The sequence below is a fragment of the Scytonema sp. UIC 10036 genome, assembly GCF_009725235.1.
The window spans coordinates 57672-115342 of sequence record NZ_WJFC01000012.1 but is presented as its reverse complement, the minus strand read 5'-3'; the positions used below and the strand labels follow the sequence as shown (position 1 = coordinate 115342).

Sequence of the window (57671 nt, the reverse complement as noted above, 5' to 3'; positions counted from 1 at the left end):
TTATCGGAGACACACTAAATGATGATATTCAACGAACCATTCCACTAGCTGAAATTATTTTTAAAAAAACTAACGGGAATCCTTTTTTTATTACCCAATTGCTCAAAGTCATGTATCAAGAATTACTCCTTGTATTTGATTTTAACAAACAACAGTGGCAGTGGGATATTGAAAAAATTATAATGACTGGTATACTTGATAAAAGTGTAGTTGACTTAGTAGCCAATCGTCTTAATATTCTACCAGGAATTACACAAAAATTATTACAATTAGCTGCATGTATTGGAGATAAATTTACTCTCAATTTACTATCAGCTTTGAATAAAAAGTCAGTCTATGATACAGCGGTTGAAATTGATGCAGCACTCGAAGCTGGGCTGATATTACCAATGAATGAAGCGTATCGTATACCGCTATTATTCCAAGCAGAAGAAAACATTTCATTTGATAGCAAGGATATTAGTTATAAATTTCTGCATGATAGAGTGCAGCAAGCAGCATATTCATTGATTCCAGATAACCAAAAGAAAGAAAATCATATCATAATAGGTAGATTACTGCTTGAAAATACACTAAATGAAGAAAGAAATGTAAATATTTTTGACATTGTTAATCATTTTAATAAAAGCATCGAACTTTTACAAGAAATTGAAAAAGATAAACTCATAGAATTAAATTTAATTGCTGGTCGTAAAGCAAAAAAAGCAACGGCTTACGAACCTGCTCTCAATTATCTTATGGTAGGAATTAAACTTTTAAGAACGACATCATGGTTAACTCACTATGAAACAACTTTAGATTTATATGAAGAAGCAGCAGAAGCTGCGTATCTATGCGGTGATTTTGAACAGATGCATCACTTAGCAAATATTGTTATTCAAAAAGCAAATTGTTTACTAGATACAATTAAAGTTTATAATTTAAGAATTCTTACAGCTATAGCTCAAAAAAAACTACAAGAATCGTTAGAAATTGGATTGCAAACTCTCAAGAAACTAGAGATAGATTTTCCTGAAGAGCTAACTGATGAGTTCGTGAATCAGGTACTGACAGAAACAGAATCCTTGATTCCCAGATATAATCTTCAAAGTTTACTGAATTTACCTACAATGACCGATCTAAATTCCATAGCAGCTATGGAAATTTTAGATACAATCTCCACTGCAGCTTATTCAGTCTCTCCCAAACTGATGCTGTTAATCAACTTGTTGCGAATAAAATTATCTTTACTTCACGGAAACTGTTCTTCATCTGCTATTGCTTATGCAGCTTATGGGCTTATTCAATGCGGTTTGCTTAATAATTATGAATTAGGCTATGAATTTGGAACAATAGCACTTAATTTAGCATCAAATATCAATCAAGGTATCCATGGTAAAGTCTTATTTTATGCTAGCAATTTTCTTTTTCATTGGAAAACTCATTTAAGAGAGATGCTTCATTTTTCTAGATTAGGAGCTAAGTATAGCCTGGAAAGTGGAGATTTAGAATATACAGCATGGTCTTATCAGTTTGAATGCCGCGCTTTATACTGGCAAGGAGAGGAATTAAATAGTTTAAAGCATAAAATAGAAAATGATATTTATGCTATTCGCTTAACCAAACAAGAACAACCGTTAAGTCATCAATATATGCTCTATCAAGTTATTTTAAACTTAATGGATCGTTCTCAAGATGCTTGTCATTTAGTTGGTGAGGTTTACAATGAAGAGCAATCTCTTGCACAGTATCAAGCTATAAACGATGTATTAGGGATTTACTTTTTTCATTTATATAAACTTATTCTTTGCTATCTCTTCGGTCAGTACGATCGCGCCAGTACTCATGCGAATATAGCAGCTACTTATTTAAGTAGTGCGATGGCACAAGTTGTTGTTCCTATCTTTTATTTTTATGATTCTCTCATACAACTCGTTATCTATAATTCTCAACTAGAATCAGAACAAAAGCATATACTTAGTCAAGTACAAGCCAATCAAGAAAAAATGCAAAAATGGGCAGAACTAGCACCTATGAATTATTTACATAAATTTTATTTGGTAGAAGCAGAAATATATCGATGTAGGGGGGAAAACTACCAAGCAATGGATTATTATGACCGTGCTATTACTCTTGCTCAATCTCAAGGATACATTCAAGAAGTTGCTATTGCTAACGAACTAGCTTCTTTATTTTATTTAGAGTTAGGCAAAGAAAAAATAGCTAAAGCATATATACATGAAGCTCACTACAGCTACATTCGTTGGGGAGCAATAGCGAAAGCTACAAACTTAGAGGAGCGGTATCCTGACATATTAACTCCCATATCACAACGAGTATTATCTCATACCAGTCTTTCTAATAAATTATCTACTTCTACAAAAAGTTTATCTCTTGATATTTTAACAGTAGTTAAAGCGTCTCAAGCACTCAGTAGCGAAATTGTTTTGGACAGCTTGCTAGAAAAGCTTATGTGTTTAGTTAAAGAAAATGCTGGCGCACAGAAAGTATTTTTCATTGCCAAAGATAACGATCGATTAGTTATTGAAGCTTCACTCATAGAGGAAGGAAATATTACAACATTACAATCTCTTCTGATTGCAGAACATCAAGTACTACCTGTATCTGTAATTCATTATGTAGAGAGAACTCAAAAACCTCTAGTCTTAGATGATGCCACTCTTGACGACAATTTCAATCACGATCCTTATATTGTCACTTATCGACCAAAATCGATTCTTGTATCACCAATTATTTATCAAGGAAGACTTACAGGAATTTTATACTTAGAAAATAATCTCACCACTCACGCTTTTACTAAAGATAGGTTAGAAGTTTTGCATATTTTATCAGCACAAGCTGCTATTTCTATAGAAAATAGTTGTTTCTATGCAACACTAGAAACACGCGTTAAAGAAAGAACACAACAATTAGAGGATAAGAACCAACAGTTACAAACTATTTTAGGAGAATTACAACGCACGCAAGCTCAACTCATACACCATGAAAAAATGTCTTCATTAGGACAGTTAGTGGCAGGTATAGCCCATGAAATTAATAATCCTATCAACTTTATTTATGTCAATTTAACTTATTTATCTGAATATACTGATTCCTTACTAGACTTACTTAGTTCTTACCAAAAAGACTATCCGAATCCCAGTAGAGAAATTTTGGAAAAAATTGATGACTGTGATATGGATTTTATTAAAGATGATATGCCAAAATTGCTTTCTTCTATGAAGATAGGAGCAGAACGTATTCGAGATATCGTTAAATCTTTGCGTAATTTTTCACGACTAGATGAATCAGCCGTTAAAGAGGTCGATCTTCATGAGGGCATAAAAAATACCCTAATGATTTTACAGCAAAAACTACAAGGTATTGAGGTTATTAAAGATTACGAAATTTTACCTAAAATTAGCTGTGATGCCAGTCAAATAAATCAAGTTTTTCTGCATTTGCTGACTAACGCCATTGATGCTTTATCAGAAAAAAGTATCAGTTTGCAAATGACAAACAATCACAATCTAAAGTATAAACCAACAATTTGGATTGGTACGGAGGTAGATCGTAGCAAACAAGCCGTTATTCGCATTACTGATAACGGAATTGGGATAAATAATGATGTCAAAAGCAAAATTTTCAATCCGTTTTTTACGACTAAACAAGTTGGAAAAGGTACCGGATTGGGTTTATCAATAAGTTACCAGATAGTAACAGAAAAGCATGGTGGCAGTTTGGAGTGTATATCATCGCCGGGAGAAGGGACAACTTTTATAATTAAAATTCCCTACCTATAGTGCAAGTTTTCCGTTCAAATACTCGAAGATGTTATACGATTCACGATCGCTGCAACTGCAATCATTGGTAATCCTCCCAACAAACAAAGCAACCATTGATTTAAGTTTAATGGTGCAGTGGAAAATAAATTGTTCATCAAACTCCACTGGCTAAAAATAATTTGCAAAACTATGGTACAAACGATTCCTGTAACAATTGCTCGTGTATCTCCTATCTTTTGTCTGATACCACGAAGATTATTGAGAATGCCAATTCCTAATTGACTAATGCTTAAAAGATAAAATATTCTGCCCGCAACTAAAGCTTGAATTGCCATGGTACGAGCTAAAGCAAGATTTCCTGTGGTTTGTTCTATCCATTCAAACATACCAAAAATTAAAATCCAATTAAAGACAGAAATTATCAGGATACGTCGTACTAAGCTTTTAGAGAGCAACGATTGATTGGGGTTGCGTGGTGGTTGTTTCATAACCCCCTCGGATTTTGGTTCAAAAGCTAATGGTACAGTCATGGCTATAGAATTCACCATGTTTAACCACAGAACTTGTAAAGACAAAATGGGTAACTCTCTGGCTAGCAGTACGCTAATTAAAATCGTCATCGATTCGCCACCGTTCACTGGTAGGATGAATGCGATCGCTTTGAGTAAATTTTGGTAAACTGTTCGCCCTTCCTCAACAGCTGCTTCTATCGACGCAAAGTTATCATCTGTTAAAATCATGTCTGAGGCTTCTTTAGCAACTTCAGTACCAGCACCCCCCATTGCAATCCCAATATCTGCTTGTCTGAGGGCTGGTGCATCATTGACACCATCTCCCGTCATGGCGACGATTTCACCTTTAGACTGCAGTGCTTCCACAATACGGAGTTTTTGTTCTGGTGCAACACGAGCAAACACCACCCCATCTTCCACTGCTGTAGCAAGTTCGTGTGTGTCCATTTGGGCAAGTTGACTTCCTGTAAAGGCAAGAACTTTACCATTGTTGTTAAACCTCATGCGAGAGGCAATTGCGGCTGCAGTCACAGCATGATCTCCGGTAATCATTTTGACTTTAATGCCAGCTTCTTGACAAGCTTGCACTGCCCTTACTGCTTCTGTTCTGGGTGGATCGATCATTCCTTGCAAACCCAGAAAAATCAAATCCTGTTTGATGTCGGTATGCTCTACTCTCTCATGAGACGCTGACACGTATTTCTTTGCAAAAGCCAGCACTCGTAAACCTTGATGTGCCATGGCATCAACTTCTTGATGCACCATTTCTGCCTGCAAGGAGGTTAAATTTCCTTGTGAGTCCAACATTTGCGGGCAGCGATTGAGAATAGCTTCTACCGAACCTTTAATATAAATAGTTCTTTGTGTGGGGTTTTCTTCAGTCCCTCTCTCGTGTAAAGTTACCATGTACTGAAATTCAGACTCAAATGGAATCACATCAAGCCTGGGCATTTTCTGTTCGATGTCGGTGCGAGTGAGCCCAACTTTACTCGCAACAGCAACTAATGCTCCTTCTGTCGGATCGCCAAAAACCTGCCATTGGTCATCTTTTTTTTCTAAGTGAGAATTATTACACAACAGCCCAGCTATTAGGCATTCTTTAAGAGCGGGGGAATTTTTCCAATTGATTGGATTTTCATCCAGTAAAATTTGTCCTATGGGAGAATAACCTGTACCAGTCACTATATAGTTTTTGCCTCCCGCATAGATAGCTTGTACTGTCATTTGGTTTTCTGTTAAAGTCCCGGTTTTATCCGAACAAATAACAGTAGCACCACCCAGGGTTTCTACTGCTGGTAACTTGCGAACAATAGCATGACGCCGTGCCATGCGGGAAACACCTATGGCTAGGGTAACTGTCACCACAGCTGGCAATCCTTCTGGAATAGCACTCACTGCAAAAGCAACAGCCGCTTCAAACATCTCTACCCAAGAGTAGCCGTATCCCAATCCAACTGCAAATACGAGTGCTGCTATTCCTAAAATGACGTACAGCAAGGTTTTACTAAATTTATCAAATTTGCGAGTTAATGGAGTTTTCAAGCTGGTTCCTTGTTCCATTAACTGAGAGATGCGCCCGGTTTCCGTTGCTTCTCCAGTAGCAACAACAATACCTCTACCAATACCAAACGTGACAAAGCTACCAGCATAAGCCATGTTTGTACGTTCTGCTAGGGGTGTGTCGGGGCGGAGAGTTTCCGTATCTTTTTCAACGGCAATGGACTCGCCGGTGAGGGCAGATTCGTTGAGTTGTAAATTTCGTGCTTGTATGAGACGTACATCGGCAGGAACTTTATCTCCAGACGCAAGAAGTACGATATCCCCTGGGACGAGTTCGGTGGAGGGAACTTGTACCTTTTCACCATTGCGGAGGATGGTTGCGTTTGTTTGTACAGAGGAGGCTAAAGCTGCGATCGCACTTTCTGCTTTAGATTCTTGCACATAACCAATAATGGCATTAATCAGCGTCACACCCCAAATCACTCCAGCATTCACCCACTGCCCCAGTAACGCCTTAATTGCACCTGCAACCAGCAAAATATATAACAGCGGTTGATGAAATTGCAAGAGAAATCTGACGAAAGGGCTTTTTCCTGGTTTGCCCTTGAGTTCGTTAGCACCAAAATGCTCCTGGCGTTTTGTCACCTCAACAGAAGTTAAACCTGTTTCTAGATTTGTGTCTAAATGTCGAGCGACTTCCCGCTCAAGTAGATTGTGCCATTGTTGTTCTTGTACTTGACGTGTGACTAATGCTGTCATATTGTTTGCTTCCATACAATTACCGGGTAGAACAAATTAACAACTGGAGAACCAATATAAATTAGCTAAATAGAATTTAAGAGATAAATGTGATTAGAAAGTGACGCAAGATAAACAATGAGGTTAGAACCAATTTATTTTTATGCCCAGAAAAAATTTTATCTGGTTATAAACTAGTACAGGTAACCAGCACCTTTAGCCCCGAGCGAACAAAAATCGTATGGCATATTTTGGAATGCATCTGGAAAACTGGTATCAAGTACTCAGGGAACCTTTGACTTTTTCGGTGTTTTTTAAGGCTCCGATAACTGCTCCAGTTCCTGTTTTCCTCATAATTATGGCAATTATGTTGATTGCCCCACTCTTATTTGAGCGGTTTAAACTTCCTGGAGTTGTTGGGTTAATTTTAGCAGGAATGGCTGTCGGTCCCTATGGATTGCACCTTTTAGAAAGGGATAAAACAATTATTTTGCTGGGAACAGTCGGATTGCTCTTTTTGATGTTTATGGCAGGGCTGGAAACCAGCCTTGATGACCTCAAGTACAATGCTGATAAAGCAGTTGTCTTTGGACTGGCTACTTTTATCCTTCCCATGATTTTCGGTACAGTAGCAATGCTGCTTTTAGGCTATTCATTTCTAGCCTCTATCTTGGTTGCATCTTGTTTTGCTTCGCATACACTTTTGGCATTACCAGTTGTGAGTAAACTGGGAATTATGCGAAGTCAGGCGATAACTGCGACTTTGGGAGGAACTTTAATTACAAACGTATTGGCGCTTTTAGTTCTGGCAATTGTTGTTAAAGCAAATCAAGGCAGCCTAACTCTCAGTTTTTGGTTATTTCTGATTCCATCTTTAAGCATCTACACTTTTGCTACTCTCTGGGGAGTTCCTAGAATAGGACGATGGTTTTTTCGCTGTTTCGGTCATGATGAAGGAGCCGAATTTACATTTGTTTTGGCGACTTTATTTGTCGTTTCCTACGCAGCAGAATTGATTGAAATTGAGCCAATTATTGGAGCTTTTTTAGCTGGAATAGCTATTACTCAACTCATTCCGCAATTAAGTCCATTAATGAATCGCATCCAGTTTATTGGCAACACCTTATTCGTCCCATTTTTTCTCATTTCAGTAGGAATGCTTATCAATCCTACTATTCTGGTGAGCGAACCTCGCTCTTTGCTAGTTGCAGGGGTGATGATAGTTACGGAAGTTATTAGTAAATTTTTGGCTGCATGGGCACCGGGTAAGTTTTTCGGTTTCAAATTTCCCAGCATCATGGTTATGTTTGGTCTTTCAGTGGCTCAAGCTGCATCAACATTGGCAGCTATTACTGTAGCTTTCCAGATTAAACTGGTAGATCAAATGACTGTTAATGGCATTATTGCCATGATTTTAGTCACCTGTATTGCTTCGCCTTCCATAACAGCACGTTGGGGTCAAGGTGTCAAGTTAGATGACACAACCTCAACTTCTCGTGGAAAACAGCGATCGCACAATCCCTTTGCTTCAAATCAAAGTTTACGCATTTTAGTACCTGTTGCCAATCCTGATACTGAAAATAATTTACTTCAATTGGCTCTTATTCTGGTTAAAAAAACTGGAGGAACTTTACTACCTTTGCATATTATTCTTGACAATCAAGAGCCAAGGTTAGCAGGTACCAAGGCGCAACAAAACCAATTACTAGCTGTAGCTGAAACTGCTGCTCATGCTGCTGTGACAGCAGTTGAACCAATTGGTAGAGTTGATGACTCAGTTGATAAGGGAATTTTACGGACTGCTCGCGAACGCAATGCTGATGTTATTGTTTGTGGCTGGAAAGGCTTTTCTACATATAGAGAAAACTTTTTTGGCAGCGTAATTGATAATGTTGTTAATCATACAGTTATGCCAGTCATTATCGCTCGGTTTTCTCATCCTATTAAAAGTACAAAACGAGTCTTTTTAGCTTTTAGTGAAATTGAAATATCATCTCCTGTCTTTCAACATTCAGTATCACTTGCACAAACTTTGGCAGTAGAACTGAAAGCATCGCTACAACTTGTACATATTTTGCCTCGGACTCGGCATATATCTCTTAATTTGGAAGACATGGGTTTGAATTCAGAAGTCTCAATTCAGCGAGTGCGAGGAAACTTTGTTCATAAAATTTCCAGGGTTGTAGAAAAAGACGATCTGCTGGTATTAACTGCTGGCACTCATTCTGATACACTGGGGTTGCCAAGTGTGGGAATTAAACCAGAAGCGATCGCCCGCAGTCATAGAGATATTTCTCTGATTGTTGTTCATTTTCCCCGGTAAAGAGTTAACGAGAAGAAGCATTATTCCATTTATCTAAAACATCTTGAAATAAGACTTCTTCTATCCAAGTTTTAGCAACGACAGCTAAGGGTATTGCCATTAACAACCCCAATGCCCCAAAAAAAGTGGTAAATAGGATTTGAGATGTTAGAGTAACAGCAGGTAGCAATGCTACCTGTTTTGCCATTATGGTAGGAGTTAGCCAATAACTTTCGATGTTCTGAATAATAATATATAAAATCAAAACAGCAACTGCTTTCCAGGGTTCATCAAGCAGCGCAATAACCATTGGAAAAACGACACTTAAAGTTGGGCCAATATTCGGAATAAAGTTAAGTAAACCTGCCAAGACAGCATGCGCTAAAGCAAGAGGTACTTGCAAAATCCACAAACCTATTCCACTTAAACCAGCAATAAAAACCATTTCTATTAAAGCACCACCCGTCCAACTTGCCAAACCACTAGCACACCTTGTCAGAATTTCATCAACTCTATGACGGTAAAACGAGGGAAACAGACGTATAAACGAATTACGATAAGGCAAAGGATTAACTAACAGCATAAGTGTTAAAACGAGAACTAATAAAAACTCTAAAATAGCATTAATAGAAAGAGTGAAGAGAGCAATAGAACTGCCTAGAGCTTGAGTAATTAAAGGAGGAATTTGTTGAATTAAACCATTGATATCTGGTAAGTTTGGGAACCATCCTATCAGACGTTGTTCCCAATAATTCACCCAAGCTTGAATTCTGGAGATTCCTGAAGGTACAAGTGCTAGAAGTTCTTGAAATTGTGCGGTAAAAGGCGGTACTATCAGCCAGAAAAAGCCAACCAGAAATGCTAATAAAATAAAAAGACTCAAAAAAACTGCTAGAGAACGCTTAATATGCAACTTTTGCAGTTGTAGAACAAGTTGATTTAATGCAGTTGCTAATACGATCGCAGTCACAACTATAGCAATCCTATTTGAGATCCAAACAAGGGAGACAAGGAGGACGATAACTCCAAAGTATTGCCTAAGATATCACACAGTTAATTATCAATTTTTAAATTTTGGAGAAAAATAACTATGCCCTTAAAGTTTTTTGGTTTTAATTCGACTCATAAGACAGTTGTAACTGCTTTCACTGCACTAGCAGTTGGACTGGCTTCTTGCCAACCACCAACCCAAACCCCAACCGCCACATCTCCAGGGACTACACCAGCACCGGGCGCAGCTACAGGTGACACGATCTCTATTAGTGGTGCGGGTGCTTCGTTTCCGGCTCCTTTGTATCAGCGATGGTTTGCAGAATACAATCGGCAAAATCCTAATGTTCAAATTAGCTATCAATCTATTGGGAGTGGTGCGGGGATAAATCAGTTCTTGGCTCAAACCGTAGATTTTGGAGCGACTGATGCACCACTGACTGCGGAAGAACGCCAAAAATTTCCAGCCAATCGAGGACAACCAATTCAGTTACCTATGACAATCCTGCTAAAGCAGAAGCAATCAAGCATGTTGTCCGTTGGGCGTTATCCAATGAAGGCGGTAAATATGCTGAAGAATTAGGGTATCTAGCTTTACCTGATGAACTCTCACAAAGAGTCATAGCTAGCTTGGACACTATTAAAGTAGTTCAAGCGCAGCAAGGTACAGCGCCAGCAGCGACACCGTAATCAGCAGTAAGCGACAGCTCACGACTCAAATAAACGTTAATTTTTGTTGCCATCTCTTTGAGCCATGACCCTAGCAGGTACTCCAACTGCAATTGAGTATGGCGGGATATCTTTGGTAACAACTGCGCCAGCACCAATGATACTACCGCGACCAATCCTCACCCCATCTAAAATTTTAACTCCAGTACCCAACCAGCAATCATCTTCGATTGTAATTCCGTAACAAGTGACTCCTTGTGACTTCATTGGAAGGGTTAAGTCTGCAAAATTATGATTGTTTGCATAAATTCCTGCATGAGATGCAATCATGCAGTCTTCGCCAATCTTAATAGGACCTGGACCCGCAAAACAGCAATACGGACCGACATAAGTGCGTCTACCAATTTCCACCAAGCCATTATCGTGAGCTTTAATATCACTGCCACGCTCGAGCATAACTTTTTCTCTAAGCAAGATTCTAGCATTAATGCCATCTCCAGTCAGACGAACATTGTCATGAAGCCAAACGTGGTCACCTAAAGAAATCTTGTTGCCATCTCTAGATGCATCTAGAAAGCAGCTTTGACCAATATGTACTCTATCGCCCAATTCAATTTGGTGCGAACCAAGAAATTCGCTAAATCGCTCAATTCGCACAGATTTGCCCATCCGTACCAATAAGCTGCGGTAAAGTACATTACGTAAAAATCTACCTGGTATTGGAGGTATTCCTCCCACCAGTCCAATCACCAAGATTTCTTTTAACCGCAACCATCTTGTTAAAGAAATAACATTTGTTAAGGTTATGGAGGTCATAAATATCACCCTTAAATATTGTTGGATAAAGTCTTTGTCAAAAGGTTTGAATCTGTAAGTGTTGTCCAAGAAAGCCGACGGCGATTTATGTATGGCTATCTGAAATTTAACTGTTCGCAGCTGGTGTCTCTCGAAAATCTGTTGGCAAGCATACTTTTCTAGCATCATCTGCTGCTAATGTCCGGTAAGTACCTCCGCTAAAACCTTAGAACCGGGCATATCTTGTAGATTTAAAAGAAGATACTGGTACGTATAAATGTACCACGCCGTGCTGCACGTTGAAGTTGCAAATCAAATGCAGCATTCCTACGGTGGACAACAATTGCCAGCTTTTAGGTTGCAATAATAAATTTTGTCAGCACAATAACTGCTCACGACTGAAAAGTACAAACTTGCTTTAATATTTCCCTACAATTATATAGTCTCGATCGCTAGTTCTGTAAAGATGTCTGGCAAAAAATACTTCTTCTTTTGAGAGGATTGCTTAATCAAGCTAACAATTATCACTGAATCTGAGATTTTGATTTTTCAAAATCAACATTTTTCTAAAAAAACATCTATCGAAAGTATTAAAATTTAAATTTCTCGAAACTGGGTTGAGGAATAAAACCCGCCCCACAGATATCAATACTGCGTAGGTTAAGCTTAAAAATCCGCAAATATTACAAAAATTCGAGAGTCCTTGCAGTATTGCTACAGACGTTGCAACACTATTCAGAATGTGAGTGATGGCGATCGCCATTTTGGTTCTTTTTCGCTGAACCGTTCAAGCGATCGCTCTTTGACTGACTTTTCAACCAAGCAGACAAAACTTCAGAAAGTTTAGACAAGGAATTTTCTAAATTGGGTGACAGTTGCAAAGGAAGATTTCCTGACTGCAAATGGAGAGAACGTTGGGGGAAGGGAACCCGAATATGATGATGTTGCAGGTTTTCTTCAATTTGAAAGTAGAGATCGCTCTTAATTTGAAACTGCTTTCGAGGTTGTGAAATCCAAACTAACAGCTGAAAATCTAAAGCATCTTCCCCAAAGCCTTTAAACCAAACTTTTGGTGGTGGTTGTTTGAGAACATCAGAATGACCTCTTGCGGCTTCTAGCAATGCAGAACGCACATTGTTTAAATTGGAGCCATAAGCTATACGCACGGACAATACTAGTCGAGACACGGGACTGCGATGAGTCCAATTGACTACTTCTGTATCTAACAACTTTGAATTTGGCACAATCACGGATATGTCTTCTAAAGTACGGATGTGAGTGCTGCGGGCAGTTAATCGCTCCACTGTTCCCATAAAATCCCCAATTTGCACAAAGTCCCCAATTTGGATAGATCGCTCAAAGGTAATGACTAAGCCACTGACTAACTCCCTAGCAATTCCCTGCAACCCAAACCCAATTGCCACACCTAAAACACTGGCTACTATTGCTAAAGAACTGATGTCTAAGCCCCAGAGTTGCAATAAAACAAATGTACCAATAAAAATGAGACTGTAGTTGATGAGAACTGCTATAGATTCTTGAACACCTCGGCTGGCGCTGGTTATGCGTAATATACGCGATCGCAACAAATTCGTCACTGCGCCAGCAACAGCCACCAATCCAAAGAATAGAGAAATTAGGATGATGATATTGATAACTGAATAGGAATTTTCCCCTAGAGAAATAGCTGGTGAGGTTAAACTCATCTGGAGAATACTTGCAATGCGCTGACTCCAGTATCTTGTTAAGGGAAATAAGTCTGTAATGTAAATAATCGTCCCCAACCACAGTCCAATACGCACTAACGAGAGTGTCAATTTCAAAAATAATTCTATTCCTTTGGGTTGCGCCCCAGTCTCTGGATTGTTAGCCGCCTTTGGAACAAGCCGTTGCAACCAATGGCACCATATGAAACCCAAAAGTTTGTGGAGTGCGATCGCACCCAATACGGATAAACTTGCAAATAATAGCGCTCTCCAAAGATAACTCAATCTTCGTTCTTCTTGACCTTGCGAAACTGCCTCACTAATTTGTTGTACCCAAATTTGAGCCTGTTCTTGTTTACTTCTGCCTGTAGGAGTATCTTCTTGGGTTACTGTTAGCAAGTGACGACCATTAACCCGAATCACTGGTAACTGATTGCTTTCTACAATCTCCATCTTGACTGGTTCAGAGGAACGGACTGCCTGTCTTAAAATCACATTGGCTTCATTAGCACGATTTTCAGCACTAAATTCTTTCGTTTCACTGACTTCAAATAACCGACGACCATCCAATGTGAGAACAGATGTTGGCCGCCCTTGCGCTTGCACCAGCATTTCACTCCTTGGGAACCATGCTAATACAACCGCCAAGACAATGGTAGAGATGAAGGTAGCAACGCGAAAGCGACTGCGAAAGCGACTCATAATCTAGAAACTCTTACCTCAGCAATCCGGACAGCAAATAGTCGATTCCTGAACATTCCTGACATTTGGTATACAAATATTAAGATTAATATGGATTGCCAAAAATATAATCTTCCTAAAGGCATTGATATATTACGTAAGTTGGGGAGCCAGCCCTGATAGCGAAGCGTGGCGCGAATGCGCTGTCACATTTTCTTCACATTTATCTCTTATGCTAAAAAGCATAGCAGGACAACTTGATTTCCTCTGGAGCAAAAAGTGAGTTAATTCTTCACTTTTGTTGTAACAGTTGATATCCTCCACAACACCCATATTCCCATATATTTTCTGGGAGTATGGGAATTTTTTTGAGAATTATTAGGCAAAGCGCTCGGATTGTTTTTATTAATTTCTCCGGTCATCGTTGTATATATTATTTTGTCTTGTTAATCATCCAAGAGTAAGAAGTTTTTTGGCTAAAAGTATTTAACATTGAATGTAAAAGATAGAAGGTTGAGAGGAAAATCAAATGACACTTGTAAAATTAGAAGAATTCTACTCCGACTATCGCACAGATTTCTCTGATAGATATGACATAAATGGCTTTGAAGTTTATGCCCAAAACAATGACAAAGCTGGCTCCATTGATAGTATTTTAGTGGATGAAAAAACCGGAAAATTTCGCTATTTTGTAGTAGACACGGGTTTATGGATTTTTGGTAAAAAAGTTTTACTACCCGTTGGTCTTGCTGATATTCGTTACACTGAGAAAAGAATTAAGGTCAGCAATTTGACTAGAAAGCAAGTAGAAAACTTACCTAGTTTTGATAATCTAGAAAAGGTTGATTACGGCTATGAAGAGCAAGTCCGTGATGTGTATCGTGGCTCGGCTGCTACTCCTAGCATGACTCAAGCAAATACATACGATCGCAGTACTTACAACTACGAGGAAGAACCATCATTATACAATATTGATGACCGAGATGATCGCAGCTTAAAACTGTATGAAGAACGATTGATTGCTAACAAGCAACGTCGTAAGGCTGGGGAAGTCACAATTGGCAAACATTTAGAAACTGACACTGCTCGTGTTGCAGTACCCGTTGAAAAAGAGCGAGTCGTGATTGAGCGTACAAATCCTACAAATGCGCGAGCAAGCAATGCGAGTGATGCTTTTCGTGACGGCGAAGTAGCCCGGATGGAAATTTACGAAGAAACGCCTGATATTCGCAAAGAAGCTGTTGTGCGGGAAGAAGTCCGAGTCAAGAAAGTTGTAGAACGTGATACAGTTCAAGCGCAAGAAACTGTTCGACGTGAAGAGCTTGATGTGGATACTAACGGTCTTCCTATTGTGGATAAATGAAGCACTCCCCCGCCAACCTACAGTTTTTCAGTATCACCGTCATTGACTTGCTTTCCATTGCCATGCGATCGCATTTGGGCAAGCAGTTTCAAGGAATCGCTGATTCTACGCGGTTTTGGCACTTGACCTTTTCCTGCGGGCCATCCTTCACGTTGACAAGTGCGATCGCCATCTGTTTCCTCAGTTTGGTCGTGGAACAATATTTGTGTGGTGGGGAAGGGTAAGTCAATACCGTTGGCTGTCAGCTTATTCTTGATAGCAGTCAGAACTTTATCCCGTGAATCAAGACTATCTGCTCTTCGGGGTGGAGCAATCCACCACCGAGCACGAAGATTTACCGTACTTTCATCCAGTTCCATGACGAGTACGTCAGGAGATGGATCTTTCAAGACTACATCCACACTATGCATTGCTTCGAGTATCAATTCCTTTGCCCGTTCAATGCTGTCACCGTAACCAATACCAACGTCATACTCCAAGCGACGGTTATCAAAGGCGGTATTGACAGTGATTGAATTTGTAAACAGTTCCGCATTGGGAATAACGATGCGACGACCATCGTAGGTTCGGATAGTTGTGGCCCGTGTCTGAATACTTTCTACTGTTCCCTCAAAGTCTTTAAAAACAATTTGGTCATGGATTTGGAACGGTTCTGTCAAAAGTATTAAGATACCAGCCAAAAAGTTTTGCAAGATATCACGGAAAGCAAAACCAATCGCTACCCCACTAATCCCTAAAAGTTGAACTAAATCTCCTGCCTGAAATGTTGGAATGACAATCGATAAAGCTACGAAGAGACCCACTAAGATAATAGCCCCCTGAGATACACGTCCCAGAACAAGCCCCAGATTCCTTGCATTCCGATACCTTCGGGTAACGCGTCTGACTAAAAACCGAACCGTCCTAGCCAGGAAGCAAAATAAAACAAAAACGATTAAGGCTAATACAATATTAGGCAGCATGATGATAGAACTATTAATCATCCCTTGCACCTTTGTCCACGCTGCCGATACCGCTCCTTGAAAATTCATCGCACCTTTTTATTATGGATATGCCTATAAATTATTCTAGGGAGAATCTCAAAAATACCCTCTATCTAAAGTCATTAATCTACTTAGATTTTAGCTAGAATTTTTACTACAGCACAACTTCCAATACTGCGTAGGTTTTGCATAAAAATACGAAATTACGTAGGTTGGGGAGCCAGCCCTGAACCGTGTGCGTGGCGCGAATGCGCCCTGGCATCTTGCACCTTCTCAATAAGGGCTGGTGGGCAGTGCCCATCCTACGAAAGAATAAGCTTTTTGGCTTTTGATTTTAGTAATAAGATGACGGTGCAAGATATGAGATAGGCTACTATAATAACAGCTTTGAAGGCTAAAGAAGTAAAAATTTTAGCCAAGTGCATACAGTGCTTGTTAGTACTTAGTTGATGAACAACACTGTAGAAAATTTATCATTTATCGAAAATTGGTATTAACGAATGAAATTGTTAGTGCAATTGGTAGGTGTAGGACTGATAGTTTTATCGCTTTTGGATATTTACCTAACTGTCTTGTTCCCTCGCCTTGGTAGCAGCGTACTCAGTTTGCAACTTGGAAAAGGAATGTGGTGGCTCTTCCGGTTAATTGCACGTATAATGCCCTTTAAAGACGAAAGAGTGCTCACTCATAGCGGTCCTATATTGATGATTGCAACTGTTGTAGTATGGTTGGGCTTGCTGCTTTATGGGTTTGCCCTAATTGTTTGGACTGAGTTGGGTTGGTCTATACAATCGAGTGATGGGCAGACAAAAACTGATTTTATATCAGCGCTTTACTACAGTGGCTTTTCACTAACAACACTGGGAACAGGGGACTTGACGCCAGAAACAGACTTCCAACGACTGCTGATGATATTGGAAGCAGCTCTTGGCTTTTCTGTTTTTACTTTAACGATTACTTACTTACTCTCAGTGTACAGTGCAATTACAAGACGCCACACGTTTGCTTTGAGTTTATACCACCGCAGTGCTGCTACGGCAGATGCAGCAGAAATGCTAGCGAGACTTGGTGCTAGTGGTGAACTGAGTGGCATACGACAAGATATTTCTAACATGGCAAGGGACTTAATAGACTTGCTAGAATCACAACATTCTTACCCAGCATTGCTCTATTTCCGGTTTCGCCAATGCTATTATGCCTTGCCACGCGTGCTACTTTTGGCAATGGATACAGCCACTTTAATTAAAAGTGCATTGAATACCAAAAAATATCGTTCAGTTACGCATTCTACAGCTGTAGAAGAATTGTGGGGTGGCGGTTTACAATTGCTTGTTGAGTTATCTAGCTTATTTTTGCCAAAAAATCGTTTAAAAAATAATGACTCTCTAGAGCAAACATGGCGCAAGCGCTACTATCATGCGGTAGAACGAATGAAAGCTGAAGGAATAGAGACAGCAGATGATTTCGAGGCTGGTGTCTCTTTGTACATTTCTCTGCGCCGCCAATGGAACCCTTACGTAGTAGCCCTTGCTCGTTACACGGCATATGATTGGGATGAAATCGCTCCTCATGAAAGTTGAGAATTGTTTGCTTCTTGGGTACGACTACTCTAAAATTTGCATACACAGGTAACAAGTATACTTATGACTGGCATAGTCTTACTAATAATTGGTTTAGGGATTTTTTTCTTAGGTTTAAGTACTAAAGATGAGATTAACCGCATAGCAGCCTTGGTAGCTGGAGTTATTTGTCTAGTTTGGGGATTTGCTCTATCCCCCTTGTCAATTCAATTGCTTGTTGAAACTGTTTCAGTTTTAGCAGCTTTTTTGGTTTGTATGCGCTGTTTGGGTTGTGGTTCATCACGTTAAGTTATCCCAATTCCTTAAATCTGTGTATTTTGGAGACGATACTGATGTAGGGCTGCTATTAGGAGTTGGTTACAATTTCTAAGACAATTTTATTTTATAGGGAAATAAAAAAGTTATCTTCCTTGGGCGGGTAGTTCAAATTGTCCTCACTTCTAACAATAATAGTTGGTATTTATACTAACAACTGGGATAATGTCAACGTGAGCAAACATCGGAACTATCCTTTACCTAATCTTGCAATTGCAGGCAAAGCATCTCCTAAAAAAATGCTTTCTTTAAGAGATGCAATCGCTCTGATTGTTGGCATTGTTATCGGTGCAGGCATTTTTGAGACACCATCTCTTGTTGCTGGCAATATCCCAAGCCCTGTCATGGTGATGTTGGTTTGGCTGCTAGGTGGTGTCATGTCATTAGTTGGGGCTTTATGTTACGCCGATCTGGCGATAACTTACCCTCATAGTGGTGGTAATTATTATTACCTCATGCGTGCTTTTGGTAAAAACTGGGCGTTTTTATTTGCTTGGGCGCGATTAGCGGTTGTTCAAACTGGTTCCATCGCTCTTTTGGCATTTGTGTTTGGGGATTATGCATCACAGTTGTGGAGGCTGGGCGATTATTCGCCATCTATTTATGCTGCGGGTGTTATTATCGTCTTCACTGCTGTGAATATTCTTGGTATCCAACAAGGTAAATCAGCACAAAATTGGTTGAGTGTTGCTCAAGTCATCGGTTTACTGCTTGTTGTTCTCACTGGTTTGATTGTTACTGCACCGCCTGCAATGTCTACTCCGCCATCATCACAAGGAAATTTTGGTTTGGCAATGGTTTTTGTGTTGCTGTCTTACGGTGGTTGGAACGAAGCCGCTTACATTTCCGCAGAGTTACGAAACGTGAAACAGAACATGGTGCGATCGCTTCTCTGGAGCCTTAGCATTATTACAGTCATTTACTTACTTATCAACCTAGCTTACATTCTTGGATTGGGGCTAGAAGGGATGGCGTTATCAAAAGCTGTAGCCGCAGACTTGATGTATCGGGCTTTTGGCAAACCTGGTGCCGTGTTTATCAGCTTTCTCATTGCCATTGCCAGCTTAAGTGCCATCAACGCCACAATTTTTACAGGTGCTCGTACCAACTACGCGCTGGGACAAGATTTTGCCATATTTTCCTTCATGGGAGGTGGGAAAAGCCCTTCAAATACTCTGACAAATGCTTTGCTCGTGCAAGCTGTCAGCACACTTTTTTTAGTGGTGTTGGGAACTGTAACGCGCAGAGGCTTTGAAACAATGGTAGATTATACTGCTCCCATCTTTTGGTTCTTTTTTTTACTGAGTAGTTTGTCACTGTTAGTTTTGAGAGTGCGGGAACCAGAGCGAGAAAGACCATTTCAAGTTCCTTTTTATCCCCTGACGCCTCTCTTGTTTTGCTTTTTATGTGGTTACTTACTTTACTCTAGCCTCGCATATACTGGTATCGGCGGCATGATGGGAGTAGCTGTGGTGTTAGCGGGTGTGCCTCTACTATTTATAAATTGTCATCGTCAAGCTTAACCCTAATTTTCAAGGACTTTGATGAATTTAGGTGTAGGTTGGGTTGAGGAACGAAAGCCAACATTTTGGCGACATTGTTGGGTTTCGCTTTCGCCTCAACCCAACCTACAATTCTTAATGCATACTTAAGTTCTTCTATTGTTAAACTATCCGTTTGATTGATATATATTTGACCGCTATCTTTCTCAGTCTGACTGCGATCGGCGAAAAATAGGATGTCCCAGTTTTGGCTCCACAACTGTTCGTTAATGTCTTGGCGTTGAGGTTCTATCAAAGGTAAGCCACTTGGAAAGTATTGAAATCCAGAGTGTTCGGAAAGGATGACTCGAAGCCGTGACAGCACTGAAAATTTATTCTGTTGCTTCGAGGGATTGCCGAATGTCCTTGAAAAGGAAAAGCAGGTGCAGGGGATTGGTTGAGGATTCTTCCATGCCGAATTTAAGGTAAAAGGCGCGGGCTTCCTCATCTTTGGCATGGACAAGAAAAGCGCGTCCGCCAATGATTTCCGACCCAGCCAGGGCGCGGCTTAGTGCGTTGCGAAACATGGCTTTGCCTAAGCCTTTCCCCTGTTCGCTACTGTCCACCGCAAACCGCGCCATAAGGATAACTGGCACGGGATAACGTCCCTGCCCTTTGATGACACGGGCGGGAGCGTCCTCCGGTGCTACGGACGCAGGCGCAAGGCTGTAATAGCCAATCACCCGTTGGGCGCGTGTCAGGACGTAGGTTCTGGCTCCGCCGCTTGCCTGATTTTGCAGGGCGTACTTCATGAGGAAATGATTAAGCGGCGGCTTACCACAATCGAAACCCTCGATTTCGTGACTCTTGGTCAGCAGGATAGGTGCGTTTAACGACTCGCCTGCCATTAGAATAGTTCCGGTTCGCTAAACAGTTGCTGCAACTCTGGAATGACTTTCGGTGGCGCGTCAAGACGTTCGCAGAAAGCTTCCCATTGGTCAGGTGCCAAGCGAAACTCGGTTTGATTCACAACAATAGCATTCGCGGCGTCAAGCGATGCTTGTAGTACAAACTGGCTGACATTGGTGCGCCGCACTCGTGCCGCTTGTGCCAGTATCGCCTTTTCCGACTCTGTTGCCCGAATGGAAAGCCGCGTTTCTTTTTGGGTGGCGGCTGCTTTCTGAAACATGATTTTTTCCTGTTACACTTCTTGTATTCCCAATGTACTCCCAATTAGCCAAAACTGCACTCTGTTTAACATTAATATGCCTTTGCATCTAGCAAAGCTCCGCAGAGCAGTCTGCGTTCTCAGCCATTGGATGATGTCATAAGCAATTGAGTATTGTATCCTTGGGATGCATCATCTCCTATTTGAGTTCTTGGAATATGGCTGATAACAATCGCTCGCAGTGGGACTTAGGCAGATTTCTTGAAACTTTGACCTACTTTGAGGTTTTTCCTTTTCTTAACTGGCTACAAGATTTATTCCAAGGTCGCCTTCATAATAAAGACAGACTTGATGGAGCAAAACAAGTGGGCGTTATACTGGTCGCTGGTGCAACGGGTGGTTTGGGAAAACGTGTGGTGGGACAACTCCTCCAACGGGGTTATAAAGTACGATCGCTAGTCCGAGATATAGACAAAGCGCGATCGCTTCTTGGCAATGACTCGGAATTAGTTGTTGCGGATATTACAAAGCCCGAAACTCTCACTCCTTTGATCGCAGCTAACATCCAAGCTGTCATTTGCTGCACTGCAGTGCGCGTCCAGCCTGTAGAAGGAGATAGCCCAGAACGTGCTAAATACTACCAAGGTGTGAAATTTTACCAACCTGAAATTGTTGGCGATACCCCAGAAAACGTTGAATACCAAGGTGTGAAAAACTTGGTAGAAGTTGTAGCAAAATATTTGCCAAAAGCAGGGGAACGAGTATTATTTGATTTTACAAATCCATCGACAGAACTTAAAGAAACTTGGGGTGCAGTGGATGATGTCGTCATGGGTGGAGTTAGTCAAAGCAATATTCAACTGGTAGAAGGTACAGCCCTATTTTGTGGCTACGTTTCCACCGCCAACTCAGGGGGATTTGCTTCTGTGAGAACTAAAAATTTTACTCCCGGTTTTAACTTATCTGGCTGTGAAGGTATAGAGTTGCGCCTCAGAGGTGATGGAAAACGCTATAAATTCCTCCTGCGTACCGAGACACAATGGGATGGTGTTGCTTACAGCTATTCTTTTGACACCGAAGCCAACACCTGGATGAATGTTCGCATTCCTTTTGCAGATGCGATCGCAGTTTTTCGAGCCAAAACACTCAAAGACTACCAACCCATTGATACTAGTAAAATTTGCTCATTTCAACTCATGCTGAGCAAGTTTGAATACGATGGCGGATTAAACCCCAAATTTGCACCGGGGGGTTTTTCTCTACAAGTAGAATCAATCAAAGCTTATGGTAAGCAAATTTTACCACAGTTTGTCCTTGTTAGTTCAGCAGGTGTGACTCGTCCCGGAAGACCGGGAATTAATTTAGATGAGGAACCACCCGCCGTTAGATTAAATGACCAACTCGGAGGAATTTTAACTTGGAAGTTAAAAGGAGAAGAGAGTTTAAGACAAAGTGGAATTCCTTACACGATTGTTAGACCATGCGCCTTAACTGAGGAACCAGGAGGCAAAGAGTTGATCGTCGCCCAAGGCGATAACATCAAAGGAAAAGTCAGCCGTGAGGATGTTGCTAAACTTTGTGTAGAATCATTGCAACAAAGTCAAGCCTGCAATGTTACATTTGAGGTAAAAGAGGGAGAAAAGATTGTTAGTTATATCGACTGGCAAAGTCTCTTTTCTCAACTAAAACCCGATTGAAATTCATGAAACGCTTCTGGCTGGTAGTATCGGCACTGTTATTAGGAATTCTCCTCTGGGGTGGAATACTGTCAAACACCGTATCATCCCAGCAGTATGATTCCCGTGTTTCTAATTTGGAAGCGGATTTGAGCCGTTTGGAAACTAGAGTTATCCGTATAGAATCGCTACTCAGTCAAAATCGTCGCGTACCTCCTGTAAGTACACCCAAAACTCCATCAACGTCATCGCAAGCCAGAAGAACCCTTCCACCAGAAGATCGCGATCGCATATTTGATAGACTTGCTACTTTGGTTGTAGAACTGAAGCAGCAAGTCAATGCATTGGAGGGGCGAGTCGCGAAATTAGAAAAACGATAAAAAGCTCATCTTTCAGCACACCATTGATTTTTTCAGCAATCTGTGAAATTATTATCATAGTAAAGTACGGTATGTCTATTGTATTACTGTACTTTATTGAAAAGAGTAGAGCGAGCGCAAATACCTTCAGTTCAGAGTCAAGGAGGGGTAAACCTTTGTTTTACCTTCTCCTCTTTCCCAACTGCTGGAATGTTGGTAACCTCAGATCTTGCACCTCTCAGTACAAACCCAGGTAATGTAAAAATATCCGCGATAAGGATACCTAATTTTTGCTGGTTTTTATAGCTAAATCAAGGGTTTTTATTTAGTACTGTGTAATAAATTTATATCAAAGTTCCTTGGTGCAAGATGTGAGTAACGCTATTTCACTCTGTATTAGCGAAAGTTACGGTTTGAGAATGGCGATAGGCTCTTGATACTTTTATCTCAGTATATAGCTGATTCGTAGCTTCGAAAAAGTATTAGTCAGAATGAAATAAGAGATAGAATAATGGTTATTTTGCTAATCACCAGAGTATTTAATATTTATAGATATCCTGATTTTCGATCAATAATTAATAATTCAAAATCTTATGGAAGTTGTATTTTTTTACAAAGACTCTGTAACTAAAACTTTATTAATTTCATTGTTCTCATTCCTATCACTAGCAGGTGAGCGATGTTTTGACTTTTCCCCCTCACCCCTATAGTAAGCGATTTTTGCGCCCCTTGAATGAAAAAAATTCCTTAACCATGTGGGTTACACCGATTTTAAATCCTGCTAAAAAAGTTCTAGTCGGATTATTTAGCAAGATTTAGCAGGAATTTTATTAAAAATATCCGACTCTCGTATGGGTACATGGTGGTGGTTGGGTTTCTGGAGATAAGCGCCAAATAGCGAATTACCTCAAGATTCTAGTTTCAAAGTTTAAAGAGCTTTATTCAACAGATTTGACGGTTGTCGGCGTAAATTACTCAATTGCACCAGAGTTTCAATATCCATTACCCTTGAAACAGGTGAATGACGCGATTAAGTATCTTCTAAATAACGCTCTAGGCCTTCATATCGATGTGACCAAGCTTGCATTAGCAGGCGATTCAGCAGGTTCTCAGATAGCCGCACAAATGGCAACCTTATTTACAAACTCTTCTTATAAAGATGACATCTTAGCTGGCACAGGGTTTGACATTGGAGAACTTGCCATAAAACCGGAAGACAATATCAACAATATCAAGGGTATAGTACTGTGTTGTGGAGGATTTAATCTCAAAAGTATTGTTGAGAGTCCTGAGTATATTGAAGCCCGAGGTAACTTTCCGGATTTTAAGCACTTTGTTAACACAGTAACGACTGTATATTCAGGATATCTCAATCCTGTTACTAGACAAGAATTTGACACTTTCTCAGTCGCCAATTACGTGACTGAAAAATTCCCACCTTCATTCATTACTGTCGGCGGTGCAGATTCACTCAAACCACAATCGGAAGAATTAAGGGATAAGCTTAATAGCTTAGGAGTAGAAACAGACACTTTTTTTCCTATTATACAACCACTAACATATCCATCAAAAACAGATCTAGAACACGAATACCAATTTAATCTTGACACTGCTGCTGGACAGGAAGCCCTAAACCGCATAGTAACTTTTTTGAAAGAAAAACTGTCATAAACCGCAAATACAGACCTTTGAGTTGAAAACGGGACAAAAACAACGCTAAGGAATTTTCAACCCTCTCTTCTTCACCTAGCAACAAAAAGTGGCTTCCGTGCAGCCATTTTTTAAGAGTAATTCAATTCTCTCTTTGTACTTATCCACCTTAGGTTGATAATTGCCCCTAGTTCGTTCCAGCTTTATGCTTGTTTCTTTCTTGGTAGCGGGTGCTTTTTTAGCAAGTTCAAACACTTAAGAATTCATGATTTAAAAGAGAATAATGTTGTCTAACTCCCCCTTTGCCCGCTACCTAATGCGGATGACAGCGAGGGGGAAGTTATTGCTTTCTACCCTTAGAAAACACCCTCAGAGAAAAATCAATTCCTAAAAAACTTAGCAATTTTAGCCTAAATTAGTTAACTTTTTTAATAATCTCAGTCCGAGTTTCAAGTTTCACGATGCAACCAATAATCCAGACAATTTGGCTCTCACACTTCAAGGTTTTGAATCCGATCGGTATGGTGCGGTCACTGATGAATCCAAGGATGATTTAGATGTCTTCCAAACTGTGGGTACTTTAAAGACAACACCAGATTTCAAACTAACAACTGTTGCTAACCTGCGTAATTTGAGGAGTGGGGAGTACCTATTTACTCCAGGATCAATCTATTTTGCCTATAACACTGACAAAACTAAAGTAGTAATAACGGATGATTCACAGCTTCCACCAGGTTTGAAATATGAACAAGTAGACGATGACAAGTTCATCGTACGCTTAGGGGTATAAACACTCCTGTATGCGATGGGTTGAGTCTTGTAAAATGCAGTTCTCTTCGCCATCGACAGATAAGTAGCCCAATGGTTTTTTCATCTTCGGGATTTTTGACCTGTCTGTTAATGGCAGTTGTGTAAAAGTTGAGCTGTCCTATGTACTCAGGCTTAAAATCAGTAGTCTTTAACTCAATTACAATAAATCTTCTCAGAATGTAGTTGTAAAACAGAAGGTCGATGTAAAACTCTTGGTCTGAGACTTCTAACTTAAACTGTCTGCCAACTTAGGCAAATCCCTTACCTAATTCGAACATGAATTTAGTTATATTCTCGACTATACTAGTTTCCAGTTGTCTTTCCCTATCTACATCTCCAAGCTCTAAAAAGTCTAAAATATAGCTTTCCTTTACTAACTGTATTGATTTTGACCAATGATAAAAATCAGAATGTGCAAAAATATACTGTATTACTAGCTTGCTGTTTTTCTTTAGTTGGTTTATTCTTTGGCTCTATATATCCAACAATTTGTTCAATTCTTCTCAATCATCTACCTAAAGGACTCCATGGTACAATGAGTGGACTGATTGTGATTTTTTCAGAAGCAGGGATAGCTGTTGGTGTATTAACAATTGGTTTTATTACCAACAATGTTAGTATTCATGATGCATTTTATTTTATGTTACTTCCAATCGGAATTTTGCCTTTTTTGTTAATTTCTTATTACAAATTATCTGTCGGACCAATTTAATATGAAGCTGCACATTATTTTTACCCCTCCTAACCTCCCCTTATAAAGGGGAGGAAAATAAATTTCCTGTTTCCCCCCTTTATAAGGGGGGATTAAGGGGGGTAAGGAGAAATGTCACAGATGGTAGAGTTTTTTCTATGCATCAATTCGTAAAAAACTGTATTATAATTCACAGTCAATCATCAGTAAAACTTTGCAAGCACCGATAAAGCCTTCTTTCTCTCGGTGGTTCTAAGTTTTATTGAGTTATTTTAAGATTAGTTCCAGTGTTCTTTCTAAAAAATCAAAATATAGCTTTGGGCTTGGCTCTATTAGCCATTATTTTTCTTTCGCAGTTCAACTTTAAAGCAAATGAAGCTGAAATTCCAATTTTGGGTTTTCATGGTATTTTAGATGACAAAGCTTCCGTGATTTTTTCACCTGAAGAGTCACTGCATTACCCGCAGCGAGACCTAGAGGAACTTCTAGAAGACTTAATTCGTAATGATTACTGGTTTTTAACAACTCAAGACTTATATGACTTTTTCTTAAAAAGAGCCAAAAAAATTCCTAAAGAATATTTAAAGAAAAAGCCAATTATGCTGTCAATCGATGACGGGCATAAAACAATACACACTAATTTACTCCCTATTCTTTATAAGTTAGAGAAAAAATACAACCAAAAAATTAAAGTCGTCTTATTTATTAATCCAGGGACTTTTCCAAAACAAAAGAGCAAATCCTTAACTCATTTAGGATGTCAGGAATTAAGAGAGGGCTTAAAGCACGGTTTTTACGATATTCAATCTCATGGAATGAACCATCAGAATTTAACTAAACTCAGTTCTCAGGAAATCGTATATGAGCTAGTGCAAGCTCAAACCAAACTACGAGAATGTACAAAAGATTTAGATCCACAGAAAAAAGTAGCATCTCATTTTGCTTATCCCTATGGAGCTTACAATGAACGGGTAAAGTCCTATGTATCTAAATATTATTTATCGAGTTATCTCTATAATGATAAGATATTAAGTCTTGCCTGTAAAAAAAAGTTTTATGAAATTCCCCGACTCACTGTTAGCCGTGGAACATCATTTCTCGAACTTATCAGAAAATCTGAAGGTATGTATCAACTGAAGAATGAGTCAAAATGTCAAGAGACAAAACCCGCAAAAAATAAGAAAAAGTGAAAATCGTGTCTTGCCTTTGGATGCGTTACGTGGCTTTGCTGTTTTAGCTATGGTTTTATCTGGGACTATTAGTTATGAAATATTACCCGCTTGGATGTACCATGCTCAAAAACCACCACCAACTCATGCTTTTAATCCTCAATTACCTGGATTGACTTGGGTAGATATTGTATTTCCACTTTTCCTGTTTTCTCTGGGAGCCGCTATTCCTATAGCATTATCAAATCGCCTGTCTCAAGGATTTGCGATCGCGCAAATTCTTATATATATCTTTAAAAGGGGATTTTTGTTGGGCGCGTTTGCGGTTTTTCTTGAACATTTTAGACCTTTAAGAATAAATGATAACCCAACTGACCAGACCTGGTGGATAGCTCTGTTAGGTTTTTTTCTACTCTTTTTTATGTTCGTTCGATGGTCTGTCAACGAACAATTTCAAAAGGACACAAGAAGGTTAACTTTTGGTGCTTGGTTGGCGGCAATTATCTTGGTTTTTTCCCTGCAATATCCAGAAGGAAACAAATTTTCTCTTCTGAGAAATGATATTATCTTGGTTGTTCTAGCCTATATGGCAGTTTTTGGTGCGATCGCTTGGTTATGCACCAAAAATAATGTATTGCTGCGTTTGGGATTGCTAGGTTTTTTGATAGCTATAAGGTTCTCAGCCACAGTTAAAACGGGTTGGATTTCTGCACTTTTAGCAATACCATCTATTTCCTGGATGTTGCAATTGGATTATTTAAAGTACTTGTTTATCGTGATTCCGGGAACTATTGCAGGAGATTTGATTTTAAAATGGCTGCAAGCAGGAGTTACACATACGGATGAAGAAAGGCGAGTCACCTGGGCGCGATCGCGTTTCTATGGGATTGTTATCTTAATGTTAGCTATTTGTGTGAACCTACTAGTTGGTTTACAAGCCAGATGGGTGGAGCAAACAATATTACTCAGTATAATTTTTTGTTTCATCGGTTGGTTTTTCTTTAAAAATCCACTATCTGAAACAGAAAGATTGCTAACATCTTTTTTTCACTGGGGCGTTTATTGGCTGGTTCTAGGCTTAATCTTTGAGCCATTTGAAGGAGGTATAAAAAAAGACCCTTCTACCTTAAGTTACTACTTTGTCGCAACATCAATTTCACTTTTTCTCTTAATTATTTTCACTCTATTGCTAGATGTGCTCAAACAACAAAAGTTGCTGCAACTCTTCATTGATAATGGGCAAAATCCCACGATTGCCTATGTAGCCTTCGCCAATCTACTTTTACCGATTTTTAAGTTAACAAAAATTGAAATGTTTATTTCACAACACACAAATACTCCTTTAACAGGTTTTCTGAAAGGAGTATTGTATACCTCAATAATTGCTTGCTTTGTAAGTTTCTTAAGCAAACAAAAGGTTTTTTGGAAAATATAATACCACCAAACGACGGAACCTGCAAGCTTTAAGTAAAGTAAAGTAGGTAGTTGCTCTGCCACACGTTCCATCTTGGTGGGCTTTGGTTCTACCTACTCTCCTTAACAAAAATTAACCCATTAATTCTTGCTCCAAATGTGCCATCTTGTCGCATAATTGGGTGTGCAGAAAAAGTGCATAAGTCAAGCCTACTTGCATCCAATTAAAGATGTAGTGGCTTTGCCTCTATGCTTTGTTTCCGTTCTGTTGTGTGTGGGCTAAAACCCACACATTTCATCTCATCAGATCGTCGTTCAAGTTTGCGCTTCGATTCTCCCTAGAAGAGATTCGCGTCAAACTAGCACTCTTCAATCCTCAATCTATTATTGTACCTCAGAACACCCTACTAAAGTGCTACTAAGCTGCTTTGAGTTGTAAATGTTTTTTCACGGTAAAAAAGAATGTACTGCCTTTTCCAACCTCAGATTCTACCCAAACTTCACCATTGTACATTTCTACAATCTTTTTGACTAAAGCCAATCCAATTCCCGTACTATCAGAGCTTTTGTCATGAGAAATTTTTTGAAATATCTGGAAGATTCTGGCAAACTGCTCCTTTTCAATTCCCAATCCATTATCAGTAACGCTAAATAGCCAGTAATCAGTACCTTCTTTACAGTTAATCGTAATCTGTCCTTGTGGTTTATCTATAAATTTCATAGCATTACTGAGTAAATTCTGAAACACTTGTTCTATTTTAGTTCTCTCGAAGTCAATCACAGGTAGGTTACTAACCACCTCTATGCGTATATTTTCTCTTGGATCGAGAAGCTCAATAACATCTGCAACTAATTGATTTAAATTAACCTGTCTAATCTCTTCTTTGACACGTCCTACCCTAGAATACTGTAAAATGCCTTCTATAAGATCGTGCATTTTTTGAACTCGATTTATCAGAAGATGAATAAACTCTTGACCCTGTTCGTCGAGGCGATCGCTATAATCTGTTAGCAGCCATTGCGATAAAGAACTAATTCCCCGTAGCGGTGCTTTTAAATCGTGGGACACCACGTAAGCAAAATCGTTTAACTCTTTGTTTGTACTTTCTACTTCTTTAAGTAACTGCGCCATTTTTTCTTGAGACTGCTGGCGCTGAACTATTTCTTGGTGAAGTCGTTCATTGGTTTGTTCTAATTCAGTGGTACGTTGTTTGACTAATTCTTCTAAATGTTCTTTATACTGTCGCAACTCTTGCTCAGCCTTCTGACGTTCGGCATTTTCTGCTTGTAAAGCTCTATTTGCTTCTTCAAGTTGAGCTGGGCTGGGGAGAGCAAGTGCTTGCGGAACTAAAGGTATTAGAGTTAAAGCTGTATAAAGAGAGACTACAGCAGTAAAAGCTTTAATAGCTCCGGATAACCAGTAAGTGGGATACCAAAGCGTCCACACTTCCATGATATGAGTTGTACCACAGGAAACAATGAAAGCTCCAAACAACAGAAAAATAGTTTTGAACGGTACATCTTGTCTTTGACGGACAAAGTAGAGCAGTGTGAGTGGAATTGAATAATATGAAAGCGCAATAATCACATCTGAAAGTATATGCAAGGAAACCAACTCAGGTTTCCAAAGATAACAATGCCCGTGAGGAATAAAATTGTTTGAGAAAAAACCTTGTAGAAGCTCCACCTATCGATCTCCCCCACCCAAACCTTGATAAGAAAGATTTTAACTGCTAACCAGTGACCAATGACACTTGACACTTGACACTTGACACTTGACACTTGACACTTGACCAATGATTATTTGGTAAGCAGGTAGATCTTGAGTTAGAATAAGCGATCGCAAAGTTAGTAAATTGCCGGGAGACTTACCGGAGGTGCCATTGTCCAAATTTCTTTTGAAAATACTGTGGTTAGACGAGAACGTTGCATTGGCAGTCGATCAAGTTGTAGGCAAAGGCACAAGCCCTTTGACTAAGTACTTTTTCTGGCCAAGAAATGATGCCTGGGAAGAACTCAAGAAGGAACTAGAGTCCAAACACTGGATTACTGAACTGGATCGAGTAGAACTACTTAATAAAGCCACAGAAGTGATTAACTATTGGCAAGAAGAAGGTAGAAATCGTCCGATGGCTGAAGCACAGGCGAAATTTCCTGAAGTTACTTTTACGGGTAGCGCCTGATTTCCATATTAAGACCCATACTTAGAGTGGACAAAGCCCATCATTCAACGTTGGTGGGCTTTGTCCACTCTATTGTATTTTTAGGAAGTTTTTGTGACTGGGGATGACAGAACGGGCGAGACGCCCGTCCCACATGAGCCAATTTGCTGCTTACATGAGCCAAAATGGCTTTTAGGTGAATTAAATCAATCCGCCTGCAGCTTGAAAACGAGCACGAGCGCGTTTGTAGGCTTGGGTTGCTTGGATTTGAGCTTGTCGATCGCCTTGAGGTACCTGATTCAAACGAGTTTCTGCTTCGCCATAAGCACTCCGGGCTTCCTCTAAATTAATAGAGTCACCACGTTCGGCAGCGTTTACCAGAATTGTCACTTCATCTTGCTCAACTTCCGCAAAACCACCCAACAGAGCAATAGCGATCCAGCCCTGATTGCGATCGGGACGTACTCTCATGACACCCGTATCTAAGGCGGTTAGAAGTGGTGCGTGTCCGCTAAGAATACCGAGTTGACCAGTGGTACTTGGCAAAACGACTTCTTCAGCCGCCGCATCCCACACTGTTTTATCTGGGGAAATTACACGAACAGTCAAAGTCATTCGTTTTTTGTCCTTTGTTTAGTTGTTAGTTGTTAGTTGTTAGTTGTTAGTTGTTAGTTGCTAAAACTACTAACTACTAACCACTAACCACTAACCACTAACTAATTACCCTTTCAGCTTTTCAGCTTTAGCGATCGCTTCTTCGATGTTACCGACCATGTAGAACGCTTGTTCTGGTAGGTCATCCAATTCGCCGGCGAGAATTCTCTGGAAACCTTTGATAGTTTCTTCGAGCTTCACGTACTTACCGGGAGAACCAGTGAAGACTTCTGCTACAAAGAAGGGCTGGGACAAGAAACGTTCTACTTTCCGCGCACGTGCTACGGTGAGACGGTCATCCTCAGACAATTCATCCAAACCAAGAATGGCGATGATGTCTTGAAGCTCCTTATAACGCTGGAGAGTAGACTGTACTGCACGAGCGGTGTTGTAGTGTTCGTCACTCACGATGCCCGGTTGCAACATGGTGGAAGTAGAACCCAGTGGATCTACTGCCGGATAAATTCCCTTAGCTGCCAAACCCCGTGACAGTACTGTTGTTCCATCCAAGTGCGCGAAGGTGGTAGCGGGTGCGGGGTCAGTTAAGTCGTCCGCAGGTACGTATACCGCTTGAATTGAGGTGATCGATCCTTCAGTAGTAGAGGTAATCCGCTCTTGCAAGTCACCTACGTCAGTACCCAATGTCGGCTGATATCCTACCGCAGAAGGCATACGTCCCAATAGAGCTGATACTTCCGAACCAGCTTGCACAAATCGGAAGATGTTGTCAATAAACAGCAGTACGTCCTGCTTGTTCACATCTCGGAAGTACTCTGCCATTGTGAGTGCTGACAGACCAACCCGCATTCTTGCTCCGGGTGGTTCGTTCATCTGACCGTAAACCAAGGCGATTTTTGATTCGCTGGGGTTATCTTTATTGATAACTCCGGATTCAATCATTTCGTTGTACAGGTCATTGCCCTCGCGGGTGCGCTCGCCCACACCGCCGAATACAGACACTCCACCGTGTTCTGTAGCAATGTTGTTAATCAATTCCATCATGATGACGGTCTTGCCTACACCTGCACCGCCAAAGAGTCCGATTTTACCACCGCGACGATAGGGGGTCAGCAGGTCAACAACTTTGATGCCTGTCTCAAACACAGATGGCTTGGTTTCCAAGTCAGTGAGTTTGGGTGCAGAGCGATGAATGGGGGACTTTTCTTCAGTGTTTACGGGTCCCTTGTTGTCTACAGGTTCGCCAAGGACGTTGAAAATTCGACCCAGCGTGGCTTTACCAACTGGCACGCTGATAGGAGCGCCAGTATCTACAACGTCCATTCCACGGACTAAGCCATCTGTGGAACTCATAGCAACAGTCCGTACCTGGTTGTCACCTAGCAGCTGCTGCACTTCGCAAGTAACAGAGATGTCTTGTCCGGCTTCGTTTTTGCCTGTAATGGTCAAAGCGTTGTAGATTGGTGGCATTTTACCGCCAGGGAATTTAACATCTACAACCGGACCAATGACCTGGGTAATGTAACCAATGTTTGTTTTTTCTGCAGTGGTGACCATGCTGAGCCTAATTAATTGAAGCTATATTCCAGATAAGGTCAAGAAAGACATAAGATATTCCAATGTCATCTTCAAGATTAGCACTGAACGAGTCCCTCTCTGCGGCTTAAATTTATCCTTAAAAATTTGGCTGTGTTGTCGAAAATAGGTTACTGGTGTGTCATCTATTGACATATGGCAAGTTTTATGTTAGAAACTCTGCTAACCTTTTGATTTAAGAAAGCTAGACGTTGACAGCCGACTTTTCTGCCAGCCTCTGGTTGTTTTTTAACCGCCGAGACGCAGAGTAAGCAGAGCTAAGAGGGACAGAGGTCTTAATTACCTGTAGTTTTGACATACCTTGACAGGGCTAGCAGTGCCTACCCTACTTGAAAATCAAAGATTTTTCAAGATTCTTTGTGTTTCTGGTTCCTTTTGAGGATTGAACCAGTGCTGACAGCACCTAATGCCAGCAAGCCCAGCATGGAAGAGGCTTCAGGGACGGTAGTAGGAGCTGCTTTGACAGGAGTAGGAGTTACGTTAACGGTAGTAGGAGTGACTTTAATTTCTGCTTTAATCTTCTTGTCAATAGCACTGTTGAACTCCTCAAATGTTGCTGCTTCAATCAAAAAAGCAGGGCTACCATCACCATTGATACCACCAAGAATTTCTTCTTGATAAAAAGTTCTCACCAAAGGATCGTTACCAACAATAATACCGTTGATAGCGTCAATGCCTTGAGCAAGGGCAATATCCCGGACAGTGGCTGTATCTTGTCCGTCGTTTTCTGCTCCATCACCAGATACATCTATAACTTGCCTCGTTCCTTCAAAATCATTATTAAAGAATTTTGGAGTTGCGAAAGCGATCGCAGAACCAGGAGCAGTTACGCTCAAAAATTGACGTGTTGTAGCATCAATAGCGTTAGCAAATTGTTGTGAAGCTGCTACGCTATCGATAAGAGTCCATCCTACAACTTCTTCCTGCTGCAGTGAGTTAGACCAGTAGATTATGTTAACAGCAATCTTACCTAATGGACCTTTAGATATAAAGTCGTTGAAAAGATTGGGATTTAAAAAAGTATTGACATAACCTTTTTTTTGCAGGTCAAATTCGTTATCATCAATACTGCTTGATACATCTACAAGTAAAGACAATTCTGTGTCTACTAGCGTGAGAGTCGCTGCTTGAGCGCTAGTTGAAATAGCTAAAGCTGACAAACAGCAAGATATTACTGTTAATGTTTGGCCAACAAAATTGTAACTTTTCATATTTAACCTGATTACTTCCAGAAAGCAGACTTGAATGAGCAAAAAATTGCATACTAAGATAGCGGCTAGTATGCAATGCAAATATTTGAGCAGAATTCTAAGAATCTTAGACGATGTTTGAAAAGTTATGATTGATGTATCAAATATTTATTACCCCACCCTAACCCTCCCCGATGTATTGGGGAGGGAACCGGATTTCTCTTATTTCCCCCCAATCCATCGGGGGGATTAAGGGGGGTAATAATGCAATAAAAATCACAGCTAACCACTTTTCAAACATCCTCTTAAATGATTTCGGAAAAAATTTAAGTATCTTTAACTAGGGTTTTCTCTGCCTTTTACTGTATACAGAGTAATGGAAAATTTGTTTGTATCCTATAGGATTTACTGAGATTTATATAATAATTACATTTCACCTAACAGAAAATAATGTATGAAAAATTCTCTAGATAAAGCTTTGACAACATTTTTGTAAAAATTTATGATATAAAACTTTGTAAAAAAAACTTTTTTCTTTAAATAAAATTTATTTAAAGACATGGCATTTCACGCACAAATACTCAGAACGTGTATCATTACTAGACAAGTATGGCGCTCTTTTCATCAGACGGTTACACTTAGGCGTCTAATTTTAAGAGCAATGCCCTGCCTCGGCTATACAATGGATTATGGAAAGAAAAAATAGCAGATTATTTCTTTCCATAACCCATGACCAATGCTCAATGCCCTATTTTCAAGACAGTTTGTTGTTTTGCAATCTAACATCCAGCTTATGAACATCTCGTCAGCGCGACAGTATTTTTACAAAGAAGTTCAGCAGCCTGATGAGTACATCGACTTAGCCAGGGCAGCTTTGTACATTGCACAAGAAGAGTACCCCTACCTTGACCTTGAAGAATACCTCAATGCTTTGGAGACAATGGCATTGGAGTTGCAAGAACGCCTACCCCAAGAACGCTATCCTCTAAAAATTATTCAAACGATTAACCAGTATCTCTACGATGACCTGGGATTTGCTGGTAACAAAGAGAACTACTACGATCCCCGTAACAGCTTTTTAAATGACGTGATTGACCGGAGATTGGGCATTCCCATTTCTTTGGCCCTCGTTTACTTGGAATTGGCGAGAAGAATTGATTTTCCTATGGAAGGAGTGGGAATGCCCGGTCATTTTCTGATTCGACCTAGCATTCCAGAGATGGAAATTTTTGTTGACGTGTTTAATGGTGGTGACGTCATGTTTCCTGAAGATTGTCGGGAACTGCTCAGCCAGATGTATCAACAGCAGGTAGAGCTACAACCAGAATTTTTTCCAATTGTCAACAAGCGGCAATTCTTGGAACGGATGCTAAAAAATTTGAAATATATTTACCTCAATCAACAAAATCTGGAAAAGTCTTTGGCATCTGTTGAACGGATTTTGATGCTTTTTCCCGACCAAGCACAGGAATTACGCGATCGCGGTCTTTTGTGTTATGAACTCGGTCAGTTTTCTCAAGCAGCAAGGGACTTGGAGACTTACTTGATACAAAGCCCCAATGCCAGAGATGCTCATATTATCAGGCACATACTGTCTCAGTTGGGGAGATAGTGGATAGTGGATAGTGGATAGTGGATAGTAGTTAGTGGATAGTTGTATCTAACCACCAACTACTAACGACTAACAACCAACCCCCAACCCCAACCCCCAACCACCAACCACTAACAACTAACAACTAACAACTAACAACTATCAACTATCAACTAACCCCTCCGCAACACGTTTCAAACGACGGAGTTGAGCTTCCATATCACTTTTTGTCCAATTTTCAGCAAAGGCTTTAAAGCCCCAACTGACTATAGGGTTGGGGATATTAAATTCAAACCTGTTCAGCAGTTGCGTTCCCTTGTCTACTGGGCGGCATTCCCAGCGATCGCGTCCTTCAAAAAAACCTTGGAATTCCCAGACAACTAAACCGGGTTGCCTCTCCACAACAGTACTGTGTAACGTGGGTTTGAGAATTGGTGTTTGAATAACGAACAAGCTTTTGCCACCAATTTCAGTATTCCATTGACCTAAAGGTTCACAGCGTAAAGCAGGGTTGAGCCAGCGATGCATTAAAGTCAGGTCTGTAATGCATCGCTCCACTACTGTGGCTGTCGCATTAATTTGAATCGTTTGTTCAAAAATTTGAGACACAGTTAAAAATTTCTCTTTATATCAACTCATTTGTATGATTTTACTGGTAATCTACTGGCAAAACACTGTTAAGCATCAGGGTGTAGGGTTGTCTTAACAATCCATACTGCAGATGCATCTCAAGTGTTTTTTGTGATAAAACTTAACCTTTATTTCAAAAAACCATGAACGCAACTTGGCAAAGTATATCCCAGGTGATAGATGTTGGTTTTTCGATGAGGGTCTACCCGTTGGTTGCTCAATCTCCAACTTTGCCATCCGAACAAGTTGAAGGATTTGATTACCTACAGGCGACTCTGCAACAAATCATCCAGTTTCTGCCTCGGTTAGTCGGGGCGGCGTTGATTTTGTTGGTGGGTTGGTTGATTGCTGCAGTCGCTAAATCTGTAACCCGTTCCCTCCTCAACCGCACGAACATAGACAATCGCATTGCTTCAGGCGTCACGGGAGTGGAATCTCCACAGGTTGAGGAAATTATCGCCAACTTAGTCTTTTGGGCTATCCTCCTGATAACGGTTGTTGCGGTTCTAGATACCCTAGAACTGAGGGTTGCTTCTCAACCTCTCAATACTTTTCTCAATCAAGTTGGGGACTTTTTACCCAGGTTTGTTGGTGCAGCCGTTATCCTTGCAGTTGCTTGGTTAGTGGCTACCCTGGCAAAGTTGATAACAGTAAGGGGGCTACAAACATTGCGGGTGGATGAACGGTTAAATCCACCACAAGATAGTGCTCCCAGTCTCAATCAGATATCATTAAGTGAGACAATTGGCAATGCTTTGTACTGGTTTGTCCTTTTGGTGTTTCTCATCCCCGTGCTCGATAGCTTGGGGTTGAACCAGGCATTGTTACCAGTGCAAACTCTAGTCACGCAAATTATTTCAATCCTTCCCAACATCTTAGGTGCAACGCTGATTGCCACTATTGGCTGGTTTGTGGCTAATATTGTCAGACGGATTGTCACCAATCTGTTGATGACGACAGGGATTGACCATTTGGGAAGTCGGTTTGGATTGACTGCATCTGCAGGAACACAATCGCTATCAACAATTATTGGTACGATTGTCTACGTATTAATTTTGATTCCTGTTGCGATCGCTGCACTGAATCAGTTGCAAATCCAAGCGATTTCTGTACCTGCGATCGCAATGCTGCAACAGATTCTTAACACTCTGCCATCAATCTTTACAGCAATAGCAATTTTGCTGATTGCTTACTTTTTTGGCAGGTTTGTGTCAGAGTTAGTTACCAGTATCCTCACGAGTATAGGTTTTAACAATATTTTCTCCGTTTTAGGTCTGCCATCACCTACCAAACGAGTTGTGATTCCAGAAGAACCTACAGCCTCTGCGATCCCAAACCGTACTCCTTCACAATTTGTTGGCATTGTCGTCTTAGTTGGCATTATGCTGTTTGCGACTGTTGCAGCAGTGAATATCCTAAATATTCCCGCACTGACAACACTCGTGACAGGAATTGTGATTATTTTGGGGAGGATTTTAGCTGGTTTGGTGGTATTTGCTGTTGGGTTGTATTTGGCAAATTTGGCTTTTAGCATTATTGCGAGTTCAGGCGATCGCCAAGCACGAGTTTTGGGTCAGGTTGCAAGGATAGCCATTATTGCCCTAGTATCTGCAATGGCACTGCAGCAAATTGGCGTTGCGAGCGATATTGTGAATTTAGCTTTTGGACTTTTGTTAGGAGCGATCGCAGTTGCAATTGCCCTAGCATTTGGTTTAGGCGGTCGAGATATTGCCCGAAATCAAGTTCAAGAATGGCTAGACTCTTTCAAAAACAAGAGTTAAGACAAGGGATTGAAGGGGTGAGATCCCCCTACCTCGTTCCCAGGCTCCGCCTGGGAATGCCTTCATGGAGGCTCCGCCTCCTAATATCATTAAAATTCCGAGGCGTGAAGCCCCATTACTTTAGTACGGGGTGCTGACAAGACGGAGCCTGCTGTGCTGCATTCTGTGGTAGAACCACCGGAACGAGAGAATCAGCCGAGGGTTATCATTTTCCTCCATTGTTTTAATTCATAAACCATCTCTTATTGTTACAAAGTATGGTATGTAAATGAAGTAGTCGTGGTATAATCTTTGCTGTCTAAGGTCGAGAAGTTCAACTTTCGTCTTGAATAAGGTGTAAGGAAACGTTTGCCAAAATGCAAACAGAACATGGGAAATCAGAGAAGAGTAAGCTGTAGTTAATTTTAATTCAAACTTGAGTAAGGAGTAGTGAACTGGAGCAATCCAATTTACCGACTCCACTATTAACTGTGCGAATAGTATCAAGCCTTTATCAATGCGTCAATTGAATTTTGGCTAAAGACCGGGAATGCATCAAAGAGTTCATAAGGAACTTACACAATTTATGCTTATTCAAAAGAAGAACACCCAGAATACCAAAAAGTTGTTTAAAAGGTTGGCTTTGATTGTAGGAATTGCTGGTGTCACTACCTTCATCAGTTTTCCCGTGTTAGCCAAATTTTATCCTCCCTTGGCACTTTTTCAACCTTCTGCTTATCGCAGCTATCCCTCCTATCGGAACTCAGAAAAGAACATTGCTGATACCCTTGCAGAGGATAGCAAATTTACCAATTTTGTTTATGAATTGAAACAAGCAGGTCTTTTGGATGAGTTGAAGCAAGAGGGTCCTTTCACAATTTTTGCTCCGTCTGACGAAGCCTTTAATGCTTTATCCAAAGATGTCTATCAACGATACAACCAACCAGAAAATCGGCTCAAAGTGCTGAAATATCATTTGGTTTCACGTCTCATTACTGAGAAAAACTTAAATGGTGCTGAAATCCGCACTGCTGAAGGTAAGAGTGTCAAAGTTACTGTTGGTTCTGATGGTATTGTCAAGCTGAATAATGCTGTTGGTAAGCCGCCCTCAATCCAAACAAAGAATGGTGTGATCGTTGAAATCGATCGGCTGCTGTTACCTCCTGAGTTCTAGTATTTAACCAGATTGATTTTGAGGGACTGCAAAATACCCGACTTCTTACAAGGATAACGTTGCTGAATGATGGGTCATACCCCCCACCTCGTTCCCAGGCTCAGCCTGGGAATGCTTCAAGGGAGGCTCTGCCTCCAGTTCTATACTTTGCACAGTCATAACTTGAGCTAAACCCTTATTCATTTTGGATTTTAGATTTTAGATTTTAGATTTTGGATTGGGTATTGTGACCCAAGAAAAAGCGCTATTTTTCATAACCATACCCCTATTCACCTTGGGATGGATGGCTTCTACAAACACCGCTAAAGGACGCGAAGTCCGCTAAGGAAGACAAGGAGAGCATATGACCCACAAGCATGGGCTTCTGAGTGCTCTGCATTTTAACTTATCCTTGCCGTTTGGGAGGCGGAGCCTCGCTTGAAGGCATTCCCAGGCTGAGCCTGGGAACGAGAACTGTCCGAAGGCATTCCCAGGCTGAGCCTGGGAACGAGAACTGTCCGATTCCTACTGCCAATTTCCTACTAGAATGAAAGGTGACCAGTAATGTGGATGTCTGTACTGCTTGTATTTCTCAATAATGTTAAGTTGAGATCTCCTGAGTGCTTCCGCTTTATTTTGGTTTGTCTTTTTTGCTTCTTCTAGCTGAGTGTAGAATTCACTCATGATTGTAGCGGTCGTTTCATCTACGACTGACCATAATGTTGCTAGCGTACTGCGAGCACCAGCCCGCACTGCTACTCCAGCGAGTCCCAAGGTAGCCCGCTTATCTCCACTTGCTGTCTTACAAGCACTGAGAACTAGCAACTCAATAGGTCTATTCTGATACAAAGCAGTGTTTTGCAATAACTGACCCAACTGATTCACGTTGATACGACTGTCCCAAGAAAGGATAAAAGTTTTTTCAGGGCTGGAGCTAAACTCACCATGAGTTGCTAGGTGAACTATGGGAGGAACGCGAGACGCAAGAATCTGTTTTTTGAGTTGGGTACTTGTAAATTCTTCGTTGAGAACTAAATGTTGTGAGATTCCAAGCTTTTTAATTTGTTGCAATTCATTTTCTACATTACTCAATGCTTTAAAATCTTTATGTGGTTCAAACTGGTTGCGAATTTTACTGAGTCCTGCGGTAAAAGCTTTTAACTCAACCTTTGAGATAGGTTTTGGATCGACTAGCTGCAAACCGGGTGTGACAGCGATCGCATACTTTTGTATGAGATATTTCTGACCATCAAACAGAACAGACATGGGAATATTTCTCAAATCTCCATCTAACACGAATGCTAGAGTTGTGACTTGACTGTTGCTTAACTCTGACTCAATTGGTTTAATCAACCAATTGTACAATTTATTGTAATAGTTGCGGGCAGTTTCTTCCACGCTAACGGGGTCTATCAAAGAACGTTGCACTTCGTCTAGGGTTTTCTTAAATTCTTCTGGATCTAATGATGTTGTATGAAAAATTAAATCTTTCTGTTGGGGTAGGCTCAGAATAACCGTTATTTTGTTTTGGGAAACGATTGTGTAGATAATTCCTGCTTTTTTATCTAGGTTATCAATTTGTTTGGATTTTTCCTCTACACAAGCTTCTTTAAAAAAGTTATTGAGTTCAGCTAATTGAAGAGACTCTATCACTTTACGGGCTTGAACTATCAATTTTTGGCTTTCTTCACTCTTTCCTGCTGCTTTTAAGGTATTAGCATATTCCATGTCTAAATCGACTAACTCTCGGTAGATGGGTTCAACACTTTTTTGAAAAGAAAATTGAACTTCTGGGTTAATTGTGACTAAATCCTTGCGTAATAACTGAAGAGCATCATAAGCGCTGGTGTAAGATGCGATCGCTTCTGGAATATCTCCTTGAGCTTGACGTATTTTTCCCAACTGTCGGAAATGCTGGTAAGCTATATCTGGTGCATTAAAAGTTGAATCAAGACTCAAAGCTTGTCTTGTCAATTTTTCTGCTTGGGGTAAATTTTGCATAGTTTTATAAGTATACAATCTCCCCTGATTTCCCAAAGCATAAGCCTCAGCTCTTTTGTCTCCCAAACGCTCCGCTTGTTCGACTGCTCTAGCTAAAACTCTATCCACATCGTTTAAAGTTGGTAGTTGGGAATGAGTTTTAAGCTGGAAGTTACTTTCTTCAGCGAGTTCGAGAAAGTTATAGGCAAAATTGATTTGGAGATACACTCCCATGCGACTTGGGGATAGGTTATTAAGTTGAGGATTGAGCGATCGCCATAGTTCTTCTGCTTCATTCCATCTCTCCATTTTCATCAATAAATTGAGTTGATTCAGTTCTGCTTGCTGTCGTGTAGCTGGTAGTGGGGACAAACTAACTGCCTTTTTATAAGAGTTTAAAGCTTTTAGTTCGTAAGACTGTATTTCCCCACGAGCCTTTTTGACTTTAGCCAAATCTCGTTCCGTATTTCCTAAACTTAGATATGTCGCCGCTTGCTCTTGAGGAGAATTCAATTTTTCAGCTAAGTTTTTACTAGTTTCTAAAATGATTTCAGATTGCTCCAATTGACCTTCCAATCCCCTCAATTCACCAAAGCTTCTCAATGCTACAACTATAGGTAAAGTAGGAGCTTCAGTTTTGGCGATTTTCTCCAGTTTTTTTTGCAATTCCTCCAAAGAAATTTGACTGAGCTTTTCACAGTTTTGCACATCAATAACTTTGTTTAAAACTTGTAACAAGGTATTGCAAGCACGAGAATAAAGACCCAAATCTTGCATAGCTTGAGCTTGATTGATTGTGCTTCTGGCTAACTTCTCAGGCTCACCTATTTGGCTGTATATCTTAGTAGAATCCTGCCAACTTTTGAGAGCATTTTCTGACTGTCCTAACTCCCTTTGTAAATAGCCTTGAATATTTAAAGTTTGAGCTTGAATGTTTAATTTATCTTTTCCTTGTTGAGTTTGCAAAAGTTTTAAGCTTTCTTCAATAGCTTTGGTTGCTTTATCCCACTCTCCTATTTGTTGATAAGTCAAAGAGAGATTGCTCAACGCCATTGCTTGATTTAATCCATCACCTTTAGCCGCAAAAACATCTGCTGCTTTTTCCCACACAACTGCCGCTTTTTGGAACTGTCCGGAGCGGTATAATTGGGTTGCCTCACTCACTAATCCTGCATCTTGTTGAGATTGAACAATAGGAGTTGGTAAAGAAACCTTAGCGACAACAGGTGAGATAGATGAGAGAGTAAATAATAAAGCTGCGAGAAAAAGAGAACGTTTTCTGTAGATCTTTTTAAAGAAATTTTGCAATTTCCAGAATATAGTCTGTCGATATGTCATGGTTGGTTTCCCCTGTCAATATGAGTTCGCATAATTACCCCCCTTAATCCCCCCTTGTAAAGGGGGGAAACTAGTTGGCTGTGATTTTAATCGCATAACTACCCCCTTAATCCCCCCTTGTAAAGGGGGGAAACAAGAGGAATCTCGTTCCCTCCCCTTTCCAAGGGGAGGGTTAGGGTGGGGTAAAAAATATTCAATACATCAATCATGACATTTCAAACATCCTCTAATACTCGATTCCTTTCCTCTTTCTTCGCGCTCTTCGCGTCTTTGCGGTTCATTTAAATTAATCTTCCAATGGGAAAAAAATATGTAAAAGATACTTAACGCACAGCACAACTAGTAGGAGTGAGAGTTCGTAAGGGACGTTGTGCGCCGATGTTAGCCGGATCGTAAGCAGTCAGCACAACTTCACCTTTTTCGTTAAATACCCATCCTTGTGCGGGAACAAACCGTTTGGGATTTGGAGCCGATGATAAAACTTGACTTGTACTTGCAGAATCACCAGCACTCGTCACAGGCGCAACTAAATCAACTTGTACGTTGTTGCTGTTGACAGTTTGAACCGGACTAGTCGGTAAACCACCACGCCCAGTGACAATAAACTGACTAGCTACACCGCGCTGACATGGATTTTGGGCAATTTCTTTTGAGGAATCCGTGACTTCTTCAGGTAACTCCACCAATCCGCGATTGGGATCGATTTCGGTATTGAGCCGCACCGAACCTTCTTGCTGCGGCTGTTGTTGGGAAATAGCAGTGATATCACTCGTCGGGACGTTATTTGGATTGAGGTTAGGATCGAGTCGCTGAAGTTGTTGTCGGCTGAGTGGGGCGATTCCCAGCAATGCACCTCTAATGGTAATATTCCCACCCCTACCCTCAAAAGCATTAGCTGTGATGTCGCTATTTTCTTGGGGAAAGGCAATGATGACGCCATCAGGAATATTGATAGTGATGTTACCGCCGTCACCCCTGCCTTGTGCTCTGCCTGCAGTGGCAGAAATTGTACTTCCACGACGTAAGATGAGTAAGTCTTGCAAATTTAGCTCGATATCACCACCCCGAGCACTTTGGGTTTCTGCAGTAATCTTGGCATTGTCCAATCTGAGAATTCCTGCCCCAATTTTAATGCTGCCACCGTTGCCGCTACCTTCACTATTCACAGATATTGTCGCACCATCGCGAAGAATTAACTCCTTGGGGTCAATGTCAATGCTACCACCATCGCCTTGGGAGTTGGTGCTTGAGAAGAATCCACTGTCACTGCCAGAAACGAGGATGCGATCGCTCACCCTAAAGATAATATTACCTGCTTTGCCACTGCCACTTGTGGAAGTAGTGACCTGTCCACCATTGGTTGCTTCAAAGGTCTTGGCATTAATTATAACGCTACCTGCATCTCCTTTACCTGTAGGACGACCTGCTTCTGCTTGACTAACTGAGGTTTGCAGTTGAGCACCATTACTGAGATATAAAGAATTGGCTGTAATGTCAATCACACCTCCTTTGCCATCACCCCCTGCTTCTATATTGCTGAAAATGTCGCTATTTGAAAGAATGACAGTGCCATTCTCAGCTTGCACAGTGACGTTTCCTGCATTACCCTTTCCAGAAGTGCTAGCAATGATGCGACTGCCATCACTCATATTGAGCGAACCCTTGTCAACAGTGATACTGACATTACCGCCCTTGCCCTCACCCCCTGGTTGTATACGACTAATGATTCTAGTATCACTACCAGTAAGAGAGACATCATTCTTAGTCCGCAAATTGACATTTCCCCCTTCCCCTCGTCCTGCAGGACGACCATCTTCTGCTTCTCGAATCAAGGTTTGCAGTTGAGTTCCACTACTGAGAGACAAAGACTGAGCTGTAATGTCAATTACGCCTCCCTTGCCATCACCGCCTGCTTCTATATTGCTAAATATGTCGCCATTTGAAAGAACGATATTGCCATTCTCAGCTCGCACAGTGATGTTTCCTGCATCTCCCTTACCAGCAGTGCTAGCAATGATTCGAGCACCGTCATTCATATTAAATGAACCCTTGTCAACAGCGATACTAATGTTACCACCCTTGCCCTCACCCCCAGTTCCTAAACTACTGAAGATTCTAGTGTCACTACCAGTGAGCGAGATTCCTTCCTCAGCCCGCAAATTGACGATTCCAGCTTCCCCTCGTCCTGCAGGACGACTATTAGATGCTGCTCGAATCAAGGTTTGCAGTTGAGTCCCACTACTGAGAGACAAAGACTGAGATGTAATGTCAATCACACCTCCTTTGCCATCACCGCCTGCTTCTATATTGCTGAAGATGTCGCCATTTGAAAGAACGACAGTGCCATTCTTAGCTTGCACAGTGACGTTTCCTGCATCACCCTTGCCAGCAGTGCTAGCAATAATTCGAGCACCGTCATTCATATTAAATGAACCCTTGTCAACGGTGATACTGACATTACCGCCTTTGCCTTCACCTCCAGGTTCTAGACTGCTAAAGATTCTAGTGTTACTCCCAGTGAGAAAAACTGAACCATTCTCAGCTCGCACAGTGACGTTTCCAGTGTTGCCCTTGCCAAAAGTACTGACATTAATTTGAGCACCGTTGCTCATAGTGAGAGATCCCTTGTTAACAGTGATACTGACGTTACCACCCTTTCCCTCACTCCCTGCTTGTAGACGACTAAAGATAGCACTGCCACTACCAGTAAGGGAGACATTGTCTTCAACTCGCACAATAACGTCTCCAGCTTCCCCTCGTCCTGCAGGAAGACCATCGTCTGCTTGACGTACTAAGGTTTGCAGTTGAGCACCACCGTTGAGAGACAGGGACTTAGCTGTAATGTCAATCACACCTCCTTTGCCATCTCCCCCTGCTTCTATATTGCTGAAGATGTAGCCACTTGAAAGAGCGACAGTGCTATTTTCAGCTCGCACAGTGACGTTTCCTGCATTACCCTTTCCAGAAGTGCTAGCAATGATGCGACTGCCGTCACTCATATTGAGCGAACCCTTGTTAACGGTGATACTGACATTACCGCCCTTGCCCTCACTCCCACGTTCTAGACTGCTAAAGATTCTAGTGTCACTACCAGTAAGAGAGACATCATTCTCAGCCCGCAAATTGACATTTCCCCCTTCCCCTCGTCCTGCAGGAAGACCATCATCTGCTTCTCGAACCAAAGTTTGCAGTTGAGTCCCACTACTGAGAGACAAAGAATTGGCTGTAATGTCAATCACACCTCCTTTGCCATCTCCCCCTGCTTCTATATTGCTGAAGATGTAGCTATTTGAAAGAGCGACAGTCCCATTCTCAGCCCGCACAGTGACGTTTCCCGCATCTCCCTTTCCAGAAGTGCTAGCAATGATGCGACTGCCGTCACTCATATTGAGTGAACCCTTGTCAACAGTTATACTAACATTACCGCCCTTGCCCTCACCCCCTGGTTGTAGACGACTAACGATTCTAGTATCACTACCAGTAAGAGAGACATCATTCTCAACCCGCAAATTGATATTTCCCCCTTCCCCTCGTCCTGCAGAAAGACCATCTTCTGCTGCTCGAATCAAGGTTTGCAGTTGAGTCCCACTACTGAGAGACAAGGACTTAGCTGTAATGTCAATTACGCCTCCTTTGCCATCACCGCCTGCTTCTATATTGCTAAATATGTCGCCATTTGAAAGAACGACATTGCCATTCTTAGCTTGCACAGTGACGTTTCCTGCATCACCCTTGCCAGCAGTACTAGCATCAATTCGAGCACCGTCATTCATATTAAATGAACCCTTGTCAACAGTGATACTAACGTTACCGCCTTTACCTTCACCTCCAGTTCCTATATCACTGAAGATTCTAGTGCCACTACCAGTGAGCGAGATTCCTTCCTCAGCCCGCAAATTGACATTTCCCCCTTCCCCTCGTCCTGCAGGAAGACCATCTTCTGCTGCTCGAATCAAGGTTTGCAGTTGAGTCCCACTACTGAGAGACAAGGATTTCGCTGTAATGTCAATCACACCTCCTTTGCCATCACCGCCTGCTTCTATATTGCTAAATATGTCGCCATTTGAAAGAACGACATTGCCATTCTTAGCTTGCACAGTGACGTTTCCTGCATCACCCTTGCCAGCAGTACTAGCATCAATTCGAGCACCGTCATTCATATTAAATGAACCCTTGTCAACAGTGATACTAACGTTACCGCCTTTACCTTCACCTCCAGTTCCTATATCACTGAAGATTCTAGTGCCACTACCAGTGAGCGAGATTCCTTCCTCAGCACGCAAATTAGCGCTTCCAGCTTCCCCTCGTCCTGCAGAAAGACCATCTTCTGCTGCTCGAATCAAGGTTTGTAGTTGAGTCCCACTACTGAGAGACAAGGATTTCGCTGTAATGTCAATCACGCCTCCTTTGCCATCACCGCCTGCTTCTATATTGCTGAAGATGTCGCCATTTGAAAGAGCGACAGTGCCATTCTCTGCACGCAAGTTGACGTTTCCGGCATTGCCCTTTCCATAAACGCTAGCAACAATGCTACTGCCATCACGCATACTGAGCGAACCTTTGTCAACAGTGATACTGATGTTACCACCCTTGCCCTCACTTCCAGTCTCTAGACTGCTAAAGATAGCAGTGCCACTACCAGTGAGAGAGACACTGTTTTCAGCTCGTAAGTTGACGTTACCAGCATTTCCTTTGGCAAAAGTGCTAGCACTTAGTTCAGCGCCACCAGTCATTGAGAACGAACTTGCTTTAATATTAATGTTGCCACCGTTACCACTAATAATATTGCCACTGTAGTTGGGAGCATTGATAACATCATTGTTAATCCTACCGTCATCTGATATTTCTATTGCTCCTGTTGCATTGAGCGTCACATCTCCTGCTTGAGCACCAGTAGGTACCGTAGGTGACAAACTTATCCCACCTTGTACTAAACTGTCGTCACTTATCTCTATATCTTTGGCATTGATGGCGATATTTCCACCACCGCTACCACGTACAATGACTTCACCGTAATTCCTCAGACGTACATTGGCTCGCACTACATTATCGGGAAAATTTAACTGTAAAGTATTACCGTCTAGCCCGATTTCACCCGTTCCTCTGACTCCTCCCAACTCAATGCGACCACCCCTAGCAACTAGTCTGCCATAATCTACAAGTATATCGCCACCTACGAGTGCGATAGATTTTCCATCTAGAACTTCCAGACCAGTATAATTGCCGTTGATATCCTGAGAGTACGATTCAACAGTTATATTGACTGGATTTGCCGTATTGACTGGATTGTCTCGAAAACGCAAACCTGTGGGAATGTTAACGGTTAACAATTGCGGTGGTGCTAGTTTGCTAGTGGCGCTAAACTCAAACTGGTTGCCAAATAACAAACTGTTTGCCGTACTTGCCAAAAACGAACCGCCTACATCTAATTTGGCATTCGGTCCAAACAAAATACCATTGGGATTGATGAAGAATAAATTAGCACTGTTGAGCACGCCGAGTGTCCCTTGAATATTTGATGGGTTTCCCCCTGTAACTCGACTGAAAATATTTTGAATGTTACTCTGCGGATTAAAGTAAACTCTCCCATTGGAATTAACATCAAATTTCTCAAAACTGTGAAACAGACTTGTCCCGCGAGTGGCACCGCCGTCAATACGATCGCCTGGACTACCTTTCACTTCAACATTCTGATTGACAACAGAACTTTCACTCCCTAGGCTGTTGTCGGGAATTACTTGTTGTGCGTTGGCAATAGTGACAGGTACAAGACTTGCAATAGAGCACAGGGGGAAAAAGAAAAAGAGTGGCTTAAATAGTTTCATGGTAGATGCCTAATAATAGGTTTTTTTAACCAAAAGAATTCTTAAAACGGGCTGTAATTGACCGAAAAATAAAAACCTTTCTCTTGTAGAGTCCTATCTCTCGACTCAGTGTTAATCAACGGAATACCATAGTCAACGCGAGCATTCAATTTGTCGCCCATTTGCCATTGCAAACCCAAACCAATACCAAGTAAGGTATTGCGATCTGGATCTGGATTGCGATCGCCTGAGCTATTCCAGCCAACGCCAAAATCTACAAACGGCACTGCTTGCAAAATACCTTGGATATTTTGTACTCTTAAAACAGGTAACCTAACCTCCGCAGATGCAAAAAAGCCATTATCGACCAAAAGTTGGTCTTGTCGATAACCTCGGACACTTTGCAAACCTCCTATGCCAATTTGTTCTAAAGGCACCAAGGCTTTTGTTGCTAACTGTAGGTCAGAGCGCAATACCAGTAAGGTGTCTCGTGCCAAAAGCCTGACATACTGTCCTTGTCCCCGCCAAGAGAAAAACCGACTGTCGGGAGGATCGTTGTTGATGGTAGCATTAAACCACCCGACTCCCAGACTAAGCTGAGAGCGCAATGCAAAGACTTGTTGCGTGCTCCGCTGTGTGTATTCCTGAACAAACCGTAAAGCTGTTATACGAGTTTCTCCATTCCTGTCAGCTCCTTGTGAAAGTCGAAAGCCTTCTCCTTCAACTTCTGTCTGACTTTGCTGGCGCACTATATTAAAACCTAATGCCAATTCTCGGTTGGGAGTTTGGATAATCGGCTGGCGGAAACCCACGTCTATGTAAAAAGAATCACCCGTAATGTCTGCTTTGTCAAAAGGTGGTTCTACAATCGAAGTGTCTGTAAATCCACCAGCCAAAATAATAGCTCCATTCCGGGGATTTATCGGTACCGTGTAATTGAGGTCTAAAGAATTACTCCCATCAGTGTTGGTATATATTGCACCAAAGCGATCGCCAAAACCAAAGACATTGCCTTCACTGATACGGATACCCCGTCGGAAACTACCTACACTAGGAACACGCCCATTGTCAACAAATAACTCTGTCCGGAAGGAGTCTGCTTCTACAACCTTGACTTCCAGTACACTTTGCTCCAAACGAGATCCAGGTGACAGTTCAGCAGAAAGATTTTCAATCAAGGGATTTAGTTGCAAGAGTTGCAGGGCTTTTAGCAGGCGGTTGCGATTCAAAGGTTGAGAGGTACCAAGTTTCAATCGACTGCGTATATAGTTAGGATTTAACCGTCGCGTCCCGGAGATTTTTATTTCCTCCACGCCGCCTTCAACAATCTGAACTTTAACCACCGCTCCTTCTAATGACAGGGTTTGCCCTGCAGGGATAAAAGCACCAGAATTAATGTATCCTTTCTCAATGTAAAGCTTTGCGATCGCAGCTTCTACTTCCAGCAGTTTGGAAAAGGCGATGGGTTTGTTGAGAAATTCGGCTGTAATTTTGCTTAATTCTTTATCGCTAAATGCCGTGTTCCCTTCAAACTCAAACCTAATAACTTTGATACTTCCGGGAAGATCGGGACGTACTTCTGACGGGGAAGGTGTTGTGGGAGCGATATCAAGTGGAGTTTCTGGTGATGGTACTGGAGCGGGAATTGGCTGTGGTGGTGGTACTGGAGTAATGGGATTCGGAACCTGAGATAGAATAGTAGGTGGTACGGTACTGCTATATGCAGGTTCTGAAGTGTCAAATTGAGGAGGAGGTAAGGTTTCAGTTTTTTTGAGACGTTCAATTGGCAAGCTCTCAGCCGAGGCTTTACAAGCATAAGAGGTAATTAGCACTTTGAAAATCAATCCAGTGACAAGATCGAGTTTCAACCAACTGAGTACTTTGCCCCGACTCATGGTAGTATGCACTCCTCAGTCAAATTGTTTAAAGTAAAGACCGATTGCCGTATTATACCGAGTTAAATATAATAAATCTATCCTAAGAAATATCTATCACATCTTCTTATACATATAATCTTTGCCATAGATAATTCTTTCTTATCAAAAAAAACAAAACCTCTCCGCTGACTCCCGTGCTTAATCTAGGTTAAAACCCTTACTTTTGACCAATGTGCAATGCCCAATGCCCAATGCCCATTTTTAATTCGTCTTGGTATACGCAGTTGATGACGGCTACTTATTGTGTGTTGTCTACCTGTTTAATTAAGAACTATACTTACATATTTAAAGACTAAGTCATATGACCGAAGAATTACTGGGTGGACGCTACGAAATTATCAAAGAATTGGCACGAGGAGGTTTTGGTGTAACATATTTGGCTAGAGATACTTTATCATCCGACCCTCCTTGCGTTGTCAAAAAACTAAATCCTCAAATTGCTGATGTTGAAGCAGCAAAGAGATTATTTCAAAGAGAAGCCCATATTCTTAACTATTTACAGCAAAGTCAACAGATCCCAAAGTATCTTAACTATTTTGAAGAATGTCACAATTACTACATAGTTCAAGAGTATATCCAGGGCAAATCCTTGGATAAGCTTATGGATCGGCGATGGTCTAGAGAGGAAGTTATTAATTGTTTATACGAAATCTTATCAATCTTAAAACATCTTCATCAAATCAACATAATACATCGCGATATTAAGCCTTCCAATATCATGAGAAGAGATGTCGATCAAAAGTTTGTCTTGATTGACTTTGGTGCAGTTAAACAACTGTACCCAACAGGCTCATTTCGTCCATCTTACAACCAGCAGTTACCACCTCATACTATGATTGGGACGCCGGGATATGCTCCTGCAGAACAGTTGGAGGGAAGACCGGGTTTAAATAGCGATATTTACGGCTTGGGTATGACAGCGATTCATCTGTTAACTGGCATAGAGCCGAAGAATCTAAGGCGGGATAGACAAAACGACAAAGTGATATTTCCTGAAGGAATTGATAGCAATGATTCCTTAGCTACTATTTTGACACAAATGGTATACATCAGCCCGGAACGTCGTTACCAGTCTGTCGTTGAAGTTCTAGACAATTTGAATGCGATCGCGCTAAGACAAAGCCGTCATTCTCTGAATGGAAATACACCACCAATCCAATTCTCAACTTCCCCATTAGCATTTTTTACTCAAAACAACACTAGAACTCGACAAGGAACTTCAGAGTTTTTTTTAAAACTTTGGTATATTCCCATCTTACTAGCAGTGGCAGGGGTTATTGCAGTCACTTTAGAATTAATTAATCCGTTTATCCGACCCTTTTATTACGCGTATCGAGGTAATCAGTTACTGGATATGCGTCAACCAGAAGCTGCTCTAGAACACTTTGAAAACCTTATCGCAATGAAACCTGATTCTGTTGAAGGTTGGAAAGGTCGAGGTGATGTTCTTTTAAGCTTAGGACGTGATTCAGGAGCCTTGGGATCGTATGATAAAGCCCTGTCTTTACAACCCAAGAATGTAAAAGTCCTAAATAATAAAGGTAAGGTTCTCTACAAATTACGTAGGTATAAAGAAGCCTTAGATATGCACGAAAAAGCCCTGGAAATTGACTCTAAAGATGCTGAATCTTGGAGTGGTAAAGGCTTAGCTTATATGGGGATGCAAAAGTATAAGGAAGCATCGGATTCCTTCAATCAACTCAGGCAAATTAGACCTGACGATCCGAAAATTTGGTACGAAGTAGGTTTGGCTACAGAACAGGTACAGGGACCACAAGTTGCCAGAGAACATTATATAGAAGCGTTAGCATCTTACAACCTTTTGCTTAAAAGAAAACCACAAAATTTAATTGCTTGGACTGACCAAGGGACTGTTTTACTAAAGTTAAATCGCCCTAAAGATGCATTGGCTTCTTATCAAAAAGCACTGGAAATCGATCCAAATTTTTATGAAGCTTTACTTGGTATGGGCAACGTACTTTTTTCTATGGGTGCAGAAAAACGTGAAGAAGCCCTTTCTGCTTTCGAACGAGCCAGCAAGCTCCGTCCGCAAGATTATCAAGTTTGGTATAATCGAGGAATTGTACTGGCGCAATCCTTTAAAGATCATCAAGGAGCATTAGACTCTTTTAACAGAGTCATTGACTTGAGAAATGATTTTTCCCCTGCTTGGCAAAGCAAAGGACTAGCACTACTAGAGCTACAACGATACAGTGATGCGCTAGATGCTTTTAACAGAGCCAAAGAGCTAGAACCAAAGAACCCGTATATTTGGGCTAATCGAGGTTATGTCTTAGAGATTTTAATGAGAACTCAAGAAGCTCGCGAGTCTTATGACAAAGCAGTTGAATTAGGTTTTCCCCGCGAACAATTACAGAAGTTGAAATAATTCTTAAAAAAAGAGAACGAGGAACGCTTAACAGGGAACAGGCGTACTGATACTTTTAACCGAGACAACGTGGGGTTCGGGGTGAAGTCTGATGAGTGCTTCGTCGAACTCACCGAGGACTGCTATAGCTTTCAAAAGTTTTTTAAAGATGCGTAATTCATGAGTTTTTAATTGATATATATATAGTGGGAACAACTCCCCGTCAATAAAGGGGATTATAATGCACAGAATCAAAATTTTGTAAAGGCAAAAGTTTTCATCTTAACTATAAGTTGAAAAAGTATTTATTCGTTTACATCAAAGGTGCTCGCTTTATGCTTCCTCAAAATTCAAAGACCCCAATTCCTAAAAATTGGTTGAAGAAGTTTACCTTCGCGATCGCAATTGCTGGTATCAGTACCACCATCTGTGTTCCTGTCTTGGCTAAATTTTATCCTCCATCGGCTCTTTTCCAACCTTCTGCTTATCGTAACTATCCCTACCGTAACTCTCAAAAAAACATTGCTGATACCCTGAGTCAAGAAGGGAAATTTACCGATCTTGTCTATGAATTGAACAAAGCTCAACTTCTTAAAACCCTTAAGAATGGTCGTTTCACAGTTCTAGCTCCAACCAATGAAGCTTTTAAGGCTCTACCTAGAGATGTGTATCAGCGGTACAACAAGCCAGAAAATCGACTGAAAGTGCTGAAATATCATTTAGTTTCAGGGGTAATCTCTGATGAAAACTTACATGGTAAGGAAATACAAACTTTGTTAGAAGGTCACAAGGTCAAAGTAACTGTCGATGAGGCAAACGGTACGATCAAGCTAAATAATGCTACTGGTAAACCACCGTCGCTCGAAGCACAGAATGGTGTCATTGTTGAAATCGATCGAGTGCTTCTTCCACCTGGATTTTAAGCAAAGTCTGTTCAGATCGCCCGGAGCAAAAACCCGGTTTCTGCTCGTTCCTGTGGCTCCGCCTCCCACAGTCAAAAACTTGAGGCGGAGCTTCAATTTGGGACAATCAGCACTGACAACGATCGAGTCACAATTTTGCCAATTTATCGTTGTTGTCTCACAATTGCTCATTGCCAGTTTCCAACTAGAACAAAAGGTGCCCAAAAGTGAGGATGCCTGTACTTTTCGTATTTCTCAATAAAAGCTAATTGTGCTTTTCTCAGGGCTTGAGCTTTACTGAAATTTATCTTCTTAGCTTGTTCTAACTGGCTGTAAAATTCACCCATAATCTGTGTTGTGGTTTCATCTACAACAGGCCACAATGTTGCTATGGTACTGCGAGCGCCAGAGCGTACTGCGACTCCTGCTAGTCCTAAAGCAGCCCGTTTGTCTCCACTTGCTGTTGCACAAGCACTAAGAACTAATAACTCGATAGGTTTACTCTGATATAACCGATCGTCTCGCAATAAGTCACCTAAGCGTTTAACACTGATACGTTCATCCCAAGCAAGAATAAATGTCTCGCTCGCTTTAGAGCTAAACTCACCATGAGTGGCTAAATGAACTAGGGGAGGAACACGAGAAGCAAAAATTTCTTTTTTGATTTGTGTGCTAGTGAATTTCTCGTTGAGAATCAATCGGTCTGAGAGGCCAATTTTCTTGATTTGTTCTAGTTCGCGTTCCACATAGTTTAATGGCTTAAAGTCTCTATGTGGCTCGAAGTCCTCTCGGATTTTGCTGAGTCCGGCGGTGAAGACTTTTAAATTAACTTTTGTAATTGGTTTTGGATCGACGAGTTGTAAACCGGGCGTTAGGGCGATCGCATACTTTTGTACCAGATACTGCTCGCCATCATAAAGGATACTCATCGGGAGGTTTCGCAACTCTGCATCCAATACAAAAGCTAAAGTTGTGACTTTAGAGTTTTTCAATTCCGTCTCTATAGGTTGAATCAGCCAGTCATACAACTTTTTGTAGTATATTCGCCAATCTGATTCGATACTATTGGGATCTGTGAGAGAACGTTGTACCTTGTCTACAGTGTCCTCAAATTCACCCGGCTTAAACTGCTGTGTATGAAAGCTGAGAGTTGATTGTTCTCGATTGGGTAAGCTAAGAATAACCTCTAATCTGTTTTTTAACACAATTGTATAAACAACTGCTGCTGTCCGATCTATGCTATCAATTTGTTTGGGCTTTTCCTCTACACAAGCTTCTCTAAAAAAGTTGTTGAGTTCAGCCAGTTGTAATGATTCTATGACGTTACGGGCTTGAACTAAAAATTCTTGACTTTCCCGATTTTTCCCCACATCTTTTAAAGATTTTGCGTATTCTAAGTCTAACTCGACTAACTCACGATAGACTGGTTCTACAGTGTTTTGAAAAGAAAATTGGACTTCTGGATTGAGTGCAACCAGATCGTTACGTAATGATTGCAGAGCGTCATAAGCTTTAGTATAAGCTGCGATCGCATCTTTAATATCTCCTTTTTGTCTGCGTATCTGTCCTAACTGCCAGAAAAACTGGTAAGATATGTCTGGAGAATCAAAAGTTGAACTAATACGCAGAGCTTGCTTTGTCAATTCTTCAGCTTGAAGCAAATTTTGTATTGGGTTAGCCATATACAAATTGCCACGATAACCTAATGCATAAGCTTCGGCTCTTTTGTCTCCCAAACTTCTGGCTTGTTCAGATGCTCTTGATAAGACTCCATTGACTTTGTTTAAAGTTGGAAGTTGGAAATTAGCTTTTGTGAAGAAATCTTTTTGTGCTAGCTCAACAAAGTTATGAGCAAAGTTGATTTGAAGGTAGACACCTGCACGACTGGGAGGTAAGCTCGTTATCTGAGGCTCGAGCGATCGCCATAATTGTTCTGCTTGTGGAAATTCCTCAAATTTCAACAATAAATTCAGTTGATTGAGTTGTGCTTGCTGTCGTGTGATAAGCGGTGGAGATAAAGCGACTACCTTATTATAGTAGGAGAGTGCTTTTTGTTCATAATCCTGTACTTCGCCGCGAGCTGTTTTGCCTTTTGCTATATCTCTTAAACTATTGCCTAAACTAAGATACACAGCAGCCTCTTCCAAAGGAGAATTCAGTTTTTGTGCCAAATTTATACTTGACATTAAAGTAGTTTCCGCTAACTCTGGCTGACCTTGTAATCGCAACAGTTCACCAAGGCTTCTCAATCCCACTAGTATGTGTATGGGATATTGATTATTGCTGACTTTTTCCAGCTTTTTCGCTAATTCTACTTGAGTGAGTTCTCTTAGTTTTTGACAATTTTGAATCTCAATTTCTTGACTTAATACTTGTAGTAAAGTATTGCAAGAACGGCTATAAAGCCCCATATCCTGCATTGCTTGAGCCTGATTAATTTGGCTTTGAGCTAACTTTTCTGGCTCATCTATTGTGCTGTATACTTTCGTAGCTTCTTGCCAAGATTTCAACGCATCTGCCGATTGTCCTACTTCGCTTTGTAAGTTTCCTTGAATATCCAAAGTTTGGGCATAAATTTTAAATTTTTCCTGGCTTTGTGGTTGATTTTTTAGGATAGCTAAGCTGTCTTGAAGTATTTTTTCAGCTTTACTCCATTGACCCAATTGTTGATAAATCAAAGAAAGATTACTCAACGCCATTGCTTGGTTTAAGCTATCTTTTTGAGCCGCAAAAATATTTGCTATTTGTTCCCACATCATTGCGGATTCCTCAAACTTGCCATGGCGGTATAATTCACTCGCTTTTTTGGTAAGCTGTTTGGCATCTTGCTGAGATTGGACAATAGAGATGGGTGAAGAAACTTTGGCAATAACAGGTGAAATTGTTGAGAGGGTAAATAATAAGGCTGCGAGGAAAAGAGAGCGCCTTCTGTATATTCTGGTGAAGAAATGACGTAATACCATTTTGGATTTTAGATTTTAGATTTTGGATTGAGAAAGCCACGTCTAAACTCAACGCGCAACACAGCTAGTAGCTGTTCGTAAAGAACGTTGCGAACCAGTGCTAGTATGGTCATAAGCTGTAAGTACGACCTTACCTTTTTCATTTCGTACCCATCCTTGGGCTGGTATTAGCTGTTGAACAATTGAAGTGGTAGAGGGTGAAGTTAACTGACTTGGAGTTGCAGAGGTTGCGGTACTAGCAACTGGTTCGAGCAAACCAACACGTGCATTGTGACTGCTGAGAGATTGAGTTGGGCTTGGCGGTAAACCACTGCGTCCAGTGACCACAAAAGTACTACCGACTCCTCGTTGACAGGGATTTTGAGCCACTTGTTGTGTCGGATCTGTGACGTCCTCTGGCAATTCTACTAATCCTCGATTGGGGTCAATATCTGGCGTGTTCAGTTGTACTCTACCGTCTAACCTTGGCTGTTGTTGAGAAATTGCAGTGATGTCACTCGTTGGTAGCTCAGCTGGGTTGAGGATATCGGATTCTGTCTTATTCAAGCGTTGCGCCAGCTCTGTTCGACTCAGGGGGGCGATTCCAAACAAACCTTTTACCGTAATTCTGACATTCCCACCTCTGCCACTAACAGCATTGGCAGTAATGTCATTATTTTCGGGAAAAGCAACAATGAGAGGGACGTCGATATTAATGTTACCACCACTTCCACCAGATTGTGTCCCTTCTGCGCTTGTAGAAATCCCACTACGTTGACGCAACCGCAAAACATCTCGCACATTTAGTCTGATATTACCACCTTCTGTGCTTTGTGTTTCTGCTGAAATGAACGCTCTATCGCTGAGCGTCAAACTATTTGTTGTAATTGTAATATCCCCCGCTTTTCCCGCTCCTTGACTGCTGACAACTATTCTACTACCTTGGTTCTCAACAGTTAATGTTTTGGATGTAATTGTAATACTGCCAGCAGTTCCTTGTGCGTCCTTTTTGACTCCGGCAAGGATTTGTGCTCCACGACTTAGAGAAAGGGATTCAGTATCTATAATCACATTACCTGCTAAATTCTGCCCCGTTGTACTAGCATTTATTTGAGCGTTACCAACTAGGGAAAGCTCGCGAGTTTTAATCTGAATCTCTGGTGGGTTGTTTGATATGTTATTTCCTCCTGTTAAGCTGAAAATACCAGTCGTGTTATTTTCAGAAAAATCTTGAGTATTTTGGATAAAAATGCGATCGCTAGCATTAATATTGATGTCGCCTGCAGATCCATTTCCACTAGAAGAGGTATTCAATGCAGCCCCATTAGTGAGTTCAAGCAATTTGGTATTAACGCGGATTTCTCCGCCATTTCCCACAGCACTTGCTTGGA

At 41.1% G+C, this 57671-nt stretch carries 36 protein-coding genes and 2 pseudogenes (2 of these 38 cut by a window edge); 20 read left to right on the top strand and 18 right to left on the bottom strand.

Annotation, left to right across the window (positions count from 1 at the left end; translation table 11 throughout):
• A protein-coding gene (locus tag F7734_RS08275; RefSeq protein WP_166481791.1) for an AAA family ATPase crosses the window boundary here: on the top strand, positions 1 to 3782 show its 3' portion. The gene continues 1648 nt to the left of window position 1, outside the view; the window shows 3782 of its 5430 coding nt (coding positions 1649-5430); its start codon lies off the left edge, out of view; it ends in the stop codon at positions 3780 to 3782.
• A 14-nt stretch (positions 3783 to 3796) separates the two neighbouring features.
• Here the strand turns inward: F7734_RS08275 and F7734_RS08270 are convergent, their stop codons facing one another.
• The gene (locus F7734_RS08270) at positions 3797 to 6535 is read right to left on the bottom strand and encodes a cation-transporting P-type ATPase (protein WP_155744214.1); all 2739 of its coding nucleotides are present in this window, start codon (positions 6533 to 6535) and stop codon (positions 3797 to 3799) included.
• A gap of 220 nt (positions 6536 to 6755) precedes the next feature.
• Between F7734_RS08270 and F7734_RS08265 the strand changes: the two genes are divergently transcribed.
• The gene (locus F7734_RS08265) at positions 6756 to 8837 is read left to right on the top strand and encodes a cation:proton antiporter (RefSeq protein WP_155744213.1); all 2082 of its coding nucleotides are present in this window, start codon (positions 6756 to 6758) and stop codon (positions 8835 to 8837) included.
• Positions 8838 to 8841: 4 nt separating this feature from the next.
• Here F7734_RS08265 and F7734_RS08260 read toward each other — a convergent pair whose 3' ends face one another.
• Positions 8842 to 9837: an AI-2E family transporter gene (locus F7734_RS08260; protein ID WP_166481794.1), complete on the bottom strand. Its 996-nt coding sequence runs from the start codon at positions 9835 to 9837 to the stop codon at positions 8842 to 8844.
• Between the two features lie 69 nt (positions 9838 to 9906).
• On the opposite strand from F7734_RS08260, the gene F7734_RS08255 reads away from it, so the two are divergent.
• Positions 9907 to 10389 (top strand): substrate-binding domain-containing protein, encoded by a 483-nt coding sequence (locus F7734_RS08255; protein ID WP_207714048.1) that lies wholly within the window; start codon positions 9907 to 9909, stop codon positions 10387 to 10389.
• A gap of 143 nt (positions 10390 to 10532) precedes the next feature.
• Here F7734_RS08255 and F7734_RS08250 read toward each other — a convergent pair whose 3' ends face one another.
• Positions 10533 to 11291, bottom strand: coding sequence for a DapH/DapD/GlmU-related protein (locus tag F7734_RS08250; protein ID WP_155744212.1), 759 nt, complete (start codon positions 11289 to 11291; stop codon positions 10533 to 10535).
• Between the two features lie 710 nt (positions 11292 to 12001).
• The gene (locus tag F7734_RS08245; protein ID WP_155744211.1) at positions 12002 to 13678 is read right to left on the bottom strand and encodes a mechanosensitive ion channel domain-containing protein; all 1677 of its coding nucleotides are present in this window, start codon (positions 13676 to 13678) and stop codon (positions 12002 to 12004) included.
• A gap of 508 nt (positions 13679 to 14186) precedes the next feature.
• Here F7734_RS08245 and F7734_RS08240 point away from each other — a divergent pair.
• A complete protein-coding gene (locus tag F7734_RS08240; RefSeq protein ID WP_155744210.1) occupies positions 14187 to 15020 on the top strand; it encodes a DUF2382 domain-containing protein in 834 nt (277 codons plus the stop codon).
• 17 nt (positions 15021 to 15037) lie between these two features.
• Here the strand turns inward: F7734_RS08240 and F7734_RS08235 are convergent, their stop codons facing one another.
• On the bottom strand, positions 15038 to 16051 hold the full coding sequence (locus F7734_RS08235) for a mechanosensitive ion channel family protein (protein ID WP_155744209.1): 1014 nt from the start codon (positions 16049 to 16051) through the stop codon (positions 15038 to 15040).
• Between the two features lie 452 nt (positions 16052 to 16503).
• On the opposite strand from F7734_RS08235, the gene F7734_RS08230 reads away from it, so the two are divergent.
• From F7734_RS08230 to F7734_RS08220, 3 genes are all read left to right on the top strand, one after another.
• Complete coding sequence (locus F7734_RS08230; RefSeq protein ID WP_155744208.1) at positions 16504 to 17583, top strand: potassium channel family protein; 1080 nt, start codon at positions 16504 to 16506, stop codon at positions 17581 to 17583.
• 63 nt (positions 17584 to 17646) lie between these two features.
• Positions 17647 to 17871 (top strand): hypothetical protein, encoded by a 225-nt coding sequence (locus F7734_RS08225; RefSeq protein WP_155744207.1) that lies wholly within the window; start codon positions 17647 to 17649, stop codon positions 17869 to 17871.
• Between the two features lie 266 nt (positions 17872 to 18137).
• Positions 18138 to 19421, top strand: coding sequence for an amino acid permease (locus F7734_RS08220; RefSeq protein WP_155744222.1), 1284 nt, complete (start codon positions 18138 to 18140; stop codon positions 19419 to 19421).
• Here F7734_RS08220 and F7734_RS08215 read toward each other — a convergent pair.
• From F7734_RS08215 to F7734_RS08205, 3 genes are read right to left on the bottom strand one after another with little or no spacing between them, the layout of a single operon-like run.
• A complete protein-coding gene (locus F7734_RS08215) occupies positions 19396 to 19764 on the bottom strand; it encodes a hypothetical protein (protein WP_155744206.1) in 369 nt (122 codons plus the stop codon). The genes F7734_RS08220 and F7734_RS08215 overlap by 26 nt on opposite strands.
• A 7-nt stretch (positions 19765 to 19771) precedes the next feature.
• Positions 19772 to 20287: a GNAT family N-acetyltransferase gene (locus tag F7734_RS08210; protein ID WP_155744205.1), complete on the bottom strand. Its 516-nt coding sequence runs from the start codon at positions 20285 to 20287 to the stop codon at positions 19772 to 19774.
• The gene (locus F7734_RS08205) at positions 20287 to 20568 is read right to left on the bottom strand and encodes a DUF1778 domain-containing protein (protein ID WP_155744204.1); all 282 of its coding nucleotides are present in this window, start codon (positions 20566 to 20568) and stop codon (positions 20287 to 20289) included. Before F7734_RS08205 ends, F7734_RS08210 begins: the two co-directional genes overlap by 1 nt.
• A gap of 197 nt (positions 20569 to 20765) precedes the next feature.
• Between F7734_RS08205 and F7734_RS08200 the strand changes: the two genes are divergently transcribed.
• The 7 genes and pseudogenes from F7734_RS08200 to F7734_RS08160 all read left to right on the top strand — a co-directional run bounded on the left by F7734_RS08200 (position 20766) and on the right by F7734_RS08160 (position 28337).
• Positions 20766 to 22244, top strand: a complete 1479-nt coding sequence (locus tag F7734_RS08200) for a CIA30 family protein (protein ID WP_155744203.1) — start codon at positions 20766 to 20768, stop codon at positions 22242 to 22244.
• 5 nt (positions 22245 to 22249) lie between these two features.
• Positions 22250 to 22603 (top strand): hypothetical protein, encoded by a 354-nt coding sequence (locus F7734_RS08195; protein WP_155744202.1) that lies wholly within the window; start codon positions 22250 to 22252, stop codon positions 22601 to 22603.
• Positions 22604 to 23428: 825 nt separating this feature from the next.
• Positions 23429 to 24253: pseudogene (locus tag F7734_RS08190) on the top strand (alpha/beta hydrolase fold domain-containing protein); the annotation flags it as partial.
• Between the two features lie 439 nt (positions 24254 to 24692).
• A pseudogene (locus F7734_RS08185) lies at positions 24693 to 25022 on the top strand (hypothetical protein); the annotation flags it as partial.
• A 408-nt stretch (positions 25023 to 25430) separates the two neighbouring features.
• Positions 25431 to 25754: a hypothetical protein gene (locus F7734_RS08170; RefSeq protein WP_155744199.1), complete on the top strand. Its 324-nt coding sequence runs from the start codon at positions 25431 to 25433 to the stop codon at positions 25752 to 25754.
• A gap of 266 nt (positions 25755 to 26020) precedes the next feature.
• Complete coding sequence (locus F7734_RS08165; protein ID WP_166481790.1) at positions 26021 to 26923, top strand: polysaccharide deacetylase family protein; 903 nt, start codon at positions 26021 to 26023, stop codon at positions 26921 to 26923.
• Positions 26874 to 28337, top strand: coding sequence for a DUF5009 domain-containing protein (locus tag F7734_RS08160; RefSeq protein WP_155744198.1), 1464 nt, complete (start codon positions 26874 to 26876; stop codon positions 28335 to 28337). The genes F7734_RS08165 and F7734_RS08160 overlap by 50 nt, the downstream gene beginning before the upstream one ends.
• A gap of 396 nt (positions 28338 to 28733) precedes the next feature.
• Here F7734_RS08160 and F7734_RS08155 read toward each other — a convergent pair whose 3' ends face one another.
• Positions 28734 to 30002, bottom strand: a complete 1269-nt coding sequence (locus F7734_RS08155; protein WP_166481789.1) for an ATP-binding protein — start codon at positions 30000 to 30002, stop codon at positions 28734 to 28736.
• Between the two features lie 190 nt (positions 30003 to 30192).
• On the opposite strand from F7734_RS08155, the gene F7734_RS08150 reads away from it, so the two are divergent.
• Positions 30193 to 30498 (top strand): 30S ribosomal protein PSRP-3, encoded by a 306-nt coding sequence (locus F7734_RS08150; protein WP_347566147.1) that lies wholly within the window; start codon positions 30193 to 30195, stop codon positions 30496 to 30498.
• A gap of 180 nt (positions 30499 to 30678) precedes the next feature.
• Here F7734_RS08150 and atpC read toward each other — a convergent pair whose 3' ends face one another.
• The 3 genes from atpC to F7734_RS08135 form a co-directional block, all read right to left on the bottom strand.
• Positions 30679 to 31092: an ATP synthase F1 subunit epsilon gene (gene atpC, locus F7734_RS08145; protein WP_155744196.1), complete on the bottom strand. Its 414-nt coding sequence runs from the start codon at positions 31090 to 31092 to the stop codon at positions 30679 to 30681.
• Between the two features lie 105 nt (positions 31093 to 31197).
• Positions 31198 to 32646 (bottom strand): F0F1 ATP synthase subunit beta, encoded by a 1449-nt coding sequence (gene atpD, locus F7734_RS08140; RefSeq protein ID WP_155744195.1) that lies wholly within the window; start codon positions 32644 to 32646, stop codon positions 31198 to 31200.
• A gap of 386 nt (positions 32647 to 33032) precedes the next feature.
• Positions 33033 to 33896, bottom strand: a complete 864-nt coding sequence (locus tag F7734_RS08135) for a DUF1194 domain-containing protein (RefSeq protein ID WP_155744194.1) — start codon at positions 33894 to 33896, stop codon at positions 33033 to 33035.
• Between the two features lie 772 nt (positions 33897 to 34668).
• Here F7734_RS08135 and F7734_RS08130 point away from each other — a divergent pair.
• A complete protein-coding gene (locus F7734_RS08130; protein WP_155744193.1) occupies positions 34669 to 35487 on the top strand; it encodes a SirB1 family protein in 819 nt (272 codons plus the stop codon).
• 141 nt (positions 35488 to 35628) lie between these two features.
• Here the strand turns inward: F7734_RS08130 and F7734_RS08125 are convergent, their stop codons facing one another.
• The gene (locus tag F7734_RS08125; protein WP_166481788.1) at positions 35629 to 36075 is read right to left on the bottom strand and encodes an SRPBCC family protein; all 447 of its coding nucleotides are present in this window, start codon (positions 36073 to 36075) and stop codon (positions 35629 to 35631) included.
• 164 nt (positions 36076 to 36239) lie between these two features.
• Between F7734_RS08125 and F7734_RS08120 the strand changes: the two genes are divergently transcribed.
• Positions 36240 to 37877 (top strand): mechanosensitive ion channel, encoded by a 1638-nt coding sequence (locus F7734_RS08120; RefSeq protein ID WP_155744192.1) that lies wholly within the window; start codon positions 36240 to 36242, stop codon positions 37875 to 37877.
• Between the two features lie 565 nt (positions 37878 to 38442).
• Positions 38443 to 39030 carry a fasciclin domain-containing protein gene (locus tag F7734_RS08115; RefSeq protein ID WP_155744191.1) on the top strand — a complete coding sequence of 196 codons (588 nt, stop codon included), beginning with the start codon at positions 38443 to 38445 and terminating at the stop codon, positions 39028 to 39030.
• Between the two features lie 504 nt (positions 39031 to 39534).
• Here the strand turns inward: F7734_RS08115 and F7734_RS08110 are convergent.
• From F7734_RS08110 to F7734_RS08100, 3 genes are all read right to left on the bottom strand, one after another.
• Positions 39535 to 42327: a CHAT domain-containing protein gene (locus F7734_RS08110; RefSeq protein ID WP_155744190.1), complete on the bottom strand. Its 2793-nt coding sequence runs from the start codon at positions 42325 to 42327 to the stop codon at positions 39535 to 39537.
• 323 nt (positions 42328 to 42650) lie between these two features.
• Complete coding sequence (locus tag F7734_RS08105; RefSeq protein ID WP_155744189.1) at positions 42651 to 48152, bottom strand: filamentous hemagglutinin N-terminal domain-containing protein; 5502 nt, start codon at positions 48150 to 48152, stop codon at positions 42651 to 42653.
• Positions 48153 to 48193: 41 nt separating this feature from the next.
• Entirely contained in the window at positions 48194 to 50026 is a 1833-nt protein-coding gene (locus F7734_RS08100; RefSeq protein WP_155744188.1) for a ShlB/FhaC/HecB family hemolysin secretion/activation protein, read from the bottom strand.
• A gap of 343 nt (positions 50027 to 50369) precedes the next feature.
• On the opposite strand from F7734_RS08100, the gene F7734_RS08095 reads away from it, so the two are divergent.
• Positions 50370 to 52457: a serine/threonine-protein kinase gene (locus tag F7734_RS08095; RefSeq protein ID WP_155744187.1), complete on the top strand. Its 2088-nt coding sequence runs from the start codon at positions 50370 to 50372 to the stop codon at positions 52455 to 52457.
• A 314-nt stretch (positions 52458 to 52771) separates the two neighbouring features.
• Positions 52772 to 53359, top strand: a complete 588-nt coding sequence (locus F7734_RS08090; protein ID WP_155744186.1) for a fasciclin domain-containing protein — start codon at positions 52772 to 52774, stop codon at positions 53357 to 53359.
• Between the two features lie 167 nt (positions 53360 to 53526).
• On the opposite strand, the gene F7734_RS08085 is transcribed toward F7734_RS08090, so the two are convergent.
• Both F7734_RS08085 and F7734_RS08080 read right to left on the bottom strand, forming a co-directional pair.
• Entirely contained in the window at positions 53527 to 56301 is a 2775-nt protein-coding gene (locus F7734_RS08085) for a CHAT domain-containing protein (RefSeq protein WP_155744185.1), read from the bottom strand.
• Positions 56302 to 56349: 48 nt separating this feature from the next.
• On the bottom strand, positions 56350 to 57671 hold the 3' end of the coding sequence (locus F7734_RS08080; RefSeq protein WP_155744184.1) for a filamentous hemagglutinin N-terminal domain-containing protein. It continues 2644 nt past the right edge of the window; only the last 1322 of its 3966 coding nucleotides appear in the window; the start codon falls outside the window, past its right edge; it ends in the stop codon at positions 56350 to 56352.

What these genes read in the sequence shown, in the direction of transcription:
- atpC (WP_155744196.1), bottom strand. Translation starts at nt 31,092, where the DNA reads ATGACTTTGACTGTTCGTGTAATTTCCCCAGATAAAACAGTGTGGGAT.
- F7734_RS08085 (WP_155744185.1), bottom strand. Translation starts at nt 56,301, where the DNA reads ATGGTATTACGTCATTTCTTCACCAGAATATACAGAAGGCGCTCTCTT.
- F7734_RS08220 (WP_155744222.1), top strand. Translation starts at nt 18,138, where the DNA reads ATGCTTTCTTTAAGAGATGCAATCGCTCTGATTGTTGGCATTGTTATC.
- F7734_RS08110 (WP_155744190.1), bottom strand. Translation starts at nt 42,327, where the DNA reads ATGACATATCGACAGACTATATTCTGGAAATTGCAAAATTTCTTTAAA.
- F7734_RS08245 (WP_155744211.1), bottom strand. Translation starts at nt 13,678, where the DNA reads ATGAGTCGCTTTCGCAGTCGCTTTCGCGTTGCTACCTTCATCTCTACC.
- F7734_RS08230 (WP_155744208.1), top strand. Translation starts at nt 16,504, where the DNA reads ATGAAATTGTTAGTGCAATTGGTAGGTGTAGGACTGATAGTTTTATCG.
- F7734_RS08205 (WP_155744204.1), bottom strand. Translation starts at nt 20,568, where the DNA reads ATGTTTCAGAAAGCAGCCGCCACCCAAAAAGAAACGCGGCTTTCCATT.
- F7734_RS08130 (WP_155744193.1), top strand. Translation starts at nt 34,669, where the DNA reads ATGAACATCTCGTCAGCGCGACAGTATTTTTACAAAGAAGTTCAGCAG.
- F7734_RS08100 (WP_155744188.1), bottom strand. Translation starts at nt 50,026, where the DNA reads ATGAGTCGGGGCAAAGTACTCAGTTGGTTGAAACTCGATCTTGTCACT.
- F7734_RS08105 (WP_155744189.1), bottom strand. Translation starts at nt 48,152, where the DNA reads ATGAAACTATTTAAGCCACTCTTTTTCTTTTTCCCCCTGTGCTCTATT.
- F7734_RS08195 (WP_155744202.1), top strand. Translation starts at nt 22,250, where the DNA reads ATGAAACGCTTCTGGCTGGTAGTATCGGCACTGTTATTAGGAATTCTC.
- F7734_RS08250 (WP_155744212.1), bottom strand. Translation starts at nt 11,291, where the DNA reads ATGACCTCCATAACCTTAACAAATGTTATTTCTTTAACAAGATGGTTG.
- F7734_RS08115 (WP_155744191.1), top strand. Translation starts at nt 38,443, where the DNA reads ATGCTTATTCAAAAGAAGAACACCCAGAATACCAAAAAGTTGTTTAAA.
- F7734_RS08090 (WP_155744186.1), top strand. Translation starts at nt 52,772, where the DNA reads ATGCTTCCTCAAAATTCAAAGACCCCAATTCCTAAAAATTGGTTGAAG.
- F7734_RS08210 (WP_155744205.1), bottom strand. Translation starts at nt 20,287, where the DNA reads ATGGCAGGCGAGTCGTTAAACGCACCTATCCTGCTGACCAAGAGTCAC.
- F7734_RS08255 (WP_207714048.1), top strand. Translation starts at nt 9,907, where the DNA reads ATGCCCTTAAAGTTTTTTGGTTTTAATTCGACTCATAAGACAGTTGTA.
- F7734_RS08225 (WP_155744207.1), top strand. Translation starts at nt 17,647, where the DNA reads ATGACTGGCATAGTCTTACTAATAATTGGTTTAGGGATTTTTTTCTTA.
- F7734_RS08235 (WP_155744209.1), bottom strand. Translation starts at nt 16,051, where the DNA reads ATGAATTTTCAAGGAGCGGTATCGGCAGCGTGGACAAAGGTGCAAGGG.
- F7734_RS08160 (WP_155744198.1), top strand. Translation starts at nt 26,874, where the DNA reads ATGAGTCAAAATGTCAAGAGACAAAACCCGCAAAAAATAAGAAAAAGT.
- F7734_RS08200 (WP_155744203.1), top strand. Translation starts at nt 20,766, where the DNA reads ATGGCTGATAACAATCGCTCGCAGTGGGACTTAGGCAGATTTCTTGAA.
- F7734_RS08265 (WP_155744213.1), top strand. Translation starts at nt 6,756, where the DNA reads ATGGCATATTTTGGAATGCATCTGGAAAACTGGTATCAAGTACTCAGG.
- F7734_RS08120 (WP_155744192.1), top strand. Translation starts at nt 36,240, where the DNA reads ATGAACGCAACTTGGCAAAGTATATCCCAGGTGATAGATGTTGGTTTT.
- F7734_RS08135 (WP_155744194.1), bottom strand. Translation starts at nt 33,896, where the DNA reads ATGAAAAGTTACAATTTTGTTGGCCAAACATTAACAGTAATATCTTGC.
- F7734_RS08240 (WP_155744210.1), top strand. Translation starts at nt 14,187, where the DNA reads ATGACACTTGTAAAATTAGAAGAATTCTACTCCGACTATCGCACAGAT.
- F7734_RS08270 (WP_155744214.1), bottom strand. Translation starts at nt 6,535, where the DNA reads ATGACAGCATTAGTCACACGTCAAGTACAAGAACAACAATGGCACAAT.
- atpD (WP_155744195.1), bottom strand. Translation starts at nt 32,646, where the DNA reads ATGGTCACCACTGCAGAAAAAACAAACATTGGTTACATTACCCAGGTC.
- F7734_RS08095 (WP_155744187.1), top strand. Translation starts at nt 50,370, where the DNA reads ATGACCGAAGAATTACTGGGTGGACGCTACGAAATTATCAAAGAATTG.